This is a genomic window from Devosia honganensis, assembly GCF_042648785.1.
GTDB lineage: Bacteria > Pseudomonadota > Alphaproteobacteria > Rhizobiales > Devosiaceae > Devosia > Devosia honganensis.
The window spans coordinates 1-45,045 of record NZ_JBHRYD010000004.1 but is presented as its reverse complement, the minus strand read 5'-3'; the positions used below and the strand labels follow the sequence as shown (position 1 = coordinate 45,045).

Below are 45,045 nucleotides of genomic sequence, written 5' to 3'. Positions count from 1 at the left end.
TGCCGAACGAGCCGGAGCGGCACCCCATCAACCCAAAAACCTAGACCGTCGATCCGGCCCTCGCGGCCGACGCTCGACAGATTGAACAGGAGGACTAGCAGATGACCACGCGCAAGCCCGTGACCACTCCCGCAATCCCCGCCGATGAGGCATTCGCCAATCGCATTGTCTCGGATCGTGACGCTGCCGTGGTCGAGGAAACCCGGCTCCGGGAAGAACTGCTCACCCGCGAAAGCTACTACGACCGGGAAATGACCCGGCTCATTGCTGAGCGCGATGCTGAGGTCAATCCGCTCAACCTCCAGATTGCCCAGCAGGGCCGCATTGTCGTCGCCGCTGATGCTGCGCTGGAAAGTCTGGCTCCGCCGAAAGGGCAGGCCGAGCAGGAAGATATAGCGCCCCCCGTCGCCATGGCGGCTGAGTAGCCATGAACCTGTCCGAGCCCACCAAATCCACCCGCGCATGGTCCCGCCAAAGCAACAAGGTCAATGACCAGTTGCGGCAGGCCCTAAAGGCGCGGGGTATCACCACCGACAAGAAACGCCGGATCGCTATCCAGCTTGCTGCCTCTGGCCGGGCAGACATGTCCGACAAGGCCAGGCTTCGTCTCGCCGCCCGTCGCCAGAAGGATGAAAGCCAATGAGCGTCAACAAGGTTATTCTCGTCGGCCATCTCGGCGCCGACCCCGAAATCCGCACCACCGAGGCCGGTACGAAAATCGCCAACCTCTCCCTCGCCACGTCCGAAAAATGGACCGACAAGAACACGGGCGAGAAGAAGGAAAAGACCGAGTGGCACCGCGTGGTGATCTTCGGTTCGTCCGAGCATTCCGGCATGGCCGGCATTGCGGAAAAATATCTCAAGAAGGGCAGCAAGGTCTATCTCGAAGGTCAGTTGCAGACCCGCAAATGGCAGCATCAGGACGGCACCGACCGCTATAGCACCGAAGTGGTATTGCAGCCGTTTCGTGGCGCAATAGACCTGCTGGACAGCGCCAGCAGCGGCAATCGCCCGCCGGCCGCCAGTTCTCCCGATGATTACGGCCAGACCCGGACGCGCGAGCAGTCTGGTGGCTCAGAGCGCCCCCAAACCAGCCGCCCGGCATTCGATGCTGGCGGTATGGACCCAGACATACCTTTTTGAGGCTGTTCATGAACCTCAACCATGCAAATGACAATGACACCATGAGGCCGCTCTGGGTGATTATGAACATGGTGCTCGACCAGGCCGCCCGGCGCCAAAAGGCAAGGCTCATCTCATGAGCGCGGTCCCGGCAACTAAAATCGCCATGAGCGAAGTCGATACCGAAATGTCGCTTCTCGGCTCCTTGATAGCGACCGAAGGGGCGCTTGAGTATTCGGCTGGTCTCATCAAGCCGGAATGGTTTTCCGAGCCGATCCTTCGCTACATTTATGAGCAATGCACGAAACTGGCCGAAGCTGGACACCGGCTGTCGCCGCCAACCGTCATTGCCGCCATGCCGGAGGATATCGCCGGCGTCCCGCGCAATCAGTTTTATGCCCACCTCACCCGTGAAAGCCTGCCGGTTTCGATGATCGGAGGCATGTTGCAAACGGTCAAGGACCGCTGGGCAAGGCGCGTCCTGACCGAAATGGGTCAATCCGTCATCGAGCAATCGCAGATGCACGGCGCTGATCCATACGAGGTTGCCAGCCGGTCCATGTCGATGATCGACACTGTGATGGAAGTGCAGGCCGAAAAAAGCGGGTCGAGCCTCGCGGATGCGGGAAAGCAATTCTTCGAGGATATTACCAATCCCGACAATCTCAAGGGCGACACCACCGGCCTGCGCATCCTCGACAACAAGCTGAACGGTTTTCGCCGGGGCCAGCTCTATGTCGTGGCCGGCCGACCGGGCATGGGCAAATCGGCGTTCATGTGCTCGACGGCCAGACGCACAGCGCTGAGCGGAGCAGGGGTGCTGATCTTCTCGCTAGAAATGACCCGGCAGGAGATTTTCGCCCGCATGGCTGCGGATCAGATCGACTGGACCAAGGCTCCAGGCTTCGGAGACCTGCTTCGCGGCGATCTGAAAGGCATGGATGACCATGTTGGCAATGCCTATGAGGCGCTGCGAAAAGCGCCGATGCACATCGATGACAGCGCCCGCCTGACATTTGCGGAAATCGCAGCCAAGGCGCGCCGGCTCAAAGCCGAGATGGAAATGCACGGCGTTCGCCTCGGCACCATCTGGATCGACCATATGGGCCTGGTGACGCCCTCAGACCGATATGCGGGTAACAAGGTGGCAGAGGCCGGGGAAGTCTCTGGCCGCGCCCGCGCGCTCGCCAAGGAGTTGGATTGCTGCGTTATCCTGCTGTGCCAACTCTCCCGCGACGTGGAAAAGCGCGATGACAAGCGCCCCGTCATGTCCGACCTTCGCTGGTCCGGTGAGATCGAGCAAGACGCCCATGTGATCGGGTTCCTGTTCCGCGAGGAATACTACCTAGCCCAAGATGCAAATGCCGATCTTGGCGCCCTGGCGGATGCCCGCTGGAAGCTTGATTTCCTCATTCGCAAGAACCGCAATGGAGAGACGGCTGATTGCCGTCTGTGGTGCTCCATCGCTCACTCCAGCATCAGGGACAATCTATGAGCGACCCTTGGCTGAAATTCTATCCGACCGACTGGCGTTCCGATCCGAAGCTCAGAATGTGCGGCTTAGCCGCTCGTGGCCTGTGGATCGAGATGATCTCGATCATGCATGAGGCTACGCCCTACGGTCACCTTCTCGTCTCCGGTCTCGCCCCGACAGATGCACAGCTCGCCGTGTTGGCAGGAACTTCGCCCGATCAGATCCCCGCATTGCGCGGCGAACTTGAAGCGGCTGGGGTTTTCTCCCGCACGAGAGAGGGTGTCATTTTCTCTCGGCGAATGACGCGTGTGGCGAAGAAGTCCGCGATTGCCAGAAAAAACGGCAAGAACGGCGGCAACCCAACCCTTTTAAAACAAAGGGATATTTCCGCTTCGGATAACCAAATTCCAACCGACCGGGATAAGCCCCAGAAGCCAGAGGCTAGAAGCCAGATAGTTGCTTCGCAACCGCGCGGGGAGGATTTGATAGATAGCTTGCTCTTGGCGGCTGGCATTAGGGGTAACCCTTCTCCGGGCCTTGCTTTTCCCGGCGAGATCCTCGGGTTGATGCAGGCTGGATTTGACCTCCATGCCGACATTCTTCCGGCGATCAAGGCACGACCGAACCCGAAAGCGCGGAGCTGGGCCTATTTCGTCCCGCAAATCCGAGACGCGGCTGAACGCAAGGCAGCGGCAGCATCCTCCCCGGCACCTGAGCGAAAGGCGGTGGATTGGCAGGAAAGGCTAGCGGCGTTTTACGAGCAAGACGTCTGGCCTCACTCGTGGGGGCCGAAGCCGGGCGAGCCTGGCTGCGCCGCGCCGGATGATCTGATCGAGCAGGCGAGGGCGGCAGCATGAACGTCCAGCAGCGCCTCGAAGCTCTCCGCGATGAACTGGCCAATCTCGACCCGAGAGTGCCCGGCCTTCGCGCTCGCGTCGAGCGCTTTCAGCGCCAGATCGCCATGCTGACGGAAGATCAGCGCGAGCCCCAGCCTATCCCAGAGCCGGTTCGGAGGCCGTATCGATGATGCCCGCCGTACTGCGCCAGTCTGGTCCGAAATTCATGAAGGACGGTGTTCTGTTCACGCCCCGGGCCATGATCGCGCAATGCGAGATTTGCGGGATGGAGCATGCCCCGTTCGGGATCACCGATGAGCATGGCAAGCGGCTCTATTTCTGCCGCGAGCATGTCCCCCAGGAAAGCGAAAGGAGAGGGTGATGCCAGCATATCGCAGCAGCGATGAAGGAGAAGTGCGCGAAGCGGTGGTGGCCCGGATTCGTGAGCGCCGCCCCGAGGCTCGGATCATTCACGAAATCAACGTCAGCAGCTATGGCCCGAACCGCATCGATGTTCTGGCCGTTTCGCCGGCCGAGATTATCGCGGTGGAGATCAAATCGGCCAAGGACAAACTCGATCGGCTGCCAAAGCAGATCGAGAGTATGAAAGGTTGTGCGCACCATGTCATCGCAGCGCTTCACGATAAGTTCTTGATTGAGGTGCCCGCCAATCGTGGATGCGCACATTTCGAGCGTGACGGAAAATTTTATTCTAGGACAACGCCGGTCATCCGCCCTAGGCCACATGAGGTTTGGGTTTTTCCCGAAGCGCGTCGGGCATTGCCGGAAGCAAGTCACGACTTCCTTGAGAAGTGGCAAATGCCAGCACAGCAGTTCCAGGCTGCATTGCCCGCCGGAGCAATTGACCTACTTTGGCGGGACGAACTGGCGTGGCTATGCGGCTCGCTCGGAGTTGCCGCCGGCCGCCGTTCCACCATGCCGGAAATGGTCGCGGCGCTTCGCTGGCACTGCAACGGCAGCGAATTGACCAAAGGCATCTGTTCCGCCATCCGCCGCCGTGAATGCGCCGAAGCCGATCCGGCAATCGCTGCGTAACCCTTCCTAACCACCAGAGAGACAGAGACACATGGCAAGGCGCGGTCCAAAGCCGAAACAAGGCGCTCGGGAAGCCAACGGCCGGCTTTCCCGCAAAAAACCAGACATCATGAAGCGACTGGTCGGTATGCACGACAAGGCTGAACGTGAAGCGATGCGCCCGGGCATCGAGGCGCGGCATCGGCATTATGGATTGGATCCCAGGATCGGGAAGGATCAAATGGCAGGATCATTCGTTGGCCGGCTGGCCATGTCGGGGGAAATCACGCAGCAGCAGTACGAGGCGGCGGTGCGCTATTGCGAGGTCTACCAGGAAATGCAGGCCACGGTCGGCGGTCCGAAGCCATCGGGCGCGGTGAACCTCAATGCAACGAGAGGCATGCCGGCGCCGGAGAATGTCGAGCGCTCGAAGAAGGCGTTGGCAGATTGGCGCGCCGCGGTCGCCGTTGTGCAGGAGCGCCAGAACGAGGTGAGGGCAGGCGGGGCGCTTATTGCGGCCCTGGATTACTGCGTTCTCCGCGATGAATCGCACACGCATATGGTCGGATGGATGCGCGAGGGGCTAAACGCCCTGGCCCGGCATTTCAAGATTGGGGACAAACGCAAGGCTGCTTGACGTTTGGCAGCAAATCAGTCAGAGTTTTTATGCTAACGCATAAAGCGTCCAAAATTCAGGGTCCGGGCAACCGGGCCTTTTTGATTTCAAGCTGCGCAGGATGCCAGCCCAAGCAGGGCCGGCACCGAGTTTCCAGGCTACTCCATCAAAAGTTCGCCACACATCTGGATTCCGAGCATCCATCCAATGGCGCAGCCCAGGTGGTAGCCAGCGGAGCCGTCCTGAATCTTAGGGTGATCTTTGATTTTTGCCATGGCAGGTGCTGAGGCACTCAGCGAAAGGGCACTGGCCAGCGCGACGGCGGTGAGTATCTTCTTCATGCTCGTTTCTCCTTTGGTTGGCATGCAAAGGTTAGACGGCTGAATGTGACAAAACCTTGGGGCAGTTCGAAATAAATCTGGTTTGGCGCTGCACCCATTCAATTTGAGGCGGGCGAGCCCATGCGCGCAGGTTGCGAAAGCCCCTGCTGGCTCGTGAGGCTCCCGAAGCGCAATAGGGAGCTTCCGCCTCAATCTCTCCCAGCAGGTAAGCGCATTGGAGCGCAGGGGCGGGCGCTGGTAGCCAGCGCACCTGCGGTCTGGCTACCAGTTTTTTGTCGCTAATTCGTGAAGTTGAACTCGCTCAATTCGCAAACGTTGTTGTCGGCGGAGATAACCTCGTCGCCGTCTTCGAAGACCGCAAGGAAGTCATATTTGCAATAGCCTGACCCGTCATCGATGTTGATCGTGACGCTGTCACCTGCAGGCAGGATGTCGCTGCCGAGAATATCTTCTTCCCAGGATTCGCTTCCGGTGTTCGAAGCGTAGAATTCCATGATCGTGTAGGACGATGTATTGTTGATCACAACGCGTCGATCCAGCGCGGTAGCGCTTATGGTCCCCGCTGCCAGCAAGGCAAGCGATAGAGCTGTAACAGCTTTTTTCATATTTTTTCCTCGGGGCAAGAGTCGCCCGAGGCGGTGTGTATTTAGAGGTTTTGCGGAGAGCAAGCTACTCCTCTGGGAAACCCATGAATAAGCTCGCATTATCGTCAATTTCCATAAGCAGCAGGCGAGTTCCAGCCAGCTTTGCCCTAACCCCATTCCCCAGCTCTTGGCGTAACAACCAAGGCCAATCCGCAGCGCGGCGTAACCCGCGTCGAGCCGGTTGCCATCCTGCCGGCGCTGCGCAGCCGCTTCCTCGCCTTCATTGACCGTATGCGCACCCATGCCGATTTTTCCGCCGGTCATTTCGACCCGGGGCGAAGTCTGGGCTAACCAGCATAGATCGATTTCGGTCGGGCGCTTCGGCGCTCGGCCTGTTCACCTAACTTGTGCAAGACATGCACGGGTTCGATGAGCAGGCAGTGACGCTTCAGATTGCAGAAGCGTAAGCTTGAAGAGCTACGCCGGCCGCTGCCAAAAGCGCCGCCAAGGCATTTAGGTAAGAACCTATGGTTTGCCTCCGTACCAGGTTGGTCGGGAGGCTGTCCCAATACGAGTGCTTTATGACTGGCGTGACGAACGCCGAAATCGCCCATGCGACGGCCGACAAAGCAAGACAAATGATTGACAGGAACGTGGCAAGTTCCTTGCTGATCGGAAATAAATCCATGCCCATCCTCCCAAACCCTAAGCATGAAGCATTTGCGCAGGCGCTCGCCAAAGGCGCAAGTGCTGCCGAAGCATATGAGCGGGCAGGGTATAAGCCGAGCCGGTCGGCTGCATCGCGTTTGTCAACAAATGTGAACATCGAAGCCCGCGTGGCTGAATTGGTCGAGCGCATCTCCGAAAAGGCCGAGTGGACGGCTGCTGACCGCCTCAAGACGCTCTCGGAGATCGTGACCTATACCGCAAAGACTGACCCTCGTGTGGCCGTCTCTGCCATTGCCGAGGCGAACAAAATGCAGGGCTCGCATGCGCCGGCCAAGACCGAAGTGAGCGAGCCCGGCGGCTGGGAGCAGGCGGAAGACAAGACATGGCGTCAACGGCTTCGCGGCGAAAAGAGCTAGAGGAAAGCACCTACCTTACAAACCCGGCGCTGTTCGATTTTTGGGAGCAGGTCTTTCTTGGCGAGGCCGACATTGCCGTCCTGCATGGCGGCCGGTCGAGCTCAAAGACGCGGGACACCGCCTGCCAGCTTGTTCGGCTGGTAGATCATGTCGGCGTCAAGATGCGCGTTCTCTGCATCCGGCGCTTTCAGAACCGCATCCAGGAATCGGTCTACACCGAGCTGAAATGGGCGATTGCCCACCTGGGTCTGCAAGCTGCCTTCGACGTCCAGAAAACGACGATCATCCACAAGGCGACCGGCTCGGAGTTCATCTTCTACGGCATCGAGCGGAACCTTGAGGACATCAAGGGCACCTCAGATGTCGATATCCTCTGGGTGGAGGAAGCGGAAAAGCTGACCGAGGATCAGTGGACCGTTATCGGCCCGACGATCCGCAAAGAGGACAGCCTAGCGATCCTGCTGTTCAACCCGAAATACGTCACGGACTATGTGTGGCAGAACTTCGTGGTGAAAGCGCAGCCGCACTCGGTGGTGCACAAGATCGACTGGACGGATAACCCGTTCCTCTCGCAGAAAGCGTTGCGCGACATCGCGGCAATGCAGGAGAGCAACCCAGAGCTATTCGAGCACGTCTATGGCGGCGTGCCGCTTGGGGATAGTGAGCTTTCGATCTTCAAGCGCCGTTGGCTCGATGCCTGCGTTGATGCTCACAAGGTTCTGAAGCTGGATCTGACGGGCCGGAACATCGTGGGCTTCGACCCCGCCGATGATGGCGAGGACAAGAGCGCGACGGCTGACAAGATTGATGGCGTGTTTGTCGATGCTGAGGACTGGTCAAGCGGCAAGGACGAGCTAGTCCAGAATGCCAAAAGGGTATGGGCCAAGGCGAAACACCTCAATGCCACGGTGTCCTACGATACCATCGGCGTTGGCGCTTTCGTCGGCGGCTATATCGATGAGCAGAATGAGGCGGCCGGCGCCAGGGTCGAGCACTTCGCATTTCATGCCGGCGGCGCTGTTATGGATTCCGATAAGCCCAGCGACCCGACCAACAGCAATTCGCCGCTGAACAAAGACGAGTATCTGAACCTCAAGGCGCAGGCGTGGGCCAACACCGCCCGCCGCGCCATGCTGACCTTCAACGCGGTGACGCGAGGCCAATCGATCAAGCCCGAGGATGTGCTGTCGTTCTCTTCAGCCATGGGCAAGGAAAAGCTCGATGCGCTGTTCACCGAGCTGTGCGTGCCCTGGTGGGTCGAGAGCGAGGGCAAGAAGCGCGTCGTGCCGAAGGTGAAGTTGAAGAAAGACCTTGGCGTGAAATCGCACAACCTGGCCGACGCGGTGATCGCGGCGGATAATGTGAACATCGCGGCGCTGCCGACCGGCTGGATACTGACACGAGGCGATTCATGGTGAGCAGAACTGCTATGATCGTCAATTCGGCCATGCGTCGGCTGGATGCGATGTTCCCCTCGTATTTCACCAAGGGCCGCAAGCATGACCACTTCAAGGACTTCGGCTGGCCCGATCATCTGACGTTCGACCAGCTCTATCGCATGTATCGCCGCAACGGCCTGGCCTTTGCCGGCGTCGACAAGACGATCCTCAAGACCTGGCAGGACAGCCCCGATATCTGGGAGACGGAAAAGCCGGCCGAAAGCGACGTCGAATCTGATATTCGCCAGCGCTTCGCCGACCTTCGCATCTGGCAGATGTTCTCAGAAGCAGACCGCCGTTCCATGGTTGGCCGGTACGCCGGCGTTATCCTGCGCTTCGCCGACAGCAAGCAGTTCGACCAGCCTGTTGATACGGTCCCTGGCGGCATCCTTGGCCTGGCTGGCATCATCCCTGCGTGGGAGGGTCAACTCACCGTTGCTGAGTGGGATGGCAATCAGAACAGCGAGACCTACGGCGAGCCGCTGTTCTATCAGTTCAACGAATCCGCTGTTGGCGACAAGACCCAGCCGCGCCAGTTCCGGGTGCATCCTGATCGCGTCCTGATCTGGTCGGATGATGGCACGGTCAATTGCCAGTCGGCCCTTGAGCCCGGCTATAACGATCTGCTGGACGCCGAGAAGGTCAAGGGGGCTGGGGGCGAGGGCTTCTGGAAGACCAGCCGCGGCGCCCCGCTCATCGAGGCGCGGGAAGGCGTCGATGCCAAGACGCTGGCAGGTCAGATGGGCGCCGGTACGCCATCCGAATTCATTGACGCGATCAATGAGCAGATCGACAACTTCCAGTCCGGCTTCGACAAGGGCTTGATGCTGGGCGGGATGACCGCCAAGCCGATGCAGATCACCCTCCCGAGCCCAGAGCACTTCTTTGCTGCTCCGGTCCAGGCCTTCGCCGCCAGCCTGCATATCCCGGTCAAAATCCTGCTGGGGAGCCAGACAGGCGAGCGTGCGAGCACAGAAGATGCCCAGGAGTGGGCACAGACCTGCAATGCCCGTCGCGTCACCCGCAATCGGCCGATCATCCAGGAATTCATCAATCGCCTGGAGCGGTTCGGCATCCTGCCGGAGAAGGACTGGTTTATCGACTGGGCCGACCTGACCGAGGCGTCTTCAACCGAGAAGATGAGCCGGGCCAAGGATATGGCGGAAATCAACGCCAAGCACCCCAGCGAATACGTGTTCACGCCTGACGAAATCCGCGAGGTCGCGGATTACGACCCGCTGACCGACGACCAGCGCGAGATGGACGATCTGCCTGAAGACGAAGACGTGCTGCCGCAGCCAGCGGCCGAATAACCATCGGAGACATCGCTATGCCGCAGACAGTCCGCGCCAATGTGCGCGCGGTCGTGAACATGGCCGCCGTGCGCAAAGAGAAACGCAACGGGCGGGACGTGATCATCGTGCCGAGCGCCACCATGCCCGACAACATCGTAATGAACGGCAGTCAGGGCAAGGTGTTCTACCCTGCCGACGAGATCGCCAAGTCGTTCAAGCAGCTCGAGCGCACCCCGGCGCCGCTCGGCCACCCCGTCATCAATGGCAAGTTCGTCTCGGCCAAAGACCCGGAGGCCATCGTTCGGCACTTCGTCGGCGCCTGGAATGAGAACGTCCGGCAGGAGAATGGCCGCGTCCTCGTCGACAAGGTGATTGACGTGCAGGTCGCCAACAGCAGCGAGGGCGGTAGGGCGGTCCTCAAGGCCATCGAGGCCGGCGAGCCTATCCACACATCAACCGGCCTGCTGATGCAGTTAGAGCCCGTCGCCAACAACGCCAAATACGCCAAGATCGCCCGGAACATGGTGTTCGACCATGACGCCATTCTCCTGGGCGAGGAGGGCGCGGCCACCCCGGAGCAGGGCGTCGGCATGCTGGTGAATTCCGCCGGCCAGGAAGAAGACATCCCCGTCATCAACTCGTCGCTCGAAGACGAAGCCGAGCGGGACATGAATTGGGCGCTGGATTCCCTCGCCCGAGCTGTGGAGCGGCGCCAAAAGGCTCCTGCTCTGGAGCGAATTAAGACCGCGATCATGGAAGCCCTTGGGCTCACCGAGCGGGAACCCTCTCTCAATCGAAAGGAAGACGACATGGCTGTCTCTGAAGAGCAGTTCAATGCGCTCTCCGTAGAGGTGAAGACCCTCTCGGAGGCGCTCAAGCCCGATGCGCTGGGCAAGGTGATCGGTGACGTGGTGGCGAACGCCGTCAAGCCGCTGGTCGATGCGCAGGCGGAACTTACCGCCAACCAGAAGGCCAAGGACGATGCCGAACTGGCTGATCTCCAGGCCAAGATCGTCAAGGCCAATATCATGGACGAGGCCGCTGCCAGCGAACTCACCCTCAACGCGGCGCGCGCGCTGGCGAAGAAGGCGGAGCCGGGCAAGGCGGCCACGCTCAATGCGGCCCTTGGCGCCTCCACCACCGAAGGCGGCGGCTTCAAGCTGCCTGCCGGCGACAAGAAGGAGTAACCGTCATGGGTCGCTACAATCGCATCCATCTGGGCCCGGCTCGCAAGAACGACCCGCAGGTCCGTGAAGCCGAAGCGGGCGGCGCCGTGAAGCCCGGCACGTTCGTCGTTCTTTCGTCGGGCCGTTTCGTCAACGCCGGCGCGTCCACCGTGGGCAAGATCTGGCTGGCCCAGGAGAACTACCTGGCCATGAAGGGTGTCAATGACGCCTACAAGGCCTATGCCGCCGGCCCCCCGGTGGTCCACGGCGATACCGTTCTCGGTCTCGAACTGCAGGACGATACGCAGTACGCCGCCGTCATCGCCACCGGCACGAACATCACCGCCGTTGGCACCCCGCTCAAGCTGGCGTCGGGCGGCAAGCTCGCCATTGCCACGCCGGGCACCGACAACATCGTCGCGTTTGCGGACGAGGTTTTCAACAACAACACCGGCGCTGACCAGCTGATCCGCATTCGTGTTTCCGGCATCCCCGGCGCGCAGGGTCCGCAGGGAACGCCCGGTTAATCGCGGTCGATAAGGAGAAAATTCGATGCGCTATTTCGATGAACAGCTCGTCGCCAATTCCCGGCCGCACCGCCAGTGGTGGGCCGAGGTTGGCGCACAGCGTGAAGCCTTCCATATCCATGAGGCCAGCATGGCCGAACTGGCGTCCAGCACGGGTCTGGTGACCAATGCTGCCGCCGTTCTGCCCCGTGACGCCTGGTTGGAAATGGACACCATCACCCGCCGCGTCATGCGCGACGATGAAGGTGAAAACTTCATGCGCGACCTCATGGCCCTGGCTCGCCCGGTGCATATCGGCAAGATCGCGTTCGGCTATCGCGTTTCCAGTGACGCCGGCACGGTTCGCCGCACTATCTCGGGCAAGGTGCCCGAGACCGTCGATAAGGTCGAATACGATTACCGTCAGGCAATCGTGCCGATCTTCAATACCGGCTATGGCCGCTCGTGGCGCGAGTGGAACACCATGCAGTCGGAGAACTTCGACGCTCTGGCCGATGACCAGGAGGCCCACGTCGCTGCTCTGCGCCGTGATATGGCCAAGTACGCCCTCGATGGCGATACCACTATCAAGTTCGAGGGCTCGGTCGGCTACGGCATTCGCAACCACCCGAACGCCAAGGCGATCAACATTGGCAACCTGTCCAGCCCGGCCGGTTACAATATCGACCTGACTTCGGGATCGACCACGGCTGACGCAATCGACACGTTCTTCACGAACGGCATCGGCGGCGCCATCCGGGCCAACAAGCTGGCCGGCCGCAAGGTGAACCTGTATGTCTCCCCTGAGATCATGCAGAACTTCACCCGCAGCTTCTCCGGCTCGGCTGGCTACAAGCCCGGTCGACTGATCGACTATCTGCGGACGCATCCGAACATCAACAAGATCGAGGAAACCTCGCTGCTTTCGGGCAATGAGTTCTTCGCCTTTGTGCCGGATGCGACCTTCATCCGCCCGCTGGTCGGCATGGCCGTGAACACCACGGCCGCCGTCCGCCTCAACCCCGTCGATGACTATAACTTCCTGGTCATGGGCGCCATGGGCCTGGACATCCGTGCGGACTGGAACGGCGCCGCTGGCGTGTTCTACTCGGTGGTCATCAACAACTGATCTGCCTCGGCGGTCACTGTGAAGGGGTCGGAGTTTCCGGCCCCTTTTTGTGTGCCCACCCCAACCATAGGAGCGCGACATGCGCATTGAAATCACCGGCCGTGGCATCTACGGCACCGCGGGCGAAGTCGCCATCGGCACCATCATCGAGGTCTCCGAAGAGCCCAAGGGTCTGGACGGTCGCTATCGCGTCCTTGCCGACGAGAAGGGCAAGGAACCTGTCACCAACCCGCTCGACCATGATGGTGACGGCAAGGCTGGTGGCGCGAAGCCGAATGATCCCCCGAGCGAGCGCGATGAACTCAAAAAGCAGGCTTCCGAGCTTGGGATCGAATATCCAAAGAACATCAGTACCGAGAAGCTCAAAGAGCTGATCGACGCAAAGCTGGCGGCCTGATCGTCATGGCCGGCTATGGCGAAGATATTGACCTGACGGCATGGATGACCGCCAACGGGCTCGCTCTGCCCGCTGGCGCCCCGTCTCTGGCCGTTCTTCGCCAGCGCGGCTCGGCTTATGTCGATGGCACATATGGCCCCCGGCTGGCCTGTTCTGTGCCCACTGGCGGCATTGACCAGGAGCGGGCATGGCCTCGCACTGGTCACGTGGTCAACGGCATCGCTATCGCCCCCGACGCCATCCCGGCAAAGTGGGTCGATGCCTCCTACCGGGCAGCCTATCTCATTGCGACCGATCCGACCTTTGGCTCGACCACGGTCAACCCCATGCAGCGCGTGAAGCGGCAGAAGGTTGGCCCGATTGAGCGCGAATTCTTTGAAGGCGGGGCGGTTGAGATCGGGGCGGGCGGTCTTGCTGCCATTGATGCTGAGATTGATGGGCTTATCGCGGGCCTGCTTTGCCCTGACGTGTCGGGCGAGTTCGCCGGCCTCTGGGCAATCGGGAACTGACCATGACCTTCTATGGCGAAATGCAGGGCGTCGCGTCCGAGCTGCTGACCGAATTCGGCCAAACGGGAGCCATCCGCCGTACAGTCATAGTCCCGCCCGCGAACAACTGGGACGAAGCCGAGGAGGTCATCACAGACTATCCGGTGACGCTGGCCATTTTGCCGATGGATGAGCGCAGGATTGATGGGACACTCATTTTGAGCGGAGATAGGCAGGCGCTCATGTCGCGGCAGGGGCTTTCGATCACGCCGGTGGTTGGGGACGTGCTGATCTTTAATGGGGCATTCTCGGGTAACAGCTACACCGGTGGCGAGGCGTGGACGATCAAAAAGCTCGATACGCTGGCGCCGGCGGGCGTGACGGTTATGTTTGACGCGGTGGTTAGGCGGTAATGCTCAAGCGCCTTTCCTCCCGTGAAGTCCTGATCAACCTTGCCAGCGAATGGGAAGCCGCGCTCGCCCGCGAATGGCTGGACGCAATTCGCTCGATCACCTCGGCCGTAACGCTTCAAGCCCTGATCGCCGAGCTGGAGCGGGGCAATCTCGACGCGGCCATGCGGCTGTTGAACATCGACGCTGACCGTTTCGCGCGGTTCGAGGCAGGCATCCTGTCCGCATATAACGCTGGCGGCATTGCGACGGTGGGCTCGATGCCAGCCTTGCGCGATCCGAGCGGCGCAAGGGTGAATTTCACCTGGGGCGTTCGCAATCTTCCGGCCGAACAGGCGATGAGGCAGCACGCCGCCTCGCTCGTGGATGACCTAGTGGGCGAGCAGCTTACCGTCGCCCGCTCGGTGCTGGTGGACGGCCTCTCTCGCGGCCAGAACCCGCGCCAGACGGCCCTGGGGCTGGTGGGGCGCGTCAACCGCCGCTCCGGCTTTCGAGAGGGCGGGGTGCTGGGTCTGACGCCATCCAGCGTGCAGACGCTCGACAAGATCTATGGCGGGCTGCGTGCGGGTGATGCCCAGGCCATGCGGGACTATCTGGGCTACCAGCTCCGCGACAAGCGCTTCGACGGTCATGTGCACCGCGCACTGGAGCAGGGCGGCAGCGTGCCGGCTGAGGCTGTTGACCGGATCGTCACGGCCTATTCCAACCGAGCCCTGAAATACCGGGCCGACAATTTAGCCCTGACCGAAACCAATATCGCATTGGCCAAGGCCAAGACCGACGCCTTCCAGCAGCAGATCGATGCTGGGAAGCTCGACGCTCAAGACCTGACCAAGACTTGGCAGCGCACGGTCAGCCGGGCGCCGCGTGATGGCCATCTCGCCATGGTCGGCAAGACAATCCCATTCGGTGAGATGTTCACTCTGCCCAGCGGGCACCAGTGCACCGGGCCCCACGATCCGAACCTGCCGGCGAGCGAGATCGTGAATTGCAAATGTTTGCTTGAGCTGTCGGTGGATTTCACCGCGCAGGCTTTGCGCAAATACCGGGCCCGCACTGGTGGCTAGCTTCAGCGCGACCATATCGGCGTGGGCTGAAAAAGTTCCCGAGGCGATTGAGGCGGTCCTGAAAGAGAGCGCGCAAGACCTCGTTCGGGAAATGCAGGCCGAGCTCAACAGGCTGGTTTATGACGCACCGCCCGCGCCGTCCGGCTATGTCCGAACCGGCTTCTTGCGGGCATCACTGGTTGCCTCCACCGAAGCCATGCCGCAACTGGTGCGCGATAATCCGGGTGCGCCGGTCAGCGCAGACGAGATGGCTGGCATCATTCTTGTAATCAACGGATGGGATGGCGGCGGGACGCTCTACCTCGGCTACACGGCTCGGTACGGATACCATGTTTTCGTCGGCGCCAACGGCACGGTGCCGAAGCCATGGGTGACACTGGCAGCCCAGAAGTGGAACGAAATTGTTCAGCGCCGGGCCGCGGCCGTCAAAGCAGCGTTCGGACTGTAGGAGGTCGCATGTCAGCTCCGACCATCGAAACCAAGATATCCGAAGCGATCCGCGCCCGCGTGGCGACACTGCCAATGGCCTCGACCTACGAAATCGTGTGGACCGATGGCCCGCTACCGGCGGGAAAACAGACCTATACACCCGATCCACTCACGCGCTATCTCCGGGTGACGTGGACGCCAAACCAGACGCAGCGCCAGTTCATCGGCTCGAATGATCCACATCGCCGGCCGGGCGTGCTGCAAATCGACGTGTTCGGCACCGTGTCGCAGGGATCGGCCAGAGCCATCGAGGTTGCGGGGCAGGTGGCCCAGCATTTCTACACCGACCTCGCCATGGTCTTCATGGGAGCTCGGGTCCGGGTCATGAAGGCGCCAAGCATCGGTCCGGTCTTTGTCGACACGCACCTGCAGGTGCCGGTGCTGATCGAGCTCGAAACCTACGCCTGACCCAGCCCGGGCAGCCCGGATTAACCCGCCCCGCCATTGAGCGGGGTTTTTTCATGCCAGTAAGGAGAAACCCCATGGCAATCCACTCGAATGCAGGGTCGCGGTTGTTTTTCAGCCCGGTTTCGGTGAACCCTGACACCATCAACGCCATGAGCGACGGCGATGCCATCAACTTCTTTGCCGCCATCAATGACTGGCTTGAGGTCGAGGAAAAAGAGGATATCGGCACCATTGGCGACACCTCTGAATCTATCAACTTCACCGCTATCGCGGACAAGCGTGTCCGCAAGCTCAAAGGGCCGAAGGACGCAGGCACGCAGTCGATTGTTGTCGGGCGAGACCCGCTCGATGACGGGCAGGAAGCGCTTATTGCGGCGGAAGGAACCGACTTCAACTATCCGTTCAAGATCGAGCTGAACGACGCCCGGACCGCCGGCCACTCGAAATCGGTCCTCTATTATGCCGGCCTGGTCATGTCGAAAGCGAATAATCTCGGCAATGTCTCGAACGTGGTGCGGCGCAATTTCGACGTTGGCATCAATACGGCGGTGTTTGAGGTGGCCTCTGGCGCATTGTCGGCGCCGGTCAATTCGCTGCTGCCGTCCATTGCGGGCATCGCGCAGCAGGGCGAAACCCTCACGGCACTGAACGGCTCCTGGTCCAACGATCCGACCTCGTTCGCCTACCAATGGCAGGAAGACAATTCCGGCTGGACGAACATTGCCGGCGCGACCGGCATAACGTTTGTGCCGCTCCTCGCCCAGGTCGGCAAGCCACTCCGGGTCATCGTCACCGCGGTGAATGGCGCCGGCAGCACGCCTGCCACCTCCGGCGCGACTGCCGACACGCTGGCCGAATAACCCTTCGCACGTGCGATAGCGCCGCCCTGTCGTCGGGGCAGGGCGGCGCACCCCGACATTTCCCAACGATCCCGATAGGTGAGATATGAGCAAAGAACCGGCCATTGCCGAATTCGATCTTGATGAACTGGCCGCCATCGATCAGGCCGAGCTTGAAATCAAGCGGCGCGATGGTAGCCCGACCGGGTGGAAGTGGTTCATCGCCGGCCCCGGGCACCCGCAGGCCATTGAACTGGGCAACCGGTTGAGTAAGGAAAGCCTCGCCCGCCACAAAGCTCAGGAAATGGCTCGCGTGAACGGCAAGAAGTGGAAGGGTGATGACGAGACCACCGAGGAAGCACTGCGCCGCACCGCGGAAGCCTTCGCCGGACGCATTATCGGCTGGACTCCGATCAAGATGAATGGCGACCCCTATCCGTTCTCGATGGAAAACGCGATTAAGCTCCTGATGGACCCGGCTCGAGGCGATACGCTCATGGCCCAGCTCACCGAGTTCATCGGTGACGAGCGGTCTTTTATGAAGCGCTCGGAGAACGGCTGACCGCCTACGCCGAGCGCGCCTTTGAGCTGGATCGATGGGAAGAAGGTAGAACCCGCAGAGATCGCCTCTCCAGTCGCCTTGAAAGGGCCATCAGGAAGGGCAGGGCGGACATTGCGGCCGAACTTGAGGCAGAGCTTGCCACGCCGGAGTTTCCTGCCTCTGTGGCGTATGTATGGAGTGCCTGGCGCCGGATCAGGCGGCGAAAAGCGCCGGGCTTCAATGGCCACAATCCAATTGAATGGCCGGATATTGATGCGTTTATCCGGCGGACCGGAACGGCGCTCGATCCTTTCGACATCGATCTAATCGAGGCGCTGGACGATCTGTTCCTCGCCAAGATGGCAGAACAAGCCGGTGAGCATGATCGTGAAGCAGCGCTCAAGGATGGGCTGAAATCCATCGAGAAGCGATAATCCCGCCCGAGACGCATTCAGGGCGGCAATGAGGTGAGGAAAAGCAAAAAGCCCGCCTTGCGGCGGGCTCCTGAACGAGGCGCGGTAGCCTTACGCTACGTGCTCGACTTCATCCTCGTCGCGGAAGTCCAGCCCATCCTTGTCTGCAACAAGCGGGTTCACCTCGGAATGGTCAAGGGAATCCCATTCATCCTGGGGGATGGAAGCGATCAGCGTAGAGGTAGGAGCACAGGCATTGATGCGCTCCATAGCCTCGCCGAGAGCAAGCTGAACGACGTCGGTCGAAGTGACGGACGGTTCAATCTTCTTAAGCGCAGCCATGTGGCAACTCCTTTGCTAGATACTCTGCACCCTTGTGCAGGGTAAACGGCGTGTAGCCGTATCTCTCGTAAACTCCAGGGTCAATGGGGTCCTTGATCAACACCCGCTGACATCCGAGGAGGTTTGCATATTCCTCCGCACAGGCCAATATGGGTATCAGTATGCCTCCGCGGAAGTAGGTAGGCTCGAATGATCGTTCGACCCAGTTAATCGTCAAATGCGTTTTGGCCCGAGAAGGTTTCCCCAAAGCCAGACCTTGTAGCACCTTTGTGTCACCGAATTGTTGCCAGATCGCTAGGCCAAAATGGTCAGGCATTGCGCCGAAACGATAGAAGAGACGTTCCCAGCTTTGGGAAAATCCGAGGTGTGTTCCCTCATTATAGAATTTGGGCCATTCCAAGCGCGCATAGTCTATGGCCTCCGGATTCACGGAAGCCAAGGAGATGCCATCCCAAATTTCGTGGCTTGGCCCGCCCATTGACCGCTCATTGATCTGGGCCACGACCCTGCTTCTGGCAGCCGTACGCAGGGCATAATAGTAGGCGTGCTTGTATTCGTCAAAGACCAAGGATTGTCCCCCTAAGAATCCTTGTCGCTCATCAAAGCAGTCCCGCCCGAAAGAGTCGAGTCAGTCTTCGTTGCTGGCAACGCCAATGCCAATGACGGCCGCCAATAGAACAAGAAACACCGGAAGGAAGTTGTTTTTCTTAGCTTTCGAGGGCGACTCTTGTGGTGCTGCGCGAACCTCGGGAGCCATCCTCTTCGCCGGGATGGTTTCGGTATACGAAATTCCGGTGCCAGGTATGGATGCAGTAACGCGCTTTCGGCCGGTGGAGCTGATTGTATAGCCCAGACCCTTAGAACCGATGCGGACGCTGGTGCTCTTGGCATTCAAGTTAACTCGAACACCCGGCGCAATCTTGAACGATTTACGGAAACGAAATCCCACAACCGGCCCCACCCCGGAAGTAGAAGATCAAATGAAGGCGAAAGAGTCGAGTCGTCTACTCTCTCGCGCCGATAAAGGGCGCTTTAGAACCCTGCCTTCTCAAGCAGCATGTTGATTTCGTCAAAGCGGGGCGTCGCGTCACCCTTGCTAAAGCAGTTGTCTTCAACACACATTTCAATCAGACCGAGGGGGCTTTCCGCATTCGTGAACTCGCACGATCCCAAGAACGGGCGAGGTGCATCCACACCGTCAATGGTGAATGAAATGCGGGTGCGCGGCGGCGAAAGCGCAGAAAAATCTTGAATTACAGTAGGTTGAACGGCCTCTTGAGCCGATCCAAACGCTAGTGCCGCCAAACACCCCTCCACAACCCTGCTTTGCGCTTCCAGAGCGGCTGATGGCGCCGCCAAAGCCAACGAAATCAGAACAATCCATATCCGCATAGCACCCCTCCATCTCGGCGGGACGCTACTTCACGCCATAAAGGATCGCAACGATGGATATCGCCACTTTGGGCCTCGAAATTCGCAGCGACGGTGTCGTAGTGGCGAAAAATCGGCTGCGAGATTTCGACCATCAGGCCGGTTTGACCGAAAAGAGGGCGGCCCAGATGGGCGCCGCTGTTGGCCGACTGCTCGGCGCGATAGGCGCCGCGCTCAGTGTTAGGGAACTGGTGGGCTACGCTGACGCCTGGTCGGACATGCAAAGCCGCGTTGGCGCCGCGATTAAGGATATGGACGCCGCGCCCGCCCTGATGCAGCGTATGGTTGAACTGGCCAATGCCAGTTATAGCCCGCTGTCACAGACGGTCGAGGTCTATTCGCGCAACGTTGGCGTTCTGCGCGACCTTGGATACTCGGCGGGTCAGGCCGCCGACTTCACAGAAGCCCTCAACCACGCTCTCGTTATCACCGCCACGCGGGGCGACCGCGCCGCTTCCGTGCAGAACGCACTGGCGAAGGCAATGGCTGTTGGGAAGTTGCAGGCTGATGGCCTGGAGACTGTGCTTGCAAATGGCGGGCGTGTTGCGGAGGCGCTGGCAGCAGAATTGGGCACTACTGTGTCTGGGCTCCGCACGATGGCGTCGGAAGGCAAGATAACTGGTGATGTGATTGCACGAGCGCTGACTGGCCGGTTGCAAGAACTGCGCGATGAAGCCGCTGAAATGCCGGCCACCATAGGTGACGCATTCACACGAATCCAAACCAACCTCACGGCGCTGATCGGGACTCTCGACAAGACGTATGGCGCATCCAGTGCGGTTGCCGAGGTCATTCTATCCCTTGCCGATAATATGGACATGCTGGTGCCGATTGCGGGCGCCCTCGCAACGGTTCTTACCGTCTCCATGATCCCAGCCATTGCGTCCGCCACGTTGTCGTTCGGCTTACTGACGGCGGCCATGTTGGCCAATCCGTTCGTGCAGATCGGGCTTCTTGCCGGCGCCCTGGCCGGCACCATCATCCATCTGAAACAGCAGCAGGGGCTCGCTGCACAAGCGGCTCAAACACACGCCGAGGCGCTGACAACGAACGCGAATGCTATCGAGGTAGCAAAGACTTCCTCGCAAGGTTTCCGGGACGGCCTTCGATCGCAGATCGAGTTGCAGGTTGCTGCGGCGCGTGCGGCGTTGGACGAAGCCGGCGCTCAATATCAAGCGGCAAAGGTCAAGGCCGCAGCAGCCGACGCTTTCGGCACCACGATGCAGAACCTGTCACAGGCGCTCTTTGGTGAAGGCCGTGATCCCAAATACGGCGCCGGAATCATGGATGACGCCCTTGCGGGCATCAATACGGCATACTCTCGACTGCAAGACTTGGAGGGGCAGCTATCCAAGTTAGGAGACGTAGAGGCGACCTATAAGCCGATTGAACATACAGTTGCGAGCCTCAACGGTGTTGGCACAGCAGCAAAAGCCGCCAATGACAATGCAAAGACCCTCGGACAAACTCTCTCCGATGCAGCCCGCGCCGCCGCCCAGGAATGGGATTTCTACCGCCAGACGTTCAGCGGCTTCTTCCTCGATATGAAGCGAGGCCTCCAAGACGGGCAGACCTTCTGGGAAGCGCTAGGCAATGCAGGTGCCAAAGCACTGGACCGCATTGCTGACCGCGCTCTGTCCATGGCGGCCAACGGCATTTTCGACATGATCTTCGGGGCGTTTATGGGCGGCAACAGCCTCGGCGGCGGCTGGGGCGTGGCTGGTGGCTTTGGCCGGCCCGGTATTTTCGGCATTCCCGGCTTTGCCAGCGGCACAAACTATGCCCCCGGCGGCTTGGCATGGGTGGGTGAACGCGGGCCAGAGCTGGTCAACCTGCCGCGCGGCTCGCAGGTCTATGACCATCAGCGGTCTATGGCGATGGTGGCGAACCAGAACCAGGCGAACGATAATGGTCGGATCGTCTTTGCTCCAGTGACGCATATAACTGTCGGTGAGAACGCGGGCGTGTCGGTAGCCGAAGTCCGGACGTTACTCGACCAGCGCGATGAAGCCTTGCGCGAACAGCTTCCGGCTTTTGTGCAGTCCATCAATGCCAATCCGCGTCAGAGTTGGGTGTAAATAAATGGCCAGTAATGCGCCTGCCAGGCACATTCAGTTTCTTGAGTTGATGAATGACTACCGGGATGCCGAGGTGTACGGCGCACCGGGCATGCACATTGAGGTTACGCCTCAAATGCTGGATGCTGGGGAGAGGGCTGCATTATCTTCTGCACTTCATCCTGGTGATCATCCGTTCAGCGATCATGTCATTTTCAGGATTTATGTTGCCATGGAGCGAGTCAGGAACGGTAAGTCGGCGGGGTAGGCATCATGGTGGGTCGTCTTGCGCTGAGCATCCCACCAGCTTCACCGGCCGCGCCCTGAAATATTTCGCGCGGGGTCGGGTCTCGTTTTTCTGCCAAAGCGAGGAAGCCTCGATTTATGGTCAACAGGCTGAGATTGTTAAGCCAGCTGCTTATCTTCTGTGCGTCAAATGATTGAAGGTCCAGCTTATGAGCGAATTCGTTTCTGACATCTTTGATGATCAGCAGGTCATGGGCGAATTCGCCGTTGATGAGCCCCACCAGCACAGCGATGCGAATTCTCATCTCGAAGCTTGAGAGCGGGCCGCTGTGATGGAAAAGTCGGTCGAAGTGCTTGGTATCTTTGTGCAGATGCCACTTGAGCGCCCGTAGTAAGCACTCCTCTACATAGGCGCCGCCAACAATCGCTGCCGCGCGGTCTGTGCTCGCCTCGAACTGTTCATTCAAGTCTTCTGGAATCGCCCACATCGCCCCCTCCCTTGCCCGTTTCAGATGGTGGCAGATGGGCGAGGCGCGAGTCACCCTGAACAAACGAGGATTTTTTTGATCTTATGGCCTTATCATTCCCGCTCGCCTTTCCCGACTTCATGGCCCTAATCGGCCTTGAGGATGGCATGTTCTCGCTATCCCGCAACGACCAGATGTCCGGCCTTGGAAACGGGCAGCCGCTCAATGCCGAAATGGCGTCGCCGCTCTGGCGCTTCGATGGAACAACCGGGCCCATCCCGAATGACGATGCCGAAGCAATCGCGGCAATCTTCGAGATGCTGGAGGCGCCGGGCCGGGATTTCTACATTGCCAATCCGCGCAAACTCGGGCCTCGGCAGGATGGGAATGGCACGCTGTTGGGTGGCGCAACCCCGACCATCCACACGCTGGGAGCGAGCAACAACGAGCTGCGCATCGGCGGGCTACCTGCCGGTTACGTGTTGTCCCGCGGCGATATGGCCGCGTGGGATTATGGCCCGACCGGGCAGAAGCGCCGTGCCATCCATCGTCTTGCCGGGACCGTGACGGCGGATTCGGGCGGTCTCACACCATTGGTGGAATTGACCACGTTCATTCGATCCGGCGCCGCTATTGGCAACCCGATCTATTTGGCGCCGGCCACGATGCGGGCCAAGCTGATCCCCGGCACCTACAAGCCCCAGCAGGCCGGCGCCCTGCATCAGCGCTTCACCTTCGCCGCCATTCAAAAGCTGATCTGATCCCATGCGCACTGTTAGCCCCACAACCGCCGGCCTTCTGGCCGGAGCGGACCAGCACGGTATTGTCGTTTCCGACCTCGTTGTCCTGGCCGTGAAGGAATGGACCGGTGAGGCCGCCACCTATGCCTTCTGGACCGAACACGACACCGAGACGATCACGGTAACGTCGCCTTGGACTGGATCATCGCAAAGCTATCCCTTTGTTGGTGCCGGCGCGATCCTTGATGTTGGCGAAACATCGCGCACTTCGGACCTGTCGATCCGGCGCAAGTCGATCACGCTCTCCAATATCCATCCCACGGTCATGGAGATGTGGGGCAAGGACATGCGGCTGGCCCAGGTCGCCGTGTTCCAAGCCATCTATGATCCCGCAACGCGCAATCTGATCGATGCGCTGCTGGAATTCGTCGGTGAGTTGAACGGCGCGCCCAAGGAAGTTCCGGCCGCCGGCGGCGAAGGCGGCATCAAGTTCGATTTCGTCTCGGACACCCGGCAACTGACCCGCACCAATCCGGCCAAGCGCTCCGACGCTCATCAGCGCACCCGGAGCAATGACGGCTTTCACAAATATATCGGGGTGGCCGGCGACTGGATCATCCCGTTCGGGCAGGAGAGTGCATGATGCGGACGGAAGGCTGGCGCAAGCGTTTCAGCGCCTATGTCAATGCGGCCCGGGCCAATCCTTATCAGTTGGGCGCGCATGACTGCTGGCTGTTCGTAGCGGGCGCCGTGGAGGCGATGACGGGCGTGGACCATGCCAAGCCCCACCGTGGCCGCTACAAGGCCCCCAAGGGCGCTCTGGGCGTCATGAAGCGGGCAGGGGCGGCCAACATGGCAGACTTCGCCGGCCTGTTCTTCCCTGAGCGCGCTGCGCCCGTCATGGCCCAGATCGGTGATGTCATGGCCATTCCGACCGATGATGCCTTCGGGTTTTCGCTCGGCATCCTGAACGGCGAGCGCATTCTGGTTGTCACGCCTGCGGGTATCGAAACCCGCGACCGTGCCGAAGCCACGCGCGCATTCGAGGTATAGTCCATGCCTTTTCTTGCACCAGTTTTCGGCGCTATTGCTGCTGGCGGATGGGTCACGCAGCTTGTCGTGGGTGTCGGGCTGTCGGTTGTCTCGACCCTGCTGTCCAATGCGCTGAGGCCCAAGCCGCAGGCGCAAAAACAGCGCGATCCGGGCGTGTCGCTGACCATGCAGATCGGCGGCAACAACCCGCTGTCCTTCATCGTCGGGCTTTCCGCTACGGCAGGGCACCGCGTCTATGCCGGCTCGTGGGGCAATGTTGGCGCGACGCCCAATGCCTACTTTGTCGATGTGTTGGAGCTGGCCAATGCGCCGCTTGATGGGCTGAGCGGCGTCTTTGTCGAGAAGGAGCGTGCCACGATCCTTTGGGATGAGGCGCACCCCGAATTCGGCTATCCCATTGCTCAGGGCCGAAAGGGCGGCAAGGATCACCTCTGGGTCAAGTTCTACCGCGGCGACCAGACGACGCCTGACGCCTATCTGCGGTCCAAGTTCGGCTCGCATCCTTCCCGGCCCTATGATGCCGATATGGTGGGCTATGGCACGGCCTACGCCATCGTCACCACCCGCTATAACCGGGAGAACTGGAACGGGCGCCCGCCGTCGATGCTGTTCGAGGTCCGGGGCCTGCGCTGCTACAACATCCGCAAGGACTCGACCGCTGGTGGCTCCGGCTCCCATCGTCGTAATGATCCGGCGACATGGGAATGGACCGAAAACCCCTATGTGATTGCCTACAACATCGCCTTCATGGGCGTCTATGTCGGCTCGGAATGGATGTGGGGTTTGCAGAACCTGCCCATTCTGCGCCTGCCGCAGTCGGCGTGGATCGCGGCCATGAACGAAGCCGACCGGACGATGGCGGCATGGGGCAATCAGAAGCAGTTCACCATCGGCGGCGAGATCACCGTCGATATGCAGCCGGTCGATGTTTTGGACGAGATCGCCAAGGCATCGCTGGGCCGCTTCATCGAGAGCGCCGGCAGCTACAAGCCCCGCTGCGGCTTGCCCGGTGCGTCGGTGTGGAGCTTCGGTGAGGGCGAATTGCTTATCACCGACCCAAGGACCATCACGCCTTTCCCCGGCCTTGAGGCGACGCACAACGCTGTTGAAATCAGCTATTCCGAGCCGGGCGAGGCGTGGGGCACAAAGGCGGCGCCCGAAGCATCTGACGCCGGGATGATCGCGGCAGACGGCAATCGCAAGCTCCCGGTTGGCCTCACCCTGGGCATGGTGAGCCGCAACGAGCAGGCGCAACGCCTGGCCTATAGCTATCTCCATGACGGCCGCCGCTTCCGCACCTTCCGTGGCTCGTTCCATCCGATCTCATGGATGCTTGAGCCCGGCGACGTGATTGACGGGACCATTCTTTCGGAAGGATATTCCGGGAAGGCGTTCGAAATCCTCGAAATGTCTGGCCGCCGCACCTTCGTGCAGACCATGACGATCCGCGAGGTTGATCCGGACGACTTCGATCCGCCGGAAAGCGCGTGGCAACCTTGGTCTGTAGGCCCGATCCAAACGATCTATCCGCCCAGCCAGCCGGCCACGGGCATCAGCTTTGCGCCGCTCACCCTGATGGACAGCGACAATGTTGGCCGCCGCCCCGGCCTTGAGGGCTTCTATCAGGGCGGCATGGATGACGTCCGCTACTTCGCGGTGCAGGTGCGGCGGCCCGGCGATGCGCTGCCCTTCTTCGAGGGAGAATTCCCGTACCGCGCCGATGTCGTGGGCGAGGCAGCGCAGCCGATATTCAGCCAGGCCTTTCTTCCGAATATGGATGTGGAGGTCCGCGGGAAATATGTTCCCTTCACATCTCGGGAAACGGACTGGCGCTCTTGGATGCCGGTCAAGCTGCCCAACGTCAAGCTCGGCGCCAGCGACATCGCCCTCGATCTGTCCAACGTCGCCAAGGATGTGCTGGCCCAGATCGGCACCAGCCGCCAGGTCATTGAGACGTTCAAGCGCATCGGCACCTTGCTGGAGGAAGCCGACCGCGAAAGCTACACCAAGCGGGAAAGCCTGTTCCGCGAAATCAAGGTGGAACTGGAGGGATTGGAGGCCAGCTTCACCGAGATCATCGAGGTGGCCTTGGGGCCAGGCGGTGCCATCGCTACCGCACTGGAAAGCCTTTATGCGGCCATGGGCGGCAACACTGCCGAGGTGAATGTGCGGTGGCATGCTGAAGCGGGTGAGGGAGGGTTTGGCGCTCGATATGTGCAGCAAGCGGCCGTCAACGATGGGCAATTTCGCGCGGCGTCGCAGTGGCTGGATGTCCCGACAGATCCGTTGCAGCCAACCATGATCGGGTGGGCGGCCGGGAGGTTTGCCTGGTACACGTCGGCTGGCGTTCCAATTGTTGCCATGGATGAGAATGGCGTTCAGCGCTCCGCCAACAATGCGGTTATGATCAACTGGGTGACAGGCGCTATGAGGAACGACGCAGTATGACCATCCGCCGCTTCATTGATCCTGCGAGTGGTCACGTGGCCGTTTACGAAGTGCCGACCGATGTCGGAGACCCAGACGATCCGCTGGCGCCATGCAATGCGCCGCTCTCCAATCCGGTCCACAACATGTCGTATGTCTATTTCCATTCGGCCTTTGACCCGATGGAGGTGGCCGTCGATGCCACTGATGTGGTGGTTAGCCACCTTGCCATCCCTGCCGGATCGGGCGGGGGCGGTGCCGCTAGCGTCAACAATGGCCGGGTCTATGGCAATGTCACTCGCACCCACGACCTGCTCGCCCACGATTTGGGCTATGTGCCTGACTTTTTTCTGTTGCTCGGCTCGAATGTTGTCCATCCCGGATTCCCGGTACAGTTTGATAGCGCCGATGGTCGGGCGAGGGTGGTCACAGCCTATGCAACGGCCTCGAGGATCATGCTGCACGAGGTCGGGGTGCAGACCACCACGCCCCTGGCGGAGATCAGTATCACCTATACGGTTATGGTGCTGCGCCGCCCGCCAGCGCCTATCAACAGCACACTTTGGGACTATGACCCCGAGACCGATATCGTCCGCATGGCGGGCGACCGGTTCCGCTCGGATCGTCGCTATCTCCAGGTGGTTGATGGTGGGACGCCGTTCGGCATTCCTACGGGACGAACAGCAGATTTCAACAACGGCACGTTTCGGTCTGTGGCGCCTGACGGCACGATCCGGGATATCGTGCCCGCAACGTTTCGCGTTTCCTTTGGTCAGGGAGGGCCTGGTTGGGGCCCCGACGGGAACTACAAAGGCGGTTTCACCGGCGACCCGTCCGTTCTGGTGCAGGCACCATGAGCTTTTTCTATGAGAACGGTCAGATGGTCATCGAATACCAGGGCCGCCGGGTGGCGACGACCGAAGGGCGGTTGTTGCAGTTCGTGAGCGAAGAGCAGGAATTCACCACCGACATTGCCTTTCCCGACGCAAACAAGGGCCAACTCTACACGTGGTCGTATGGGACAAACACCGGCCCGACCTCCATCGGCTATTATGGCAACTGCCGTACTGCGGTTGGTGCCAGACCACAGGAGTGGTCAAATGATGTAGTTCTGGCCTCGGCCCCGACCGGGGCAGACCTATGGGTCGGCAGGGCAATGCTAACGCACACCAAAGCACCCTCACATACCTGGCTGGGTCAGACGCTTTCGCCTGCCGTGCCGGAGGGTGCCGAAATTCAACTATGGGGTTCCATGGTTGTGGAGATAGGCCCGGGCATTTCGCGAGGGCTGACGGTCGATATCGTTGACGGGCAATTACTTGTCCGGCTTGCCCACTCGGTTGGGCCCGCCGCTGGAAATTTCACCACCTACGGAACAGTGCCGCCTCAGGCCAGCCAGTTCAACGGCGTGCAGTTTTCAGGCATCCAGAATCAGGCCGTCGGCGGGGCAGCTCTTCCGGTCTTTTGGCGAGAGGGCAGTCCTTATTCAAAAACATTCAGTGGACAAACGGGCGGGCTGAGCAGCCCGGATCGAAGTGCTGCAGTCAGCATATGCAGTTCATATAACCGTGGCGGCGCCAATGCCGCTGTCTATGACGACCCAACTGACTATTCGTCCATCTACACACTGACTGTTCGGGGCCGGTTCGGCCGGCGAAGCTAACCTCATCAGGTAAATCATGACCCTTCCAACTTGGTACGACGCCGGGACCGTCTCGGTGGCGGGCGGCAGCGCGACTGTGACCGGCACCAATACGCTCTGGGGCGGTGACGCCATCATGACCGGGGATCTGTTCTGCGACCCGGCGCAGCCGTCGGTGCCGCCACAGCGCATCAAGCAGGTGGTGAGCGATACCGAGCTCGAGCTTTGGGCGCCGTGGCCGGGCTCGGCCATGACAGAGGCTTCCTATGAAATCCGCTATGTCGGAATTATCGAGCGCAGTACGGCGCAGAGCCGACGTGTTCTCGAGGATATGCAGGCGATCAACGCCAATCGACAGGGCCTTTTCTTTCGCTTCGATAATGCTACCGCCAACTCCGATCCAGGTGCGGGCCGCCTGCGCCTGAACAATGCAGACCCTGCCCAAGTGACGGCTATCTATGTTGACGACCTCGACGCCAGCGGTGCGTCGGTTGCGGGTGAAATCGACTCGTGGGGAGCAACGGTCGCTCCGGTCCGTGGCCGCATCTGGCTCCGTTCGATATCCAATCCGTCGTCGTTTCATTCGTATTCTGTCATCGCAGCGGTTGTAGATGGCACAGGCTACCGGATATTGACGGTGGTCCATGTGGGCGGGTCCGGCGGCTTTGCTGCTGACGATGGATTGATGATGGCCTTCGTCCCCAACGGAAGCCAGGGAGCCGGCTATTCTTACTCAGCCGAAGTTCTCGATATGGACGGACTTGAGATATACGAGGAGGAGGCCCCCGGATTTCGCGTCTGGGTCTTCGACTTAGGGGGTATCAATGCCAACCGCAGTGGCGTCGTTGAACTCAACGATGAAGGCGGCTGGGATATAGCCGCCATCTTCACCGGGCCGCAGGGCGAGCAGGGGCTGCAAGGCTTTCGAGGGTGGTCTCCCGTCTTGGCGGTGGTTGCCGATACGGAGCGGCGCGTGGTGCGACTTGTCGACTACACAGGAGGGGAAGGGACAAAGCCGACAGCTGGAATTGGTATGTATGTCGGGCCTGATGGCATGGTGAGCGACCCCGGGGATGCTACCAATGTTCGCGGGGCTACGGGCGACATTGAAGGGCTGACGTCCTTCTGGGTCGGACGCGTCACAGTCGACACCACCGCCGCCGCCGCTCGGACCGGCCTTGGGATAGTGCTGGCCTCGCAGGGTGAAGCAGAGGCAGGCACGGACAACACCCGCTATATGACCCCGCTGCGCACCGCCCAGGCTATTCAGAAGCTTGTTCCACCCTCGAAGGATTACGACCTCGAGATTTCCCAGATCGCCCTCAAGCTGGCGATGATGGAGGGCGAGGCGTGGGCCTATGGTGGCGGCCCGAACGGCAATGGCTATGCCGATGACCTCACCTCGCTGGATCAGATCGACGTGGCGGGGGCAACGAACCTCGATACGTCTGAGGCGGGAGTGCTGAAGCCCTCACAGCCCAATCCAGTAAATCAGGTGGACGCACATGCTGGACCGACATCGAGCAGCGGGACGGCCTCTGCGTCATCAGAGTTAAGCGGGTCATACCCTGCGTGGAAGGCCTTTGATGGCTTGGGGGGCGCATCCAGTGCGTGGGTAGCCCAGTCAGCCTCGTCGGTCGGGACACCGGAATGGATTAGTTATGCCTGGTCGGGGCCAAGTCGGAGCGTGGGATCATACTCAATACAAGCTACGAATAGCGACCTCAACCGTACGCCACGGGACTGGACTCTTCAAGGGTGGGACGGATCGGAATGGCTTACTCTCGATACACGATCCGGCCAAACAGGGTGGACAGCAAATCAAGTCAGGACATTCACCGCCCAGGCGATCATCGCCTGTAGCGAGCATAGAATTGTCATAACGATGAACAATGGGGGCGCGTATGTGCAGATGTCGGAAGTTCAACTTTTCAACCATCCTCCATTTAACGACCTAACCGTCGCTTCAGAGCCCTTCACGGCTGATGCCCCGCCCACCGAAATGCGGCTGCTCGCTATGGTGGAAGAAGTCGACGCGGCTGTGATCGGCGATGATTACGTGTTCGAGGTCAGCCGCGACGGCACTGACTGGACCATCATCACCATGGAGCAGGTGGCGCTTGATATCCCCGGCCGCAAAATGTTCTCCGGCGTGGCGGATGTGTCCGGGCTCGACCCCGGCACCAGCCTGAAATGGCGGCTCTCCACCACTGCCGTCATGGTCAAGCTGCACGATTACGTCATTCACTGGAGAGATTGACAATGGCCTATTTGCGCACCCCGAAAGCTCAGCGGCAGACCACGGTTTCGGACATCAAGGCCGAGGCCCGCCGCCGCATCATCGCCGTCATGAACGAGGACAAGCAGCGCAACACGTTGGCGGCCGGACTGGAAGCAACCATGACCTATGGCGCTGATCCAGCCAATTGGCCGCCCGATCTGCAACAGCGTCAGGCTGATGCCATGGCCGCCTGGGCCGAGATCGAGCGGCTGCGCACGCGGTCGGATGAGATCGAGCTTATGGACCCGCTACCGGAGGATGTGACGGATGATGGGCTGTGGTTGGGGTAGACGCCGCTCCTATCTTAACGCTGCGCCTCAGTTCACCATCCGCCGCAACTGATCAGCAATCGCCTGGTATCGGTTCAAGAGGTCATCAATCTTCTCGGGACTCTCGCCCCGATAATCGGCCAGAATAGAAATCTCATTCTCGACCAACCGAAGATTTTCGGAGGAAAGGGCGCCAAGGGCCAGCATATCTTCCCAGCGTTCAATAACTTGTTCGGAGAGCGCGATCCTATCGATGCCGGCCGGGGTTACTGTGATGGTCGTCAAACCTTCGCCTTCCGCCAGCCTGCCGCCCTGGCTTCCGCTTCGGAGCAAAACCACCGCTCACCGTGCGATGCGCTGATCCGCGTGTCGTTGTAATATTTCTGGCCTGGAACGTGATAGATGCGCTCGCCACGCGTGTTCACGTTGCCCTTGATGTTGCATTCGCCCTGCTGAGCAACGGTCTCCTGCATTGAAGTAACGCTCGCCATCCCAGTGGCAAGTACAAGCCCGGCCGACAAAGCAGCCATCCTCAGAGCGCGCATCTTTCCCCCCTCTGCCTTGGGCAAGTGGGCCGCATTTCTGCGCTTTCGTCAACTACTGGCGGGGCGGCATGGGCACCGCGTGCATACGGAGGCTCAACGACTGCCGAACTCGCCTGAACAAAAGGCCTGCCTCGGGTGACGATGAGGCAGGCCTGGGGAAGGGTTGCGCGTTCAGGACACATTGCGCCCATCCATGCTGTCCGCAGTGTCTGAACAAGCGGTTAATTCACTCACTCAACATCGATAGGAGGCCGATATGGCCAAGAACAACTTCGCCCACGCGCTGGGCGAGGTACTTAAGCACGAGGGTGGTTATGTCGATCATCCTTCCGATCCCGGCGGAGCCACCAACTTGGGCGTCACCATCGGCACGCTGTCCGGCTGGCTCGGGCGCAAGGCCACCAAGGCCGAGGTTAAAGCGCTCACTGTCAAGGATGTGACGCCGATCTACCGCAAGAATTACTGGAGCCGGGTGCGCGGCGACGATCTACCAGCGGGGCTCGACCTGGCTGTGTTCGACTTCGCCGTCAATTCCGGCCCGGACCGGGCAGCGAGGGCACTCCAGACAATCGTCGGCGTATCGGTGGATGGCGTTATCGGTCCAATCACCCTCGGGGTGATCGAGCGGATCGGTGCCACTGCCGTCATAGGCGACCTGTGTTCACATCGGCTCGCCTTCCTTGAGCGGCTACCCACATGGCCCACCTTCGGCAAGGGCTGGTCCCGCCGGGTCGCTGCGGTGCGTGCCGAGGCCCTATCGATGGCCCAATCCCCTCCTCAACCGGGTTCAGCGCCGCCCGAACGGGGCAGGGCACCCACCATCATCATCACCGCAATCGTCCTGGCCGCTCTCGTAGCGGCCTTTTTCATCACCCAAGTGAGGTTCTGACCATGCTGACTTCCATCATCCTTGCCGTCACTCAGAACGTGTTGGTGGGCTGGCTCTGGCGCCGGCTGCAAGAGCTGGTCGCCTGGGTCGCGGGGCTTGCGCCGCTGTTTATGATGCTCCCGCCCGAACACCAGGCGCTTATTGTGGCGGTCTTGCAGGGGCAGGGCGGCGGCTATTCGGTTTCCGCCTATATCGGCTTTGCCATGTATTTGTGGAGCCAGTGGCAGTCTTACCGGGCCACCGTGCGCCCCCAAGTCGTTACCGGCAGCGGGCGCAAGATTGCTCTCGACCCGTACACCCGCGCCGCCAGCGAAATCGAGGCGAGGGCATCCACCGCGCCCCGACCCCGCACGCTCTGGGAGCGCCTGTTCGGCAAATAACACCGGGCGGCTCCGGCCGCTCGCCTCTCCCTCGGGCATTCAGGGTTCAGCATGACCGACGATAATACGCAACGATCCCTGGGCCGGCTGGAAGGCCAGATGAGCGAGGTCTTGACCATGCTCAAAGCGTCCGGCGATAGTCGGGCGCGCCTTCATGAGCGGGTGGATGAAGTCTCAGACCGCCTCGGAAAGATCGAGGGCGATATCGGTATATCTGCTCAGGTGGATGTTCAGGTTCGCGAGCGGCTGGACGCCTTCGACGCCAAGTTGACCAATGACGTCATGCCGACCATCAACGAAGTGAAACGCTGGAAGATCACCGGGGTGACGGTGCTCGCTATGGTGGGCATGGCCGGAGCTGCCATCGGATCATTCCTGTGGTGGGCCTGGGATGTGATCGTCCAGAAGTGGAGTGGCGGATAATAGAGATCAGATAGCCGGCGCCCTGGTGAACGATAGACATGTATCGTTCATGGACGGAACGTCCACAGATGATATCCGCCCATTTTTGACATGTCGGCTCATAATGTTAAAAACCGCAGGAGCCACTACGCGTTTCCCATCCCGGTTGTGGCTTCGGGCTTGAGCGGTTTCCTATAATTCTGCTCTGTAAGAGCATTAGAACTGTTTTGGGGAAGGCGACCCAAAAGGACCTTTTATTCTTGACTAACGCAAAAACAGCCCTGCTAGTTATTGACTTGCAGGAAGCTAACCGGCCAACTGGCGCTTGGCCGGTTTTCGATTACTCAGGCGTTATTGATCGTTCAAGAGCGGTTATTGAGGCGGCAAGGGAAGCGGGGATTCAGGTTATCTACACGCGTCACTGGCACGCTAGAGACGGATCCGACTTGCTTCGATTTGAAAAGGTTGGCGAAGACGGTCAGCCTACCCATTGCGTAGAAGATAGCGACGCAGCCCAAATCAGCCCGGAGGTTGCATCCGCGGACGGCGACATCATCATTGATAAGACCCGGTATTCAGCATTCTTCGGGACGCGGCTTGAATCTGTTCTTCAACGGCTGAATATCGAAAATCTGATGATACTCGGCGTTTGGACGGAGGCCTGCGTAGAGACCACTGTCAATGACGCCGTTTGGAAGGGCTACCGGGTTACCCTTGTAAAGGATGCAATGACCACGGCCACACGGACAATGCATAAATCTGCCATTCTAAGCATGGCGAATTGGCTTTACGGCGGCGAAATCGTAGTGGCCGAACAGGCTGTCAAATTGATGAGAGGTGAGCCCTATAGGTCGTGGAAATTCTCTGTCCCGTCTCAGTTCCTTTTTGAAGCTGAAACCATCAAACAACTCTACGACCAGATATAAGGGATCATCATGCCCGTTGGAAAAAACACTATCGCCATCACCGCGGCGATGCTTCTTCTCGGCTCCCCCCATGCATTGGCTGCGGAAATCAATCCGGCTCGGGGAACCTGGGATTCAGGTTGGTTTGATACCGAAGTTTACATTGCTGCGCTACGTGAGCTTGGACACTCTGTGAATGAGCCCGTCACTCTTGATGATGCTGTTCGATATGAAGCCCTCAGTCAGCGTGATGCGGACTTTTCGGTCATGGAGTGGTTCCCGCTTTTCAACGATCGCCTGACCATGTTCGATAATCTCGAAGCGGTCGGTTACGTTATCCGTGGCGGCGCACTTGAAGGCTATCTGATTGATAAGAAGACGGCCGATGAATACGGCATCACTTCGCTGGCCGATTTTACCGACCCGAAGATATCAGCCCTATTCGATCGCAGCGGTAACGGCGTCGCCGATATGGTTGCCTGCCCGCCCGGATGGGATTGCGGCCTCGTTATCGATCATCACATAAGTGAATTTGGGCTGGAGGAGCATATTGAGCTGATAACGGCGGCCTACGATCCTGCGATGGCAGATGCTGTGGCGGCCCATGAGACTGGCGAGCCGATCTTCTTCTACACCTGGACCCCAAATTGGGTGCTCGGAGAACTGATGCCCGGCGAGGATGTGGTATGGCTTGAGGTGCCTTATTCGTCCCTCCCTGAGGGGCAGTCTCAGTTCGAGGGCCATACCGCAATTGCAGGAGTCTCGGGCTGCTCTAGCGATCCATGCGAGATGGGTTTTCCGGCCAACGATATTCGGCCGGTAGGCAACGTTGAGTTCCTTGAGGAAAATCCGGATGTTCGCCGTCTCTTTGAGGTTATGGAGATTCCTCTAGATGCAGTGGGCGAGCAAAATGTTCGTATGCGGGATGGCGAGAACAGCGATGAAGATGTGCGCCGGCACGCTCAAGAGTGGATTGCTGCCAACCAGGAGACTTTCGACGGATGGATCGAAGAAGCTAGGGCTGCGCTAGAACAGTAAAATTCTTCAAAGCTCAGTACCAAAGCATCAGCAATTGCCCCGGCCTCACGGTCGGGGCTTTTCTTGGCTTGGCTTGGAAGCCTTTGGATCATGAATGATGTGAGTCCCGGGCTTTGTTCTGCCCTTGGGGCACAGCATCACCAGCCGGATGAGTTTGTCATTTGTCAGGCCGCACAGCGCATCCCCACGGGCGGCCACTGCCATACCCGGAACGGGAACAGGCGGTCTGCGCGGGAAGGGACAAGCAGACCTCCGGACCCGAATGACTGGGCGCGCAACGGCGCTATTCGCACCACCACTCATGGCCATCCGGCCACCGGCGAGCCAGCCCCTCCTCGATGAGGATATCTCCCACGTCCCGCCCGCCAATGCGGATCGTCGCCAGGACGCGGCCATAGCGGTCTTGCCCAGAGGTCTGGACCGTGAAGGAATTGGAATTGAGCAGTTCCAGCAACCTGGCGCTAGCGCGGTGGGCCAGAGCGACCTCTGCCTGACCACCGCAGATGTCGTTATGGGGTTCCGGTGTGTCGTAGCTCTGCAAGCGCAGGTTTTGGCCATCGAGCCAGATCGTGTCACCGTCCACGACGCATGTATGGCGATTTCGGCCGCACATCGAAAATCGAGCGGTCCGTTCCTGTGCAGTCCCGGCAAAGGTCGCGACTTGGCTGCTGGCAGGCAAGAATTGATCGACTGCAATCCAGCCAAGACCGCAGACGGCAAAGAGGGCAATTACACCCAGCGCCGGGGTGACCGCATCTCGTTGCGGTGGGGCGGGACGCCTGGGCCGAGGGCGTTTAGGTCTGAGCCTGATGAACTTCATTTCGCTCCGTGAGGCCTTCTGGCCCCAGAAGTGGGGAACCTACTTAGGTCTCATTGAACGGGCGGCGCTGCTTCCGGGAGGGAGTGTCGATTCCGCTATTCTTCCGGTCGAGCTCTCGCACTTTTCGGTCAATTGCCTCCAGCAGTTCGGCGGCTTCGGCATCGTTCGTCGAGCCCTCGACAACCTGATCTTCCGATAGGCCGAGAATATGACGCACGCTAACGCTTGTTGGGACGCGGACCATGAGCCAGCAATAGCATGAATGCCGAACAGACATTACCACGCTCAAGGCAGGGCAAGTTCAGTCATTAGCAGACATCTGGCCGGGCGCAGGTGACCATCGCCATTCCATTGGGTGAAATCGCGAACACAAGAATGGCTAACCCTAAAATGAGTTAGCCAAAAACGCCAAAAAGCTATTTTAAATCAATGGCCGTTTTGAGCGGTGGTGGAGGGGACTGGATTCGAACCAGTGTAGCCTAAGGCGTCAGATTTACAGTCTGATGGATTTAACCACTCTCCCACCCCTCCACATAACGGGCAGGAGACGAGGCGCGCTTGCATCTCGTCGGGCGGTTTATGGTGGGCGGGGACGAAGGTGTCAACACCCTAGCAAGCCTTGCCCGCAAGAAATTGACGTTGTTGTCATTTTTTGGCCGGCACCGTCCCGGCGCTCTTGCCAGATCGGCCCCGATCGCGCTAAGCGGAGCGGTGGCTTCGCCCTGCGGGCGGGTATAGCTCAATGGTAGAGCAGCAGCCTTCCAAGCTGAATACGCGGGTTCGATTCCCGCTACCCGCTCCATACAACTCCTCAAAAATCCTGTTTACGGCATGACACCCGCTTCACTGGCGGTGTTGCGCGGCCGGGCCGAAAAGACCGGCAGGTCAAGGCTTTGCACACTGCTTCCAACCGGGGCAGGGGTGTGGTTCGAACGGCGATTGTCTTTTTAAAACTTGTTGTTAGGCTGGTCGGATGACTAGCTTGGAGAGAGTTATGGGCGACCAAATCGGCAACCCGACCCGAAGAGATTTCCTGACCATGGTGGGCGCCGTCGGCGGCGCCGCGCTGATGTACCAGACAATGGGCATGATGGGACTGGCGCAGGCTTCCCCCTATGCCGGCCCGATCAAGCTGGGCACCGCCCCGGCCAACAAGAAGGTGCTGGTGCTGGGGGCCGGCATCGCCGGAATGGTCGCCGCCATGGAATTGCGCGACGCCGGCTATGAAGTCGAAGTCATCGAATTCCGCGATGTCGCCGGCGGACGCTGCTGGACCATCCGGGCCGGCGATACCTATGAAGAGCTCGGCGGCGCGGTTCAGAAGGTCGATTTCGCCGAAGGGAATTACTTCAATCCCGGGCCGTGGCGGGTGCCCTACAACCACTACGGCATCATCGACTATTGCCGGCGCCTGGGCGTCGAGCTGGAGCCGCTGATCCAGATCAACAATTTCGCCTATGTGCACTCGAAGGATGCGCTGGACGGCAAGCCGGTGCGCTACCGGGAAATCAATTCCGATTTCCGCGGGCATATCTCGGACCTGCTCTCCAAGGTGACCAATCAGGGGGCGCTCGACGAGGTCCTGTCCGACGAGGACAAGGAGAATCTTCTGGCGGGCCTGCGCACTTTCGGGGCGCTGAATGCCGACAACGAATATGTCTCCGGCAATACGGCCAGCGCCCGCCGCGGATATGAGCGGGCGCCGGGCGGCGGCGTGGACGGCGCGCCGATCGCCAATGAAATCATGGACTTGTCGACGCTGCTCAGCTCCGGCCTGTGGAGCCGCCTCGCCACCAGCGAGGCCCTGAACAGCTCCATGCCGATCTTCCAGCCCAAGGGCGGCATGGACATGATCGCGCGGGCCATGGCGGAGAATCTGGGCGATCTGGTCAAGTATCGGAAGCGCGTGACCCAGATCAGGCAGGACGATGATGGCGTCACCGTCGTTTATGAGGACATGGACCAGGGCGATGCGGAAGTCACCACGACTGCCGATTACTGCGTCTGCACGATTCCGTTCTCGATCCTCGGGCAGATCGACCACGACTTCTCTTCCTCGCTGAGCAATGTCATCTCGACGATGTCCTATAATGCGTCGATCAAGGTCGGGGTCGAGTTCAAGCGCCGCTTCTGGGAAGAGGACGAGCACATCTACGGCGGCACCACCTATACGGACCTGCCGATCTCGCAGATCTCCTACCCGTCCAACGACTATCTTTCCGACAAGCCGGGCGTGCTGCTGGGCTGCTATTCCTGGGGGGCGACGGCTTACCAGTTCTCCTCGATGACGCCGGAGGAGCGCATCAGCCGCACGGTGGAGTTCGGCAGCCAGATCCATCCGCAGATGAAGGAGGAGTTCAAGGCCGGCGTGGCCGTCGCCTGGCACCGCGTGCCCTGGACGCTGGGGTGCTATGGCGCCTGGCAGGACAAGGAGGCGCAGTATCAGGACGGGGTGGCGATGGATCGCCGCATCGTGTGCGCAGGCGAGCACCTGTCCTATCTGCCGGCCTGGATGGAAGGGGCTCTGCTGTCCTCGCTGGACGCCATCACCCGCTTGCACGAAGTCGCCTCCAACGCAGCAGGAAAGTAAGAAAAATGCGTGTTCTCATCACTTTAGCCGCTGCGCTGGTTCTCGGCTCCACTACCGCAAGCGCACAGGACACCACGGCGGGCGACGATAGCCAAGCCTGGTTCGCCAGCTCCTCCGTGCTCACCCAGAGCACGGGCAAGGGCATTTACGATGCCGTATGCACCAGCTGCCACATGGCGGATGGAGCGGGCGCGGTGGGAGCCGGGCACTATCCGGCCCTGGCCGATAACGAGATGCTGGAATTCGCCGATTACCCCATCTACATGGTCGTGCACGGCAGCGGCGCCATGCCGCCGCTGGGCGGGGTGCTCAACGATGAACAGATCGCCCAGGTGGTGAACTATATCCGCACCCATTTCGGCAATGACTATCAGGACGAACCGGCGACCGCCGACATGGTGGCCGGAGCCCGATAGGCCCCGATCGGGTACGATTTTCATGGCGGCCGGGTTTCGGCCGCCATGTCCGGACGGTCGTCCGCATTTGCCCGCCGAACGCCAGCACATCGTTAGCATTTCGCGCTGCATTCAGTGCCGCGCGAGCAGCCATTCCGCGGTTTCGGGGGCGATCTCGCGCAGGGGCACGAGGACGAAATCGCGCTCATGGGCGAAGCGATGGGGCAGTGTCAGCTTCGCCGTTTCCATCTCCACCCGGTCATAGGCGATGAGGTCGATATCGATGAGGCGCGGCCCCCATACCTCGTGACGCACCCGGCCCATGTCGCGCTCGATGTCGAGACAGGCATGCAGCAGGTCGATGGGGGAAAGGGAGGTGTCGATCTCGGCGGCCATATTGGCGAAATCGGGCTGGTCGGTCTTGCCCCAGGGCGGGGTGCGGATCACCGAGGACCGCGCCACCACCGCGATGCGGCCATGGGCGGCGAGCCGGCGCATGGCCTCGGCCAGCTGGGCCGGCGGATCGCCGATATTGGCGCCGAGGCTGAGCCAGGCCCGGGCCATCAGGCGGGGGGCCGGAGGCGATGCAGCTCGATCGCCGCCTCGCCCCGCACCATGGCGATGGGCGCCTCCGGCTTGCGCACGCGCACGATGACCCAGCCCACATCGGCGAAGGCGGCGAAAATGGCGTCGACGATATTCTGGGCGACGGCCTCGATGAGGTTCATGCGCTTGGTCTCGAAGGCGGATTTCACCGCTTCATAGATATCGGCATAGGAGACGGTGGCGCCGATGGCGTCGGTCTCGGCCGGTCCCGACAGATCGACACCGCATTGCAGGTCGATGAAGAAACGCTGGCCCAGCGCATTCTCCTCACTATAGAGGCCGTGATAGCCGTAAAAGCCCAGATCGCTGAGGATGATGCGGTCGCCGGAAAAAGGGCTGGTCATGGCAATGGCTCCGGACGGGGTGGGGATCAGGTCCGGCCCGGACCATACAATGTCGCCTCGGCCACGCGAAGGGCATCGCGGTTGGGCGCGACATCATGGACGCGGAAAATATGGCCGCCGCGCTCATAGCCCTGAACGCTGGTGGCGATGGTGCCGGGCAGGCGCTCATGCGGCTGGTTGTCGAGCAGCCGGCCGATCATGGATTTTCGCGAGGTGCCGACGAGAAGGGCATTTTTCGGGAAAGAGTTCTTCAAATCAGCGAGTTGGCGGAGAATGCCATAGTTCTGGTCGAGGGTCTTGGTGAAGCCGAAACCCGGGTCGAGAACGACGCGGGCGGCATCGATGCCGGCAGTTTCGGCGATGGCGAGGGTACGCTCGAAATAGCGGACCATGGCGGGCAACGGCCCGGTCGCGGCGGTCCAGCCCCGGTCCCAGTGCATGGCGATGACCGGCGCCTGGTGCCGGGCGGCGATCCCGGCCATTTCCGGGGCGCCCTGGAGGCCGTTGACGTCGTTGACGATATCGGCCCCGGCCTCGATAGCCCGATCCGCGACCGGGGGCTTCATGGTGTCGATGGAGATGGGGACTGCAATACCGGCGGCGCGGATGGCCTCGATGACCGGCACCACGCGGTCCAGCTCCTGCTCGACGCCGACCGGCTCGGCGCCGGGACGGGTGCTTTCGCCGCCGATATCGAGAATATCCGCCCCTTCCGCCAGCATCAGCCGCGCATGGGCAAGGGCGGCGTCGACCCGGTCGTGGCGGCCGCCATCGGAAAAGCTGTCGGGTGTGACGTTGAGAATGCCCATGACCAGCGCGCGCGGGCCCAGAACAAGCGGCGGGCGATGGCGCAGGGGGATGGAGTGGGTGCTGTGCATGATCCGCTACAAAGGTGACTGCCGCATCTGCGGAGCGGGGCGGCGCGCTCGAGGCTAAGCGATGTCGGGTCAGGAGGGGGTGGGGCCTGACTGCCGTTCTGCCGCCCGCTTCTTCAGAATTTCCAGGGCTTTGTCGGCTGTCCGCATATCGTCACCGACATGTACACCATCATTGCCGTAACGGGGATAATATCCCGGCAGATCAACCACGATGCTGTCTTCCCCATAGCTTATGCGCACGGGCCGGATATCACGGAAAAGCGTTTCGCCGGTTTCGGGCGATACCATCGTTTCTGGAAGACGTGTGCTGGCGGTGGCCATTTCTATCTCTGCTTGAACGAAACAACGATGAATTCGGTGACGATGTCCGCCTGAAACTTGATATATATAACATCAGGTCACCGGCAGGAACATGATAGACGTCCTGCCAGCGTGATGAGTCCATATAGGTGGTCATGGACTTGTAGAACATAGGACGTTCAATGGACCGAATGATGGCGGCAATGGCCTGGCTGTCGAAGCCGAGCCCACGCGCGTCCTGCGCCGCTCTCGTGGTCATTGCCAATGTCGAGACCGAACCGAGAACGTGCTGAAGACGGCTAAGGTCGTAAGTCGGCTTCAGCTTTTCCATCTGCTCCCGAAATTCGATCGATCCGACGCCTGCCCATCCTCGGGCAAATCATCGGCCGGTGCAACTATTGCCGCCGCCGTGCCTCCAGCGCCGCCTTGATCGCCAGGGTGGCCACGGCGATGAGGGTGAGGGTGGAGGCGGCGGCGAAGGCGCCGGTGATGTTGAAGTCGTTGAACAGCAGGTTGATCTGCAGGGGCAGGGTATTGGTCTGGCCGCGGATGGCGCCGGAAACGACGGAGACGGCGCCGAATTCGCCCATGACGCGGGCATTGGTGAGCACGGCGCCATAGACCAGCGCCCAGGAGATGTTGGGCAGGGTGACATAGCGGAACATCTGCCAGCCGGTGGCGCCGAGCGACAAAGCGGCCTCCTCGTCCTCGGTGCCCTGCTGGCTCATCATCGGGATGAGCTCGCGGGCCGCATAGGGCGCGGTGACGAAGAGGCTGACGAGAACGATGGCGAGCGGGGTGAACATGACCTGGAGGCCGGCCGCCTGCAGGGCCGGCCCGAACAGGCCCTGGCCGCCATAGAGGAACAGATAGGTGACGCCGGCGACGATGGGGCTCATGGCGGCGGGCAGGTCGATGAAGCTCACCAGAAGCTGGCGGCCGCGAAAGCGGAAACGGGTGACCAGCCAGGCCAGCGCCGCCCCGACCACGATATTGACCGGGACCACCACCAGGGCGGTGAGCACGGTGAGCAGGATGGCGTGGCGGGTATTGGGCTCGACTATATTGGAAAAATAGACGCCCAGGCCCTCGCGCAGGGCAAAGGAGAAGATCAGCGCCAGCGGCACCAGCAGGGTGAGCCCGGCAAGCAGCACGGCGAGGGCGATGAGGGCGATCTCGGCGGGGGACCGGACGGTCGCATGGGATTGCCCGGGGCGCGGCGCCGCTTTCCCGGCGGACGAGGGCGTTGCGGCGGCAGCGCCGGCGGGCCCGTTTCCGAAGATGGGGCCAGGGCGGGTCCGGAAGTTCCGCGCCCGGTGCCTTCCATCGTGGGGGTCGGCAGAGGACGGGCGCCGACCGGCAAGCGGGTCGAGTTCTCCCGCAAGGGAAGAGGCGAAGCTGCGGGGCTGCGAGAGCGGGGGCATCAGGCGCTCCTTTCGACATAGCGCGTCTGCCAGGCGGCGAGGGCGTTGGTGGCGAGAAGGGTGAGGAAGGCGACCAGCAGCAGCACGAAGGCGAGGGCGGCGGCGGCTTCGTAATTATATTCGTCGAGCCGGATATAGATCAGCAGCGAAACGATCTCGGTCACCCCGGGCAAATTGCCGGCGATGAAGATGACCGCGCCGAATTCGCCCAGCGAGCGGGCGAAGGACAGGACGCAGCCGCCGATGAAGGCGGGCAGGATGGCGGGCCAGATGATGCGGGTGAAGACCTGGAAGGGGGTGGCGCCCAGCGTATGGGCCGCCGCCTCGAGGCTCTGGTCCAGCTCCTCCAGCACCGGCTGCACGGCGCGCACGACGAAGGGAATGGAGGTGAAGGTCATGGCGGCGATGATGCCGAGCTGGGTGTAATTGACCTTGATGCCGCCGGGTTCGAGAAACTGGCCATACCAGCCGGTCTGGGCGAACAGCGTGACCAGGACCAGCCCGGCGACGGCGGTGGGCAGGGCGAAGGGCAGGTCCACCAGCGCATCGAGGACGCGGCGCCCGGGGAAACGGTAGCGGGTGAGCACGAAGGCCAGCAGCAGGCCGATCAGCCCGTTGAGGACGGTGGCGCAAAGGGCCGAGGTGAAGGTGATCCGGTAGGCGGCGACGGCCCGGGGCGAGCTGACGATGCGCCAGAACTCCGGCCAGCCCATGCCGGCGAGCTTGAGCAGCATGGCGGCGATGGGCAGCAGGATGATGAGGGTGATGTAGAACAGCGAAATGCCCATGGTCAGGCCGAAACCGGGCAGGAGATGCTTGCTGGCGGGTCTGGACATGGGGGGCTCGCTGGTTTTGGTTCGTGGGGTGGCGGGGATTCCCCTCAAGGGCAGGGCAATCGCATATGAAAAAATCTGTGAGGACGATCCCTTCACCTCCCTCCCCCTTGAGGGGAGGGAATGAGGGTGGGGGTTCGGGAATCCGATTGATCCATCGAGAAAATCGACAGCGCGGAACCCCCACCCCTAACCCCTCCCCTCAAGGGGGAGGGGAACGCGACAGCGGCCATTGCACCGTCTGGCTCATATGCAATTCCCTTGCCTCCAAGGAGGGAGGGAATGCCGCGGCTACTGGTTGACGAAGACCTGGTCGAGCAGGCCGCCATCGGCGAAGTGTTCCTCGCTGATCCGGGCCCAGCCGCCGAAGCCGTCCTCGGCGGTGACGAGCCGGACTTCGGGGAAGCGGTCGGCGAATTCGGCGGCGACGGCCTCGTCATTGGGGCGGTGATTGCGCTCCGCCACGATATGCTGGCCCTCGGGGGAGTAGAGGAATTCCAGATAGGCGCGGGCGAGGTCGCGGCTGCCGCGGGCGTCGACCACCTTGTCGACGATGGCGACGGGAAATTCGGCCAGCAGGCTGACGGGGGGCACCACGGCCTCGTATTTGTCGGCGCCCAGCAGCTCGACCGCGCTCAGCACCTCGGCCTCGAAGGTGATGAGCACGTCGCCGAGCTGGCGCTCGGTGAAGGCGGTGGTGGCGCCGCGCCCGCCGGTCTCGAAGACGGGGACGTTGAGGAAGACTTTCGTGAGATAGTCCTCGACCTTGGCGCCGTCATCGGCGAACTCCTCATTGGCCCAGGCGCGGGCCGCCAGATAGGTGTAGCGGCCATTGCCGGAGGTCTTGGGATTGGGGAAAATCACCTGAACGTCGTCGCGGGCCAGATCGGCCCAGGAGGTGATGTTCTTGGGATTGCCGGCGCGGACGAGAAAGGCGGGCAGCGAATAAAAGGGCGAGGCCTGGTTGGGAAAGGCCTGCTGCCAGTCGGCGGAAACGAAGCCGCCCTCGACCAGCCGCTCGATATCGGTCACCTGATTGAAGGTGACGACGTCGGCGGGCAGGCCCTCGAGAATGGCGCGGGCCTGGGTGGAGGTGCCGGCATGGGACTGGTTGACGGTGATCGCGGCGCCATGGGCCGCCTCATAGGCGGGAACGAAGGTGGCGTTCTCGGCGTCGAACAGTTCGCGGCCGATATCGTAGGAGGCGTTGAGGATGTCGGTGGGCTGGGCCAGGGCCGGCGTTGCGGCCAGGGCCAGGGCGGCGAAAGCGGAGGCGAAAAGCTTGTTCATGTGACGCGAATTCCATCGGCTTGGTCGGATTGCCGATGGTGATGCGACGGCGCCGGCAGTGGCGTAAAGAGCTAAATGCCTGCTTCGGACGAGTAATTTACCGGCCGCTGCGCGGGGGCAAAGACGTTGCGCGGGGCCGCGCTTCCGCGCCAATTCCTTTCCGCGGGAAAGACCGGCCGCCCGGGGGCGACCGGCGCCTGAGCGGCGTGAATCCCTTGCGGGCGCACACCGGCCAGAGTTTCCGCATCCTCCTCGAATGCTATTTCGACACGGCCCGGCCGATGATGATGATGATGCAGGCTCCGATGAAGCCGGCAATCAGATAGCCGATCCAGCCGCCGAAGGAGATCCCCAGAAGCCCGAAGACCAGGCTGGCGAGAATGGCGCCGACGATACCCAGAAGGACATTCTTGAGCACGCCGCCGCCGGCATTCATGAACATGCTTGCCAGCCACCCGGCGACGCCGCCGATGATGATGGCCGCAATCCAGCCCACTCCGTCAAAACCCATTTGCTTTCTCCTCGCGCTGAGTCTGTTGACAGCGAAAGGGTGGCACAGTGGACGGAAAACGCAAGATCGGTTCGGAGCGAGGTGTTTTGTGCGGCGTGGGAGCATTCCCCTCCCCTTGGACGGAGGGGTTATTTTGGCTTTCCTGGATTGGTGTTTTGTTGCCCACACCAACGCTGCGCTGCCCTCGGGCTCGACCCACTGCTGTCCGGTTTAATCTGGTGAGAACTGGAGGGTCATTTGGCGGGTATCGCGGGGTATTG

60 protein-coding genes and 2 tRNA genes are annotated in these 45,045 nt (G+C 60.8%); 42 read left to right on the top strand and 20 right to left on the bottom strand.

Annotated elements, in window-relative coordinates:
- The first annotated feature begins 101 nt into the window (after positions 1–101).
- The 8 genes from ACFOOL_RS06995 (at position 102) to ACFOOL_RS06960 (ending at position 5,104) form a co-directional block, all read left to right on the top strand.
- Positions 102–425 carry a hypothetical protein gene (locus ACFOOL_RS06995; RefSeq protein WP_380096151.1) on the top strand — a complete coding sequence of 108 codons (324 nt, stop codon included), beginning with the start codon at positions 102–104 and terminating at the stop codon, positions 423–425.
- Positions 426–427: 2 nt separating this feature from the next.
- Positions 428–643, top strand: a complete 216-nt coding sequence (locus ACFOOL_RS06990; protein ID WP_380096149.1) for a hypothetical protein — start codon at positions 428–430, stop codon at positions 641–643.
- Entirely contained in the window at positions 640–1,143 is a 504-nt protein-coding gene (ssb, locus tag ACFOOL_RS06985) for a single-stranded DNA-binding protein (RefSeq protein WP_380096147.1), read from the top strand. Before ACFOOL_RS06990 ends, ssb begins: the two co-directional genes overlap by 4 nt.
- A 145-nt stretch (positions 1,144–1,288) precedes the next feature.
- Positions 1,289–2,617, top strand: a complete 1,329-nt coding sequence (locus ACFOOL_RS06980; protein ID WP_380096145.1) for a replicative DNA helicase — start codon at positions 1,289–1,291, stop codon at positions 2,615–2,617.
- Positions 2,614–3,453, top strand: coding sequence for a hypothetical protein (locus ACFOOL_RS06975; RefSeq protein WP_380096143.1), 840 nt, complete (start codon positions 2,614–2,616; stop codon positions 3,451–3,453). Before ACFOOL_RS06980 ends, ACFOOL_RS06975 begins: the two co-directional genes overlap by 4 nt.
- 166 nt (positions 3,454–3,619) lie before the next feature.
- Positions 3,620–3,814 (top strand): hypothetical protein, encoded by a 195-nt coding sequence (locus tag ACFOOL_RS06970; RefSeq protein ID WP_380096141.1) that lies wholly within the window; start codon positions 3,620–3,622, stop codon positions 3,812–3,814.
- Positions 3,814–4,488, top strand: coding sequence for an NERD domain-containing protein (locus ACFOOL_RS06965; protein ID WP_380096140.1), 675 nt, complete (start codon positions 3,814–3,816; stop codon positions 4,486–4,488). The genes ACFOOL_RS06970 and ACFOOL_RS06965 overlap by 1 nt, the downstream gene beginning before the upstream one ends.
- A gap of 31 nt (positions 4,489–4,519) precedes the next feature.
- Entirely contained in the window at positions 4,520–5,104 is a 585-nt protein-coding gene (locus ACFOOL_RS06960; protein ID WP_380096138.1) for a hypothetical protein, read from the top strand.
- 137 nt (positions 5,105–5,241) lie between these two features.
- Here ACFOOL_RS06960 and ACFOOL_RS06955 read toward each other — a convergent pair whose 3' ends face one another.
- Positions 5,242–5,424 carry a hypothetical protein gene (locus tag ACFOOL_RS06955; RefSeq protein WP_286021628.1) on the bottom strand — a complete coding sequence of 61 codons (183 nt, stop codon included), beginning with the start codon at positions 5,422–5,424 and terminating at the stop codon, positions 5,242–5,244.
- A gap of 278 nt (positions 5,425–5,702) precedes the next feature.
- The gene (locus tag ACFOOL_RS06950) at positions 5,703–6,332 is read right to left on the bottom strand and encodes a hypothetical protein (RefSeq protein WP_380096136.1); all 630 of its coding nucleotides are present in this window, start codon (positions 6,330–6,332) and stop codon (positions 5,703–5,705) included.
- A 257-nt stretch (positions 6,333–6,589) separates the two neighbouring features.
- Between ACFOOL_RS06950 and ACFOOL_RS06945 the strand changes: the two genes are divergently transcribed.
- From ACFOOL_RS06945 to ACFOOL_RS16465, 15 genes are all read left to right on the top strand, one after another.
- On the top strand, positions 6,590–7,093 hold the full coding sequence (locus tag ACFOOL_RS06945; RefSeq protein ID WP_380096134.1) for a terminase small subunit: 504 nt from the start codon (positions 6,590–6,592) through the stop codon (positions 7,091–7,093).
- Complete coding sequence (locus tag ACFOOL_RS06940; protein ID WP_380096132.1) at positions 7,060–8,511, top strand: PBSX family phage terminase large subunit; 1,452 nt, start codon at positions 7,060–7,062, stop codon at positions 8,509–8,511. Before ACFOOL_RS06945 ends, ACFOOL_RS06940 begins: the two co-directional genes overlap by 34 nt.
- An 11-nt stretch (positions 8,512–8,522) precedes the next feature.
- Entirely contained in the window at positions 8,523–9,845 is a 1,323-nt protein-coding gene (locus ACFOOL_RS06935) for an anti-CBASS protein Acb1 family protein (protein WP_380096131.1), read from the top strand.
- A gap of 17 nt (positions 9,846–9,862) precedes the next feature.
- Complete coding sequence (locus ACFOOL_RS06930; protein WP_380096129.1) at positions 9,863–11,014, top strand: hypothetical protein; 1,152 nt, start codon at positions 9,863–9,865, stop codon at positions 11,012–11,014.
- Between the two features lie 5 nt (positions 11,015–11,019).
- The gene (locus tag ACFOOL_RS06925) at positions 11,020–11,520 is read left to right on the top strand and encodes a hypothetical protein (RefSeq protein ID WP_380096127.1); all 501 of its coding nucleotides are present in this window, start codon (positions 11,020–11,022) and stop codon (positions 11,518–11,520) included.
- Between the two features lie 25 nt (positions 11,521–11,545).
- A complete protein-coding gene (locus tag ACFOOL_RS06920; RefSeq protein ID WP_380096125.1) occupies positions 11,546–12,628 on the top strand; it encodes a major capsid protein in 1,083 nt (360 codons plus the stop codon).
- Between the two features lie 79 nt (positions 12,629–12,707).
- Entirely contained in the window at positions 12,708–13,025 is a 318-nt protein-coding gene (locus ACFOOL_RS06915; RefSeq protein ID WP_380096123.1) for a hypothetical protein, read from the top strand.
- A gap of 5 nt (positions 13,026–13,030) precedes the next feature.
- Positions 13,031–13,534: a DnaT-like ssDNA-binding protein gene (locus ACFOOL_RS06910; RefSeq protein WP_380096121.1), complete on the top strand. Its 504-nt coding sequence runs from the start codon at positions 13,031–13,033 to the stop codon at positions 13,532–13,534.
- Positions 13,535–13,536: 2 nt separating this feature from the next.
- Positions 13,537–13,926, top strand: coding sequence for a hypothetical protein (locus ACFOOL_RS06905; RefSeq protein WP_380096120.1), 390 nt, complete (start codon positions 13,537–13,539; stop codon positions 13,924–13,926).
- Positions 13,926–14,990: a head morphogenesis protein gene (locus ACFOOL_RS06900; RefSeq protein ID WP_380096118.1), complete on the top strand. Its 1,065-nt coding sequence runs from the start codon at positions 13,926–13,928 to the stop codon at positions 14,988–14,990. The genes ACFOOL_RS06905 and ACFOOL_RS06900 overlap by 1 nt, the downstream gene beginning before the upstream one ends.
- Entirely contained in the window at positions 14,983–15,438 is a 456-nt protein-coding gene (locus ACFOOL_RS06895) for an HK97 gp10 family phage protein (protein ID WP_380096116.1), read from the top strand. The genes ACFOOL_RS06900 and ACFOOL_RS06895 overlap by 8 nt, the downstream gene beginning before the upstream one ends.
- 8 nt (positions 15,439–15,446) lie before the next feature.
- Positions 15,447–15,887 carry a phage tail terminator-like protein gene (locus ACFOOL_RS06890; protein WP_380096114.1) on the top strand — a complete coding sequence of 147 codons (441 nt, stop codon included), beginning with the start codon at positions 15,447–15,449 and terminating at the stop codon, positions 15,885–15,887.
- Positions 15,888–15,961: 74 nt separating this feature from the next.
- On the top strand, positions 15,962–16,747 hold the full coding sequence (locus ACFOOL_RS06885; RefSeq protein WP_380096112.1) for a hypothetical protein: 786 nt from the start codon (positions 15,962–15,964) through the stop codon (positions 16,745–16,747).
- Positions 16,748–16,832: 85 nt separating this feature from the next.
- On the top strand, positions 16,833–17,288 hold the full coding sequence (locus ACFOOL_RS06880; protein WP_380096111.1) for a hypothetical protein: 456 nt from the start codon (positions 16,833–16,835) through the stop codon (positions 17,286–17,288).
- The gene (locus ACFOOL_RS16465) at positions 17,285–17,701 is read left to right on the top strand and encodes a phage tail assembly chaperone (protein WP_449240188.1); all 417 of its coding nucleotides are present in this window, start codon (positions 17,285–17,287) and stop codon (positions 17,699–17,701) included. Before ACFOOL_RS06880 ends, ACFOOL_RS16465 begins: the two co-directional genes overlap by 4 nt.
- A 90-nt stretch (positions 17,702–17,791) precedes the next feature.
- On the opposite strand, the gene ACFOOL_RS06870 is transcribed toward ACFOOL_RS16465, so the two are convergent.
- The 4 genes from ACFOOL_RS06870 to ACFOOL_RS06855 all read right to left on the bottom strand — a co-directional run bounded on the left by ACFOOL_RS06870 (position 17,792) and on the right by ACFOOL_RS06855 (position 19,414).
- Positions 17,792–18,022 (bottom strand): hypothetical protein, encoded by a 231-nt coding sequence (locus ACFOOL_RS06870; RefSeq protein ID WP_380096107.1) that lies wholly within the window; start codon positions 18,020–18,022, stop codon positions 17,792–17,794.
- Entirely contained in the window at positions 18,009–18,524 is a 516-nt protein-coding gene (locus tag ACFOOL_RS06865; RefSeq protein ID WP_380096105.1) for a hypothetical protein, read from the bottom strand. Before ACFOOL_RS06865 ends, ACFOOL_RS06870 begins: the two co-directional genes overlap by 14 nt.
- A 126-nt stretch (positions 18,525–18,650) precedes the next feature.
- A complete protein-coding gene (locus ACFOOL_RS06860; RefSeq protein ID WP_380096103.1) occupies positions 18,651–18,971 on the bottom strand; it encodes a DUF4236 domain-containing protein in 321 nt (106 codons plus the stop codon).
- A gap of 83 nt (positions 18,972–19,054) precedes the next feature.
- Positions 19,055–19,414, bottom strand: a complete 360-nt coding sequence (locus ACFOOL_RS06855) for a hypothetical protein (protein WP_380096101.1) — start codon at positions 19,412–19,414, stop codon at positions 19,055–19,057.
- Between the two features lie 53 nt (positions 19,415–19,467).
- Between ACFOOL_RS06855 and ACFOOL_RS06850 the strand changes: the two genes are divergently transcribed.
- Entirely contained in the window at positions 19,468–21,531 is a 2,064-nt protein-coding gene (locus tag ACFOOL_RS06850) for a tape measure protein (RefSeq protein ID WP_380096099.1), read from the top strand.
- 4 nt (positions 21,532–21,535) lie between these two features.
- Positions 21,536–21,778 (top strand): hypothetical protein, encoded by a 243-nt coding sequence (locus ACFOOL_RS06845; RefSeq protein ID WP_380096097.1) that lies wholly within the window; start codon positions 21,536–21,538, stop codon positions 21,776–21,778.
- On the opposite strand, the gene ACFOOL_RS06840 is transcribed toward ACFOOL_RS06845, so the two are convergent.
- Positions 21,753–22,244 carry a hypothetical protein gene (locus ACFOOL_RS06840; RefSeq protein ID WP_380096095.1) on the bottom strand — a complete coding sequence of 164 codons (492 nt, stop codon included), beginning with the start codon at positions 22,242–22,244 and terminating at the stop codon, positions 21,753–21,755. The two genes, ACFOOL_RS06845 and ACFOOL_RS06840, sit on opposite strands and share 26 nt — an antisense overlap.
- 83 nt (positions 22,245–22,327) lie before the next feature.
- Here ACFOOL_RS06840 and ACFOOL_RS06835 point away from each other — a divergent pair, with 83 nt between their 5' ends.
- From ACFOOL_RS06835 to ACFOOL_RS06800, 8 genes are read left to right on the top strand one after another with little or no spacing between them, the layout of a single operon-like run.
- The gene (locus tag ACFOOL_RS06835) at positions 22,328–22,984 is read left to right on the top strand and encodes a hypothetical protein (protein ID WP_380096093.1); all 657 of its coding nucleotides are present in this window, start codon (positions 22,328–22,330) and stop codon (positions 22,982–22,984) included.
- A gap of 4 nt (positions 22,985–22,988) precedes the next feature.
- The gene (locus tag ACFOOL_RS06830) at positions 22,989–23,606 is read left to right on the top strand and encodes a hypothetical protein (protein ID WP_380096092.1); all 618 of its coding nucleotides are present in this window, start codon (positions 22,989–22,991) and stop codon (positions 23,604–23,606) included.
- Complete coding sequence (locus tag ACFOOL_RS06825) at positions 23,603–24,016, top strand: DUF6950 family protein (protein ID WP_380096090.1); 414 nt, start codon at positions 23,603–23,605, stop codon at positions 24,014–24,016. The genes ACFOOL_RS06830 and ACFOOL_RS06825 overlap by 4 nt, the downstream gene beginning before the upstream one ends.
- A 3-nt stretch (positions 24,017–24,019) precedes the next feature.
- Positions 24,020–26,464, top strand: coding sequence for a phage tail protein (locus tag ACFOOL_RS06820; RefSeq protein WP_380096088.1), 2,445 nt, complete (start codon positions 24,020–24,022; stop codon positions 26,462–26,464).
- Positions 26,461–27,300 carry a hypothetical protein gene (locus ACFOOL_RS06815; RefSeq protein ID WP_380096086.1) on the top strand — a complete coding sequence of 280 codons (840 nt, stop codon included), beginning with the start codon at positions 26,461–26,463 and terminating at the stop codon, positions 27,298–27,300. Before ACFOOL_RS06820 ends, ACFOOL_RS06815 begins: the two co-directional genes overlap by 4 nt.
- Entirely contained in the window at positions 27,297–28,106 is an 810-nt protein-coding gene (locus ACFOOL_RS06810) for a hypothetical protein (protein WP_380096084.1), read from the top strand. The genes ACFOOL_RS06815 and ACFOOL_RS06810 overlap by 4 nt, the downstream gene beginning before the upstream one ends.
- A gap of 16 nt (positions 28,107–28,122) precedes the next feature.
- Entirely contained in the window at positions 28,123–30,345 is a 2,223-nt protein-coding gene (locus tag ACFOOL_RS06805; RefSeq protein ID WP_380096082.1) for a hypothetical protein, read from the top strand.
- Between the two features lie 2 nt (positions 30,346–30,347).
- The gene (locus ACFOOL_RS06800; protein WP_380096081.1) at positions 30,348–30,656 is read left to right on the top strand and encodes a hypothetical protein; all 309 of its coding nucleotides are present in this window, start codon (positions 30,348–30,350) and stop codon (positions 30,654–30,656) included.
- 27 nt (positions 30,657–30,683) lie between these two features.
- Here ACFOOL_RS06800 and ACFOOL_RS06795 read toward each other — a convergent pair whose 3' ends face one another.
- Both ACFOOL_RS06795 and ACFOOL_RS06790 read right to left on the bottom strand, forming a co-directional pair.
- Positions 30,684–30,920 (bottom strand): hypothetical protein, encoded by a 237-nt coding sequence (locus ACFOOL_RS06795; protein WP_380096079.1) that lies wholly within the window; start codon positions 30,918–30,920, stop codon positions 30,684–30,686.
- Positions 30,917–31,108: a sunset domain-containing protein gene (locus ACFOOL_RS06790; protein ID WP_380096077.1), complete on the bottom strand. Its 192-nt coding sequence runs from the start codon at positions 31,106–31,108 to the stop codon at positions 30,917–30,919. Before ACFOOL_RS06790 ends, ACFOOL_RS06795 begins: the two co-directional genes overlap by 4 nt.
- A gap of 328 nt (positions 31,109–31,436) precedes the next feature.
- Between ACFOOL_RS06790 and ACFOOL_RS06785 the strand changes: the two genes are divergently transcribed.
- The 5 genes from ACFOOL_RS06785 to proX all read left to right on the top strand — a co-directional run bounded on the left by ACFOOL_RS06785 (position 31,437) and on the right by proX (position 34,794).
- On the top strand, positions 31,437–32,069 hold the full coding sequence (locus ACFOOL_RS06785) for a glycoside hydrolase family 108 protein (RefSeq protein WP_380096075.1): 633 nt from the start codon (positions 31,437–31,439) through the stop codon (positions 32,067–32,069).
- A 2-nt stretch (positions 32,070–32,071) separates the two neighbouring features.
- Positions 32,072–32,449, top strand: a complete 378-nt coding sequence (locus tag ACFOOL_RS06780; protein WP_380096073.1) for a hypothetical protein — start codon at positions 32,072–32,074, stop codon at positions 32,447–32,449.
- A 51-nt stretch (positions 32,450–32,500) separates the two neighbouring features.
- Entirely contained in the window at positions 32,501–32,872 is a 372-nt protein-coding gene (locus ACFOOL_RS06775; RefSeq protein WP_380096072.1) for a DUF1515 family protein, read from the top strand.
- Positions 32,873–33,111: 239 nt separating this feature from the next.
- Positions 33,112–33,777: a cysteine hydrolase family protein gene (locus ACFOOL_RS06770; protein ID WP_380096070.1), complete on the top strand. Its 666-nt coding sequence runs from the start codon at positions 33,112–33,114 to the stop codon at positions 33,775–33,777.
- Between the two features lie 9 nt (positions 33,778–33,786).
- On the top strand, positions 33,787–34,794 hold the full coding sequence (proX, locus tag ACFOOL_RS06765; protein WP_380096068.1) for a glycine betaine/L-proline ABC transporter substrate-binding protein ProX: 1,008 nt from the start codon (positions 33,787–33,789) through the stop codon (positions 34,792–34,794).
- 283 nt (positions 34,795–35,077) lie between these two features.
- Here the strand turns inward: proX and ACFOOL_RS06760 are convergent, their stop codons facing one another.
- The gene (locus ACFOOL_RS06760) at positions 35,078–35,614 is read right to left on the bottom strand and encodes a thermonuclease family protein (RefSeq protein ID WP_380096066.1); all 537 of its coding nucleotides are present in this window, start codon (positions 35,612–35,614) and stop codon (positions 35,078–35,080) included.
- Between ACFOOL_RS06760 and ACFOOL_RS06755 the strand changes: the two genes are divergently transcribed.
- Positions 35,604–35,813 carry a hypothetical protein gene (locus tag ACFOOL_RS06755; protein ID WP_380096064.1) on the top strand — a complete coding sequence of 70 codons (210 nt, stop codon included), beginning with the start codon at positions 35,604–35,606 and terminating at the stop codon, positions 35,811–35,813. The two genes, ACFOOL_RS06760 and ACFOOL_RS06755, sit on opposite strands and share 11 nt — an antisense overlap.
- A 247-nt stretch (positions 35,814–36,060) precedes the next feature.
- On the opposite strand, the gene ACFOOL_RS06750 is transcribed toward ACFOOL_RS06755, so the two are convergent.
- Positions 36,061–36,145 (bottom strand) — tRNA-Tyr (locus ACFOOL_RS06750).
- A 197-nt stretch (positions 36,146–36,342) separates the two neighbouring features.
- Here ACFOOL_RS06750 and ACFOOL_RS06745 point away from each other — a divergent pair.
- The 3 genes from ACFOOL_RS06745 (at position 36,343) to ACFOOL_RS06735 (ending at position 38,620) form a co-directional block, all read left to right on the top strand.
- Positions 36,343–36,416 (top strand) — tRNA-Gly (locus tag ACFOOL_RS06745).
- A 192-nt stretch (positions 36,417–36,608) separates the two neighbouring features.
- Positions 36,609–38,204: an FAD-dependent oxidoreductase gene (locus ACFOOL_RS06740; RefSeq protein WP_380096062.1), complete on the top strand. Its 1,596-nt coding sequence runs from the start codon at positions 36,609–36,611 to the stop codon at positions 38,202–38,204.
- Positions 38,205–38,209: 5 nt separating this feature from the next.
- A complete protein-coding gene (locus tag ACFOOL_RS06735) occupies positions 38,210–38,620 on the top strand; it encodes a c-type cytochrome (RefSeq protein ID WP_380096060.1) in 411 nt (136 codons plus the stop codon).
- A gap of 111 nt (positions 38,621–38,731) precedes the next feature.
- On the opposite strand, the gene folK is transcribed toward ACFOOL_RS06735, so the two are convergent.
- The 9 genes from folK to ACFOOL_RS06690 form a co-directional block, all read right to left on the bottom strand.
- The gene (gene folK / locus ACFOOL_RS06730) at positions 38,732–39,163 is read right to left on the bottom strand and encodes a 2-amino-4-hydroxy-6-hydroxymethyldihydropteridine diphosphokinase (protein ID WP_380096058.1); all 432 of its coding nucleotides are present in this window, start codon (positions 39,161–39,163) and stop codon (positions 38,732–38,734) included.
- Positions 39,163–39,549, bottom strand: a complete 387-nt coding sequence (gene folB, locus ACFOOL_RS06725) for a dihydroneopterin aldolase (protein ID WP_380096056.1) — start codon at positions 39,547–39,549, stop codon at positions 39,163–39,165. Before folB ends, folK begins: the two co-directional genes overlap by 1 nt.
- 26 nt (positions 39,550–39,575) lie before the next feature.
- The gene (gene folP, locus ACFOOL_RS06720) at positions 39,576–40,427 is read right to left on the bottom strand and encodes a dihydropteroate synthase (protein WP_380096054.1); all 852 of its coding nucleotides are present in this window, start codon (positions 40,425–40,427) and stop codon (positions 39,576–39,578) included.
- A gap of 69 nt (positions 40,428–40,496) precedes the next feature.
- Positions 40,497–40,748 carry a hypothetical protein gene (locus tag ACFOOL_RS06715; RefSeq protein ID WP_380096155.1) on the bottom strand — a complete coding sequence of 84 codons (252 nt, stop codon included), beginning with the start codon at positions 40,746–40,748 and terminating at the stop codon, positions 40,497–40,499.
- On the bottom strand, positions 40,678–40,986 hold the full coding sequence (locus ACFOOL_RS06710; protein ID WP_380096153.1) for a type II toxin-antitoxin system MqsR family toxin: 309 nt from the start codon (positions 40,984–40,986) through the stop codon (positions 40,678–40,680). Before ACFOOL_RS06710 ends, ACFOOL_RS06715 begins: the two co-directional genes overlap by 71 nt.
- Positions 40,987–41,122: 136 nt before the next feature.
- A complete protein-coding gene (cysW, locus tag ACFOOL_RS06705; RefSeq protein WP_380096052.1) occupies positions 41,123–42,151 on the bottom strand; it encodes a sulfate ABC transporter permease subunit CysW in 1,029 nt (342 codons plus the stop codon).
- Positions 42,151–42,987 (bottom strand): sulfate ABC transporter permease subunit CysT, encoded by an 837-nt coding sequence (gene cysT / locus ACFOOL_RS06700; RefSeq protein WP_380096050.1) that lies wholly within the window; start codon positions 42,985–42,987, stop codon positions 42,151–42,153. Before cysT ends, cysW begins: the two co-directional genes overlap by 1 nt.
- Before the next feature lie 288 nt (positions 42,988–43,275).
- The gene (gene cysP / locus ACFOOL_RS06695) at positions 43,276–44,274 is read right to left on the bottom strand and encodes a thiosulfate ABC transporter substrate-binding protein CysP (protein WP_380096048.1); all 999 of its coding nucleotides are present in this window, start codon (positions 44,272–44,274) and stop codon (positions 43,276–43,278) included.
- Positions 44,275–44,533: 259 nt separating this feature from the next.
- Entirely contained in the window at positions 44,534–44,785 is a 252-nt protein-coding gene (locus ACFOOL_RS06690; protein ID WP_380096046.1) for a GlsB/YeaQ/YmgE family stress response membrane protein, read from the bottom strand.
- Positions 44,786–45,045: the final 260 nt, after the last annotated feature.

Excerpts from the sequence above, each read along its gene's own strand:
- ACFOOL_RS06995 (WP_380096151.1), top strand. The coding sequence starts at position 102 with ATGACCACGCGCAAGCCCGTGACCACTCCCGCAATCCCCGCCGATGAG.
- ACFOOL_RS06990 (WP_380096149.1), top strand. The coding sequence starts at position 428 with ATGAACCTGTCCGAGCCCACCAAATCCACCCGCGCATGGTCCCGCCAA.
- ssb (WP_380096147.1), top strand. The coding sequence starts at position 640 with ATGAGCGTCAACAAGGTTATTCTCGTCGGCCATCTCGGCGCCGACCCC.
- ACFOOL_RS06980 (WP_380096145.1), top strand. The coding sequence starts at position 1,289 with ATGAGCGAAGTCGATACCGAAATGTCGCTTCTCGGCTCCTTGATAGCG.
- ACFOOL_RS06975 (WP_380096143.1), top strand. The coding sequence starts at position 2,614 with ATGAGCGACCCTTGGCTGAAATTCTATCCGACCGACTGGCGTTCCGAT.
- ACFOOL_RS06970 (WP_380096141.1), top strand. The coding sequence starts at position 3,620 with ATGATGCCCGCCGTACTGCGCCAGTCTGGTCCGAAATTCATGAAGGAC.
- ACFOOL_RS06965 (WP_380096140.1), top strand. The coding sequence starts at position 3,814 with ATGCCAGCATATCGCAGCAGCGATGAAGGAGAAGTGCGCGAAGCGGTG.
- ACFOOL_RS06960 (WP_380096138.1), top strand. The coding sequence starts at position 4,520 with ATGGCAAGGCGCGGTCCAAAGCCGAAACAAGGCGCTCGGGAAGCCAAC.
- ACFOOL_RS06955 (WP_286021628.1), bottom strand. The coding sequence starts at position 5,424 with ATGAAGAAGATACTCACCGCCGTCGCGCTGGCCAGTGCCCTTTCGCTG.
- ACFOOL_RS06950 (WP_380096136.1), bottom strand. The coding sequence starts at position 6,332 with ATGACCGGCGGAAAAATCGGCATGGGTGCGCATACGGTCAATGAAGGC.
- ACFOOL_RS06945 (WP_380096134.1), top strand. The coding sequence starts at position 6,590 with ATGACTGGCGTGACGAACGCCGAAATCGCCCATGCGACGGCCGACAAA.
- ACFOOL_RS06940 (WP_380096132.1), top strand. The coding sequence starts at position 7,060 with ATGGCGTCAACGGCTTCGCGGCGAAAAGAGCTAGAGGAAAGCACCTAC.
- ACFOOL_RS06935 (WP_380096131.1), top strand. The coding sequence starts at position 8,523 with ATGATCGTCAATTCGGCCATGCGTCGGCTGGATGCGATGTTCCCCTCG.
- ACFOOL_RS06930 (WP_380096129.1), top strand. The coding sequence starts at position 9,863 with ATGCCGCAGACAGTCCGCGCCAATGTGCGCGCGGTCGTGAACATGGCC.
- ACFOOL_RS06925 (WP_380096127.1), top strand. The coding sequence starts at position 11,020 with ATGGGTCGCTACAATCGCATCCATCTGGGCCCGGCTCGCAAGAACGAC.
- ACFOOL_RS06920 (WP_380096125.1), top strand. The coding sequence starts at position 11,546 with ATGCGCTATTTCGATGAACAGCTCGTCGCCAATTCCCGGCCGCACCGC.
- ACFOOL_RS06915 (WP_380096123.1), top strand. The coding sequence starts at position 12,708 with ATGCGCATTGAAATCACCGGCCGTGGCATCTACGGCACCGCGGGCGAA.
- ACFOOL_RS06910 (WP_380096121.1), top strand. The coding sequence starts at position 13,031 with ATGGCCGGCTATGGCGAAGATATTGACCTGACGGCATGGATGACCGCC.
- ACFOOL_RS06905 (WP_380096120.1), top strand. The coding sequence starts at position 13,537 with ATGACCTTCTATGGCGAAATGCAGGGCGTCGCGTCCGAGCTGCTGACC.
- ACFOOL_RS06900 (WP_380096118.1), top strand. The coding sequence starts at position 13,926 with ATGCTCAAGCGCCTTTCCTCCCGTGAAGTCCTGATCAACCTTGCCAGC.
- ACFOOL_RS06890 (WP_380096114.1), top strand. The coding sequence starts at position 15,447 with ATGTCAGCTCCGACCATCGAAACCAAGATATCCGAAGCGATCCGCGCC.
- ACFOOL_RS06885 (WP_380096112.1), top strand. The coding sequence starts at position 15,962 with ATGGCAATCCACTCGAATGCAGGGTCGCGGTTGTTTTTCAGCCCGGTT.
- ACFOOL_RS06880 (WP_380096111.1), top strand. The coding sequence starts at position 16,833 with ATGAGCAAAGAACCGGCCATTGCCGAATTCGATCTTGATGAACTGGCC.
- ACFOOL_RS06870 (WP_380096107.1), bottom strand. The coding sequence starts at position 18,022 with ATGGCTGCGCTTAAGAAGATTGAACCGTCCGTCACTTCGACCGACGTC.
- ACFOOL_RS06855 (WP_380096101.1), bottom strand. The coding sequence starts at position 19,414 with ATGCGGATATGGATTGTTCTGATTTCGTTGGCTTTGGCGGCGCCATCA.
- ACFOOL_RS06850 (WP_380096099.1), top strand. The coding sequence starts at position 19,468 with ATGGATATCGCCACTTTGGGCCTCGAAATTCGCAGCGACGGTGTCGTA.
- ACFOOL_RS06845 (WP_380096097.1), top strand. The coding sequence starts at position 21,536 with ATGGCCAGTAATGCGCCTGCCAGGCACATTCAGTTTCTTGAGTTGATG.
- ACFOOL_RS06840 (WP_380096095.1), bottom strand. The coding sequence starts at position 22,244 with ATGTGGGCGATTCCAGAAGACTTGAATGAACAGTTCGAGGCGAGCACA.
- ACFOOL_RS06835 (WP_380096093.1), top strand. The coding sequence starts at position 22,328 with ATGGCCTTATCATTCCCGCTCGCCTTTCCCGACTTCATGGCCCTAATC.
- ACFOOL_RS06830 (WP_380096092.1), top strand. The coding sequence starts at position 22,989 with ATGCGCACTGTTAGCCCCACAACCGCCGGCCTTCTGGCCGGAGCGGAC.
- ACFOOL_RS06825 (WP_380096090.1), top strand. The coding sequence starts at position 23,603 with ATGATGCGGACGGAAGGCTGGCGCAAGCGTTTCAGCGCCTATGTCAAT.
- ACFOOL_RS06820 (WP_380096088.1), top strand. The coding sequence starts at position 24,020 with ATGCCTTTTCTTGCACCAGTTTTCGGCGCTATTGCTGCTGGCGGATGG.
- ACFOOL_RS06815 (WP_380096086.1), top strand. The coding sequence starts at position 26,461 with ATGACCATCCGCCGCTTCATTGATCCTGCGAGTGGTCACGTGGCCGTT.
- ACFOOL_RS06810 (WP_380096084.1), top strand. The coding sequence starts at position 27,297 with ATGAGCTTTTTCTATGAGAACGGTCAGATGGTCATCGAATACCAGGGC.
- ACFOOL_RS06805 (WP_380096082.1), top strand. The coding sequence starts at position 28,123 with ATGACCCTTCCAACTTGGTACGACGCCGGGACCGTCTCGGTGGCGGGC.
- ACFOOL_RS06800 (WP_380096081.1), top strand. The coding sequence starts at position 30,348 with ATGGCCTATTTGCGCACCCCGAAAGCTCAGCGGCAGACCACGGTTTCG.
- ACFOOL_RS06790 (WP_380096077.1), bottom strand. The coding sequence starts at position 31,108 with ATGCAGGAGACCGTTGCTCAGCAGGGCGAATGCAACATCAAGGGCAAC.
- ACFOOL_RS06785 (WP_380096075.1), top strand. The coding sequence starts at position 31,437 with ATGGCCAAGAACAACTTCGCCCACGCGCTGGGCGAGGTACTTAAGCAC.
- ACFOOL_RS06780 (WP_380096073.1), top strand. The coding sequence starts at position 32,072 with ATGCTGACTTCCATCATCCTTGCCGTCACTCAGAACGTGTTGGTGGGC.
- ACFOOL_RS06775 (WP_380096072.1), top strand. The coding sequence starts at position 32,501 with ATGACCGACGATAATACGCAACGATCCCTGGGCCGGCTGGAAGGCCAG.
- proX (WP_380096068.1), top strand. The coding sequence starts at position 33,787 with ATGCCCGTTGGAAAAAACACTATCGCCATCACCGCGGCGATGCTTCTT.
- ACFOOL_RS06755 (WP_380096064.1), top strand. The coding sequence starts at position 35,604 with ATGAACTTCATTTCGCTCCGTGAGGCCTTCTGGCCCCAGAAGTGGGGA.
- ACFOOL_RS06760 (WP_380096066.1), bottom strand. The coding sequence starts at position 35,614 with ATGAAGTTCATCAGGCTCAGACCTAAACGCCCTCGGCCCAGGCGTCCC.
- ACFOOL_RS06740 (WP_380096062.1), top strand. The coding sequence starts at position 36,609 with ATGGGCGACCAAATCGGCAACCCGACCCGAAGAGATTTCCTGACCATG.
- ACFOOL_RS06735 (WP_380096060.1), top strand. The coding sequence starts at position 38,210 with ATGCGTGTTCTCATCACTTTAGCCGCTGCGCTGGTTCTCGGCTCCACT.
- folK (WP_380096058.1), bottom strand. The coding sequence starts at position 39,163 with ATGGCCCGGGCCTGGCTCAGCCTCGGCGCCAATATCGGCGATCCGCCG.
- folB (WP_380096056.1), bottom strand. The coding sequence starts at position 39,549 with ATGACCAGCCCTTTTTCCGGCGACCGCATCATCCTCAGCGATCTGGGC.
- folP (WP_380096054.1), bottom strand. The coding sequence starts at position 40,427 with ATGCACAGCACCCACTCCATCCCCCTGCGCCATCGCCCGCCGCTTGTT.
- ACFOOL_RS06715 (WP_380096155.1), bottom strand. The coding sequence starts at position 40,748 with ATGGCCACCGCCAGCACACGTCTTCCAGAAACGATGGTATCGCCCGAA.
- ACFOOL_RS06710 (WP_380096153.1), bottom strand. The coding sequence starts at position 40,986 with ATGACCACGAGAGCGGCGCAGGACGCGCGTGGGCTCGGCTTCGACAGC.
- cysW (WP_380096052.1), bottom strand. The coding sequence starts at position 42,151 with ATGCCCCCGCTCTCGCAGCCCCGCAGCTTCGCCTCTTCCCTTGCGGGA.
- cysT (WP_380096050.1), bottom strand. The coding sequence starts at position 42,987 with ATGTCCAGACCCGCCAGCAAGCATCTCCTGCCCGGTTTCGGCCTGACC.
- cysP (WP_380096048.1), bottom strand. The coding sequence starts at position 44,274 with ATGAACAAGCTTTTCGCCTCCGCTTTCGCCGCCCTGGCCCTGGCCGCA.
- ACFOOL_RS06690 (WP_380096046.1), bottom strand. The coding sequence starts at position 44,785 with ATGGGTTTTGACGGAGTGGGCTGGATTGCGGCCATCATCATCGGCGGC.